The 57,671-nt window shown below is 41.9% G+C and carries 53 protein-coding genes and 1 pseudogene (2 of these 54 cut by a window edge); 15 read left to right on the top strand and 39 right to left on the bottom strand.

Annotated features, from left to right (window positions below):
* The 5 genes in view from BMW59_RS15845 to BMW59_RS15825 are tightly spaced (at most 30 nt apart) and all read left to right on the top strand, a layout consistent with a single transcriptional unit that may run on beyond the window.
* Positions 1-556: the 3' portion of a GntR family transcriptional regulator gene (locus BMW59_RS15845; RefSeq protein WP_093054275.1), read on the top strand. 140 nt of this gene lie to the left of the window's left edge; the window shows 556 of its 696 coding nt (coding positions 141-696); its start codon lies off the left edge, out of view; it ends in the stop codon at positions 554-556.
* Between the two features lie 2 nt (positions 557-558).
* Positions 559-1,605, top strand: coding sequence for a DctP family TRAP transporter solute-binding subunit (locus BMW59_RS15840; protein ID WP_093054273.1), 1,047 nt, complete (start codon positions 559-561; stop codon positions 1,603-1,605).
* 27 nt (positions 1,606-1,632) lie between these two features.
* Complete coding sequence (locus tag BMW59_RS15835; protein WP_093054271.1) at positions 1,633-2,151, top strand: TRAP transporter small permease; 519 nt, start codon at positions 1,633-1,635, stop codon at positions 2,149-2,151.
* Complete coding sequence (locus BMW59_RS15830; protein ID WP_093054269.1) at positions 2,151-3,431, top strand: TRAP transporter large permease; 1,281 nt, start codon at positions 2,151-2,153, stop codon at positions 3,429-3,431. The genes BMW59_RS15835 and BMW59_RS15830 overlap by 1 nt, the downstream gene beginning before the upstream one ends.
* A gap of 30 nt (positions 3,432-3,461) precedes the next feature.
* Positions 3,462-4,469: a proline racemase family protein gene (locus BMW59_RS15825; RefSeq protein ID WP_093054267.1), complete on the top strand. Its 1,008-nt coding sequence runs from the start codon at positions 3,462-3,464 to the stop codon at positions 4,467-4,469.
* Between the two features lie 156 nt (positions 4,470-4,625).
* Here the strand turns inward: BMW59_RS15825 and BMW59_RS15820 are convergent, their stop codons facing one another.
* The 11 genes from BMW59_RS15820 to BMW59_RS15770 form a co-directional block, all read right to left on the bottom strand.
* Positions 4,626-5,621 (bottom strand): LacI family DNA-binding transcriptional regulator, encoded by a 996-nt coding sequence (locus BMW59_RS15820; protein ID WP_093054265.1) that lies wholly within the window; start codon positions 5,619-5,621, stop codon positions 4,626-4,628.
* A gap of 152 nt (positions 5,622-5,773) precedes the next feature.
* Positions 5,774-9,112, bottom strand: coding sequence for a GH36-type glycosyl hydrolase domain-containing protein (locus tag BMW59_RS15815; protein WP_245733166.1), 3,339 nt, complete (start codon positions 9,110-9,112; stop codon positions 5,774-5,776).
* Positions 9,113-9,159: 47 nt separating this feature from the next.
* Positions 9,160-11,319: a beta-glucosidase BglX gene (gene bglX / locus BMW59_RS15810; protein ID WP_093054263.1), complete on the bottom strand. Its 2,160-nt coding sequence runs from the start codon at positions 11,317-11,319 to the stop codon at positions 9,160-9,162.
* Positions 11,320-11,354: 35 nt separating this feature from the next.
* Positions 11,355-12,140 (bottom strand): carbohydrate ABC transporter permease, encoded by a 786-nt coding sequence (locus BMW59_RS15805; protein WP_093054300.1) that lies wholly within the window; start codon positions 12,138-12,140, stop codon positions 11,355-11,357.
* Positions 12,141-12,181: 41 nt separating this feature from the next.
* Entirely contained in the window at positions 12,182-13,063 is an 882-nt protein-coding gene (locus tag BMW59_RS15800) for a carbohydrate ABC transporter permease (RefSeq protein ID WP_245733164.1), read from the bottom strand.
* An 88-nt stretch (positions 13,064-13,151) separates the two neighbouring features.
* A complete protein-coding gene (locus BMW59_RS15795) occupies positions 13,152-14,420 on the bottom strand; it encodes a sugar ABC transporter substrate-binding protein (protein ID WP_093054261.1) in 1,269 nt (422 codons plus the stop codon).
* A gap of 437 nt (positions 14,421-14,857) precedes the next feature.
* Positions 14,858-15,238: a VOC family protein gene (locus BMW59_RS15790; RefSeq protein ID WP_093054259.1), complete on the bottom strand. Its 381-nt coding sequence runs from the start codon at positions 15,236-15,238 to the stop codon at positions 14,858-14,860.
* A 438-nt stretch (positions 15,239-15,676) separates the two neighbouring features.
* A complete protein-coding gene (locus tag BMW59_RS15785; protein ID WP_093054257.1) occupies positions 15,677-16,486 on the bottom strand; it encodes an ion transporter in 810 nt (269 codons plus the stop codon).
* 379 nt (positions 16,487-16,865) lie between these two features.
* The gene (locus BMW59_RS15780) at positions 16,866-17,222 is read right to left on the bottom strand and encodes a SpoIIAA family protein (RefSeq protein WP_093054255.1); all 357 of its coding nucleotides are present in this window, start codon (positions 17,220-17,222) and stop codon (positions 16,866-16,868) included.
* 216 nt (positions 17,223-17,438) lie between these two features.
* Positions 17,439-18,437 carry a ring-cleaving dioxygenase gene (locus BMW59_RS15775; protein ID WP_093054252.1) on the bottom strand — a complete coding sequence of 333 codons (999 nt, stop codon included), beginning with the start codon at positions 18,435-18,437 and terminating at the stop codon, positions 17,439-17,441.
* Positions 18,438-18,862: 425 nt separating this feature from the next.
* On the bottom strand, positions 18,863-19,126 hold the full coding sequence (locus BMW59_RS15770) for a hypothetical protein (RefSeq protein ID WP_093054250.1): 264 nt from the start codon (positions 19,124-19,126) through the stop codon (positions 18,863-18,865).
* A 1,053-nt stretch (positions 19,127-20,179) separates the two neighbouring features.
* Here BMW59_RS15770 and BMW59_RS15765 point away from each other — a divergent pair.
* Positions 20,180-23,233, top strand: coding sequence for an efflux RND transporter permease subunit (locus BMW59_RS15765; protein WP_093054248.1), 3,054 nt, complete (start codon positions 20,180-20,182; stop codon positions 23,231-23,233).
* A 494-nt stretch (positions 23,234-23,727) separates the two neighbouring features.
* On the opposite strand, the gene BMW59_RS15760 is transcribed toward BMW59_RS15765, so the two are convergent.
* The 4 genes from BMW59_RS15760 to BMW59_RS15745 form a co-directional block, all read right to left on the bottom strand.
* Positions 23,728-24,204, bottom strand: coding sequence for a CarD family transcriptional regulator (locus BMW59_RS15760; protein ID WP_093054246.1), 477 nt, complete (start codon positions 24,202-24,204; stop codon positions 23,728-23,730).
* Positions 24,205-24,479: 275 nt separating this feature from the next.
* Positions 24,480-24,773, bottom strand: a complete 294-nt coding sequence (locus BMW59_RS15755) for a hypothetical protein (RefSeq protein ID WP_093054244.1) — start codon at positions 24,771-24,773, stop codon at positions 24,480-24,482.
* Positions 24,774-24,890: 117 nt separating this feature from the next.
* Complete coding sequence (locus tag BMW59_RS15750) at positions 24,891-25,256, bottom strand: FAD-dependent oxidoreductase (RefSeq protein ID WP_143051250.1); 366 nt, start codon at positions 25,254-25,256, stop codon at positions 24,891-24,893.
* Positions 25,257-25,608: 352 nt separating this feature from the next.
* A complete protein-coding gene (locus BMW59_RS15745; protein ID WP_093054240.1) occupies positions 25,609-26,292 on the bottom strand; it encodes a hypothetical protein in 684 nt (227 codons plus the stop codon).
* A gap of 289 nt (positions 26,293-26,581) precedes the next feature.
* Here BMW59_RS15745 and BMW59_RS15740 point away from each other — a divergent pair, with 289 nt between their 5' ends.
* Positions 26,582-27,304: an alpha/beta family hydrolase gene (locus BMW59_RS15740; protein ID WP_093054238.1), complete on the top strand. Its 723-nt coding sequence runs from the start codon at positions 26,582-26,584 to the stop codon at positions 27,302-27,304.
* Positions 27,305-27,427: 123 nt separating this feature from the next.
* Here BMW59_RS15740 and BMW59_RS15735 read toward each other — a convergent pair whose 3' ends face one another.
* Both BMW59_RS15735 and BMW59_RS21855 read right to left on the bottom strand, forming a co-directional pair.
* Positions 27,428-27,631: a hypothetical protein gene (locus BMW59_RS15735; protein WP_093054236.1), complete on the bottom strand. Its 204-nt coding sequence runs from the start codon at positions 27,629-27,631 to the stop codon at positions 27,428-27,430.
* Positions 27,632-27,657: 26 nt separating this feature from the next.
* Entirely contained in the window at positions 27,658-27,828 is a 171-nt protein-coding gene (locus BMW59_RS21855) for a hypothetical protein (protein WP_177174384.1), read from the bottom strand.
* 110 nt (positions 27,829-27,938) lie between these two features.
* Here BMW59_RS21855 and BMW59_RS15730 point away from each other — a divergent pair, with 110 nt between their 5' ends.
* Positions 27,939-28,292, top strand: a complete 354-nt coding sequence (locus tag BMW59_RS15730) for a hypothetical protein (RefSeq protein WP_093054234.1) — start codon at positions 27,939-27,941, stop codon at positions 28,290-28,292.
* 93 nt (positions 28,293-28,385) lie between these two features.
* Here the strand turns inward: BMW59_RS15730 and BMW59_RS15725 are convergent, their stop codons facing one another.
* Positions 28,386-28,739 carry a VOC family protein gene (locus tag BMW59_RS15725; RefSeq protein WP_093054232.1) on the bottom strand — a complete coding sequence of 118 codons (354 nt, stop codon included), beginning with the start codon at positions 28,737-28,739 and terminating at the stop codon, positions 28,386-28,388.
* Positions 28,740-28,943: 204 nt separating this feature from the next.
* On the opposite strand from BMW59_RS15725, the gene BMW59_RS15720 reads away from it, so the two are divergent.
* Positions 28,944-29,315 (top strand): hypothetical protein, encoded by a 372-nt coding sequence (locus BMW59_RS15720; RefSeq protein ID WP_177174383.1) that lies wholly within the window; start codon positions 28,944-28,946, stop codon positions 29,313-29,315.
* Between the two features lie 239 nt (positions 29,316-29,554).
* Here BMW59_RS15720 and rlmD read toward each other — a convergent pair whose 3' ends face one another.
* The 4 genes and pseudogenes from rlmD to BMW59_RS15700 form a co-directional block, all read right to left on the bottom strand.
* Positions 29,555-30,925, bottom strand: coding sequence for a 23S rRNA (uracil(1939)-C(5))-methyltransferase RlmD (rlmD, locus tag BMW59_RS15715; protein WP_245733172.1), 1,371 nt, complete (start codon positions 30,923-30,925; stop codon positions 29,555-29,557).
* 281 nt (positions 30,926-31,206) lie between these two features.
* Positions 31,207-31,629, bottom strand: a complete 423-nt coding sequence (locus tag BMW59_RS15710; protein ID WP_218141996.1) for a hypothetical protein — start codon at positions 31,627-31,629, stop codon at positions 31,207-31,209.
* Between the two features lie 484 nt (positions 31,630-32,113).
* Positions 32,114-32,576: pseudogene (tnpA, locus tag BMW59_RS15705) on the bottom strand (IS200/IS605 family transposase).
* Between the two features lie 202 nt (positions 32,577-32,778).
* On the bottom strand, positions 32,779-33,036 hold the full coding sequence (locus BMW59_RS15700) for a DUF1883 domain-containing protein (protein ID WP_093054224.1): 258 nt from the start codon (positions 33,034-33,036) through the stop codon (positions 32,779-32,781).
* A 504-nt stretch (positions 33,037-33,540) separates the two neighbouring features.
* Between BMW59_RS15700 and BMW59_RS15695 the strand changes: the two genes are divergently transcribed.
* The gene (locus BMW59_RS15695) at positions 33,541-34,779 is read left to right on the top strand and encodes a YeeE/YedE family protein (RefSeq protein WP_093054222.1); all 1,239 of its coding nucleotides are present in this window, start codon (positions 33,541-33,543) and stop codon (positions 34,777-34,779) included.
* Between the two features lie 91 nt (positions 34,780-34,870).
* Here BMW59_RS15695 and BMW59_RS15690 read toward each other — a convergent pair whose 3' ends face one another.
* From BMW59_RS15690 to BMW59_RS15670, 5 genes are all read right to left on the bottom strand, one after another.
* Positions 34,871-35,593 carry an amino acid ABC transporter ATP-binding protein gene (locus BMW59_RS15690; protein WP_093054220.1) on the bottom strand — a complete coding sequence of 241 codons (723 nt, stop codon included), beginning with the start codon at positions 35,591-35,593 and terminating at the stop codon, positions 34,871-34,873.
* Positions 35,590-36,225, bottom strand: coding sequence for an amino acid ABC transporter permease (locus BMW59_RS15685; protein WP_245733162.1), 636 nt, complete (start codon positions 36,223-36,225; stop codon positions 35,590-35,592). Before BMW59_RS15685 ends, BMW59_RS15690 begins: the two co-directional genes overlap by 4 nt.
* 135 nt (positions 36,226-36,360) lie before the next feature.
* On the bottom strand, positions 36,361-37,110 hold the full coding sequence (locus tag BMW59_RS15680) for a transporter substrate-binding domain-containing protein (RefSeq protein WP_177174382.1): 750 nt from the start codon (positions 37,108-37,110) through the stop codon (positions 36,361-36,363).
* A gap of 499 nt (positions 37,111-37,609) precedes the next feature.
* Entirely contained in the window at positions 37,610-38,080 is a 471-nt protein-coding gene (locus BMW59_RS15675) for a YflT domain-containing protein (protein WP_093054214.1), read from the bottom strand.
* A gap of 247 nt (positions 38,081-38,327) precedes the next feature.
* Positions 38,328-38,768, bottom strand: coding sequence for a pyridoxamine 5'-phosphate oxidase family protein (locus BMW59_RS15670; protein ID WP_093054212.1), 441 nt, complete (start codon positions 38,766-38,768; stop codon positions 38,328-38,330).
* 466 nt (positions 38,769-39,234) lie between these two features.
* On the opposite strand from BMW59_RS15670, the gene katG reads away from it, so the two are divergent.
* Positions 39,235-41,454 carry a catalase/peroxidase HPI gene (gene katG / locus BMW59_RS15665; protein ID WP_093054210.1) on the top strand — a complete coding sequence of 740 codons (2,220 nt, stop codon included), beginning with the start codon at positions 39,235-39,237 and terminating at the stop codon, positions 41,452-41,454.
* 132 nt (positions 41,455-41,586) lie between these two features.
* Here the strand turns inward: katG and BMW59_RS15660 are convergent, their stop codons facing one another.
* A complete protein-coding gene (locus BMW59_RS15660) occupies positions 41,587-42,864 on the bottom strand; it encodes an Ig-like domain-containing protein (protein ID WP_093054208.1) in 1,278 nt (425 codons plus the stop codon).
* A 369-nt stretch (positions 42,865-43,233) separates the two neighbouring features.
* Between BMW59_RS15660 and BMW59_RS15655 the strand changes: the two genes are divergently transcribed.
* A complete protein-coding gene (locus BMW59_RS15655; RefSeq protein ID WP_093054206.1) occupies positions 43,234-44,367 on the top strand; it encodes a hypothetical protein in 1,134 nt (377 codons plus the stop codon).
* Between the two features lie 143 nt (positions 44,368-44,510).
* On the opposite strand, the gene BMW59_RS15650 is transcribed toward BMW59_RS15655, so the two are convergent.
* The 3 genes from BMW59_RS15650 to shc all read right to left on the bottom strand — a co-directional run bounded on the left by BMW59_RS15650 (position 44,511) and on the right by shc (position 48,324).
* The gene (locus tag BMW59_RS15650) at positions 44,511-44,798 is read right to left on the bottom strand and encodes a hypothetical protein (protein ID WP_093054204.1); all 288 of its coding nucleotides are present in this window, start codon (positions 44,796-44,798) and stop codon (positions 44,511-44,513) included.
* A gap of 376 nt (positions 44,799-45,174) precedes the next feature.
* A complete protein-coding gene (locus BMW59_RS15645) occupies positions 45,175-46,263 on the bottom strand; it encodes a hypothetical protein (protein WP_093054202.1) in 1,089 nt (362 codons plus the stop codon).
* Between the two features lie 207 nt (positions 46,264-46,470).
* Positions 46,471-48,324 (bottom strand): squalene--hopene cyclase, encoded by a 1,854-nt coding sequence (gene shc / locus BMW59_RS15640; protein WP_093054200.1) that lies wholly within the window; start codon positions 48,322-48,324, stop codon positions 46,471-46,473.
* 293 nt (positions 48,325-48,617) lie between these two features.
* Here shc and BMW59_RS15635 point away from each other — a divergent pair, with 293 nt between their 5' ends.
* Together BMW59_RS15635 and BMW59_RS15630 are read left to right on the top strand one after the other, a co-directional pair.
* A complete protein-coding gene (locus BMW59_RS15635) occupies positions 48,618-49,040 on the top strand; it encodes a hypothetical protein (RefSeq protein WP_093054198.1) in 423 nt (140 codons plus the stop codon).
* Positions 49,041-49,223: 183 nt separating this feature from the next.
* Positions 49,224-49,664 (top strand): OsmC family protein, encoded by a 441-nt coding sequence (locus BMW59_RS15630; protein ID WP_093054196.1) that lies wholly within the window; start codon positions 49,224-49,226, stop codon positions 49,662-49,664.
* Positions 49,665-49,729: 65 nt separating this feature from the next.
* On the opposite strand, the gene BMW59_RS22485 is transcribed toward BMW59_RS15630, so the two are convergent.
* From BMW59_RS22485 to BMW59_RS15600, 6 genes are all read right to left on the bottom strand, one after another.
* A complete protein-coding gene (locus BMW59_RS22485) occupies positions 49,730-50,017 on the bottom strand; it encodes a carboxymuconolactone decarboxylase family protein (RefSeq protein ID WP_093054193.1) in 288 nt (95 codons plus the stop codon).
* Positions 50,018-50,257: a carboxymuconolactone decarboxylase family protein gene (locus BMW59_RS22480; protein ID WP_093054191.1), complete on the bottom strand. Its 240-nt coding sequence runs from the start codon at positions 50,255-50,257 to the stop codon at positions 50,018-50,020.
* A 108-nt stretch (positions 50,258-50,365) separates the two neighbouring features.
* Positions 50,366-51,793: a dihydrolipoyl dehydrogenase family protein gene (locus BMW59_RS15615; RefSeq protein WP_093054189.1), complete on the bottom strand. Its 1,428-nt coding sequence runs from the start codon at positions 51,791-51,793 to the stop codon at positions 50,366-50,368.
* Between the two features lie 149 nt (positions 51,794-51,942).
* Complete coding sequence (locus BMW59_RS15610; protein WP_093054187.1) at positions 51,943-52,605, bottom strand: TVP38/TMEM64 family protein; 663 nt, start codon at positions 52,603-52,605, stop codon at positions 51,943-51,945.
* Between the two features lie 270 nt (positions 52,606-52,875).
* Positions 52,876-53,526, bottom strand: a complete 651-nt coding sequence (locus BMW59_RS21435) for a thioredoxin family protein (protein ID WP_143051249.1) — start codon at positions 53,524-53,526, stop codon at positions 52,876-52,878.
* A gap of 178 nt (positions 53,527-53,704) precedes the next feature.
* A complete protein-coding gene (locus tag BMW59_RS15600) occupies positions 53,705-53,914 on the bottom strand; it encodes a glutaredoxin family protein (RefSeq protein WP_177174381.1) in 210 nt (69 codons plus the stop codon).
* Between the two features lie 145 nt (positions 53,915-54,059).
* Between BMW59_RS15600 and BMW59_RS15595 the strand changes: the two genes are divergently transcribed.
* Positions 54,060-54,740, top strand: a complete 681-nt coding sequence (locus BMW59_RS15595; RefSeq protein WP_093054182.1) for a Crp/Fnr family transcriptional regulator — start codon at positions 54,060-54,062, stop codon at positions 54,738-54,740.
* A 502-nt stretch (positions 54,741-55,242) separates the two neighbouring features.
* On the opposite strand, the gene BMW59_RS15590 is transcribed toward BMW59_RS15595, so the two are convergent.
* Both BMW59_RS15590 and BMW59_RS15585 read right to left on the bottom strand, forming a co-directional pair.
* Positions 55,243-56,694 carry a glycoside hydrolase family 32 protein gene (locus BMW59_RS15590; RefSeq protein ID WP_093054180.1) on the bottom strand — a complete coding sequence of 484 codons (1,452 nt, stop codon included), beginning with the start codon at positions 56,692-56,694 and terminating at the stop codon, positions 55,243-55,245.
* A gap of 79 nt (positions 56,695-56,773) precedes the next feature.
* Positions 56,774-57,671 carry the 3' portion of a PTS transporter subunit EIIC gene (locus BMW59_RS15585; protein WP_093054178.1) on the bottom strand. The gene runs 485 nt beyond the window's last position, so 898 of the gene's 1,383 nt are visible here — the last part of the coding sequence; the start codon falls outside the window, past its right edge; it ends in the stop codon at positions 56,774-56,776.

The following is a 57,671-nucleotide window of genomic DNA, read 5'->3' as shown; positions in this document are numbered from 1 at the left end:
TGTGCGGGAAGCATTGCACAAATTAGAGTTGGAAGACCTGATTGTCATTAAACCGAGGAAATATTGCCTGGTTAAAGGTATAACGTCCGAATCAATTAATGAGATTAATTTAATCCGGTCGCAATTAGAACCCGTGGCAGCGAGGTACTCTGTGGATTATTTAACCGATGAAGATCTTCAATATATTGGAGAGCTGCTTGACGAGTCGATTAAACACTTCGAGTCCAATAATGTCGACAGTTTAAGTAAAGTCCATGATGAGTTTCACTCGTTAATTATTAAAGCTTCCAACCTTAAACGAACAATAAAAATATTAGAAAATCTGCACGATTATATTTATTCTTTCAGATATTCTTTTATGGCTCGTCCTGATTTAGTCAAACGGTCTATTTACGAGCATCGCGATATTTATGAAGCACTTAAAGAACGCGATAAGGACAAAGTGGAAAGGTTATTCAAAAATCACCTTGAAGGCGTCTTAGAATATGAAAATGTTGTGCTGGAAGATATGAAGGCTACTCGTTTCAGTTCCAAGAATAGAAAGGAGTTATCATAATCATGACATTCCACAAAAAATTAGTAATGTCTATTTTTCTCCCGTCAATTGCCGTGTTAGCTATTGGGTGTAATTCTGAGCAGGAAGGTTCCGCAAATAATCCAGACGAGAACAATTCAGGCAATCAACCTGATCCGGTGTCATTAAGTTTTGCTTATGAACTGCCCACTGACCACCCGTGGGGCATCGGAGCGGAAGAATTTAAAGAGATCGTCGAGGAGCAAACAAACGGTGAGGTTGAAATTCAGATTCATGGGGGAGGTGCCTTAGGCGGATCTGGCGGTGAAATACAGGAAGGTGTGGAAGTAGGAACGATTGATATTGGGATTTCTTCTACCCCGTTAGCTCAAATTAATCCTTATGTAGAAATTTTTTCACTACCTTATATTTTTACTGACAGAGAAAATGCCTGGGAAGTTTTAGACGGAGAAATAGGCGACAATGTTGGAGAGCATTTACTCGATAATAACCTCATGCATCTCGCATATTGGGAAGACGGATTCAGACAGGTCACTAATAATAGTCATCAGATTACCTCACCTGAAGATTTTGACGGGTTAAGTATCCGAGTACCTGAAAGTACAGTTAGAATCCAGACATTTGAGGCATTAGGTGCAAACCCTTTACCTATGTCGTTCTCAGAAGTATTTACCGCATTACAGCAAGGAGCGATCGACGGCCAGGAAAACCCTCTGTCAGTTGTAGAAAGTTCTTCATTCTATGATGTACAGGATTACCTGACGATCACTAATCACGTTTACTCCCCTGCCTCTTTATTTATTAATAATGACAAATGGGAGGATTTAACAGAGGAACAACAAACCATTATCCTGGAAGCCGCAGAAGCAGGTCGGGATATTAACAGGGAACTCAATGCGGACCAAGATGATGCTCTTGTAGCAGAGTTTGAAGAAAAAGGCATGGATGTGTATGAAATTGAAGATATTAGGCCATTCCAGGAAGCTACAAAATCTGTATGGGATACCGTTACAGAAGAGTTAGGTGAAGATGGCCAGCAAATTATTGATGATATTCTTACTACCCAGTAACTCAGCCACTTTATAAGGGTGATTTGAATGAAAATGATTCACCGGTCACTATTTCTAATTATTAAATATGCCAATAATGCCGTTCTGTTCAGTATGTTCGCCATTCTTTTAATACAGGTCATTTTCAGGAGGGTTCTCAGCAACCCTCTTCCATGGCCTGAGGAAATGGCCATATTAACTATGATTTGGATTACTTTTCTGGGAGCTTATCAATGCACCGCCGAAAACAGCCACTTAAAAATGTCTTTCTTAGAAGATAAAATTCCTTCTATGTGGAAACCTTTGTTGCTAATATTCTCTAAAAGTATTGTGATATGGTTCCTTTTCATGACCAATATATGGGCATATCCTTTCATTCAAGCCGCCGGCAGAACGACGATGCCAATTACCGGCTTGCCCATGTGGGTCCCGTACGGCATGATATGGCTTGCCTTTATTCTCATGTTTGTTGAAGTAATTCTGCAGCTTATCACAGAGATTAACAAAGCATTTCAGAATTTTAAAGAAAGAAAAGCAGGACATAAGTTCGGGAAGGAGGGAGAATAATGACTGCAGCGTTGATGCTGGCTGTTATTTTACTGATGCTTGCCCTGGGTGTTCCTATTGCGTTCGCACTGGGGGTCACAGCATTAGCCTTCTTATTGCTTCTGACTGATTTACCGATGAGCCTGCTTGTTCAACAGCTATATCAGGGTACCAACAGCTTTCCTTTGTTGGCCATACCTCTTTTTATATTAGCTGGCTCTTTAATGAACTGTAGCGGTATGTCCCATCGTTTAATTAATTTTGCTTTATCTATTGTTGGGATGTTTAAAGGGGGATTAGCCTTTGTGAACGTTCTTGCTTCTGTCTTTTTTGGAGCAATAACGGGTACCGCAGCTGCTGCCAGTGCGGCAGTTGGCCAAATTATGATACCAGCTATGAATAAAAAAGGTTATGCGCCAGGATTTTCAGCAGCTACGACGTCCGCAGGGTCTTCTCTAGGTATTTTAATTCCCCCAAGTGTTCCTATGATCCTGTATGGTTCAATTTCAGGCATTTCAGTAGCCAGTCTTTTTTTAACAGGTATTCCTATAGGGTTAATGATTGCGTTTGGGTATCTGATTGTCGCCTATCTCGTTTCATTAAAAAATGATTATGGATTTGAGGAGAAGGCGTTCAGCTGGCGTTATCTTTACAAGACTTTTATTGATGCCATACCCGCTCTTCTCGTTCCCGGAGTGATCCTGGGAGGAATTATGACAGGGGTAGTGACGCCTACAGAATCAGCTGCTTTAGCGGTATTATGCGGTTTATTTGCCGGAGCCATTTACAAAGAACTGTCATGGAAAAACTTAATTAAGGCTCTTGAAGACAGTGTACGTAATACGGCGCTCGTCATGTTTATTGTAGCTACCGCAACCATCTTAGGATTTTCTTTTTCTTCCTTAGGAATTGGACGGCAAATGATGGAGCCGTTCATGGCTTATTCGGACAACCCTATTATGATCATGCTTATGGCCAGTCTGATTTTGTTTATTGGTGGATTAATTTTTGATGGTACAGTCATGGTTGTTGTTTTAGTACCATTATTTCTTCCTTTAGTGCAAATGACCAATATAGATCCATTACAGTTCGCTATGGTCGTTATTATAGTCTGGGGAATTGGCCAGCAGACTCCTCCGGTAGCGAGTGGCTTATACATTACTACAGCTATTGCGAAAGTAAGCATGTTTGAAGCAAGCAAATACAACATCTGGTATATCACTGTATTAATTATTGCACTTTTTGGGATGATTTTTTATCCGGATATTATGCTTTACTTCCCTCGACTCTTAATCCAATAACTGTGTTTAAAAACAAAAGGAGAGATTTTTATGATTTTTAATCAAATGATCCAGACAATTGAAACGCACACTTACGGTGAACCTACCCGAATTATTAATGGCGGGTTGTTAAAACTCAAGGGTGAGACAGTCGCTGAACAACGGGACTATATGGCTGAGAATTACGATTGGCTGCGCAGATCTTTAATACAGGAACCAAGAGGTCACCGGGACATGTTTGGTGCGCTGTTACTCCCTCCCACACAAGAAGGAATCGATTTTGGTGTCATATTTATGGATAATACTAACTTTCTAAATATGTGCGGGCATGCCACCATCGGAGTCGCAACAGCCATTGTAGAAATGGGGTTTGTAGAGGCAGTCGAACCGGAAACAAAGCTGGTTCTTGAGACACCTGCCGGCCTTGTTTATCCCGTTTGTAAAATTGAAAATAACCGTGTCAGTTCTGTCAGTTTTGAAAATGTGCCAGGTTTTCTGGAGCAAAGAGATGTAAAGCTTAATGTGGAGGGAATCGGAGAAATCACAACAGATATCAGCTTTGGAGGAAACTACTTTGCCTGGGTGGATGTGGAACAATTAGATGTGGAAATTGACGTGGCAAATGGCACGAAACTCAAAAAATATGCCGCACTCATTAAAGAGGAAGTTAATAAGCAGCTGACCGTTCAGCACCCAACAAAACCATATATTAATAAAGTGGATATTGTCACTTTCTTCGGAAAACCCACTCTCCCGGAAGCAACTTATAAAAACGTCCATGTTTTCAGTGACAGACAGGCAGACCGTTCCCCTGGAGGCACCGGTACGACAGCTATGGTCTCCAGAATGGTCGGAAGAGGAGAATTAGATATAGGGGAAGAAGTCGTTTGCGAAGGCTTCGTAGGAGGTACATTCACAGGAAAAGCCCTAAACAGAGTGAAACTAGGAGACGTTGATGCTGTGGCAACCGAGGTGACGGGAACAGCATTCGTTACCGGTTTCCAAAATATTTTAATTGATCCAAATGATCCATTCAAGCATGGATTTAAGGTTGATTAATTAAAGTTCTAAAGTACTTTTAGGGACAAGGTAAGTTTTACAGAAACATCCTTCAACTATAGGGATGTTTCTGTTTTTGTTCGACTAAGAAAAGGATACCATAAAAGAAGCGGAGACCTGACTTCTCCACTTCCTTCGATTACTGTGTACCGCTTTTTACTTACCTATCCGCACTGATTCCCGCTTGATCAGTTCCGTATCAAAGGTGTAATGCTCATTGACCTGGTCTCCTTCAAGCACTTGGAAAATAATATGTGCGGCGAGCTTTCCTATTTCGTATTTCGGCTGCCGCATTGTTGTGAGAGGCGGCGCCAAATACGGTGTGAGCTGGATATCGTCAAATCCTATAATAGATATATCCTCAGGCACACGGATATTGTGTTCTTTTAAAGCTTCAAGGCCGCCGATCGCCATTTCATCATTCGCATAGAACACGGCTTCTGGCATGTCGCCCTGGTGAATCAGCATTTTTGTCGCCTGGTAACCGCCCTCCTGGGTAAACTTCCCGTTAATAATCCATTTCGATAGAGGGGTTATTCCATGGGCCTCAAGGGCTTCCTTATAGCCTGCCACCCGATCCTGGCTGTCCGCAGAATTTGATGGTCCGCTAATCAGTCCTACCGACTTTTTGCCGCTCTGGATCAGATAATCAGTGGCATGATAACCGCCTTTACGGTTATTTACGTTAATACTGATAATATTCGGATCACCGGACAAATGCCGGTCAAGTACGATGATCGGGAAACCTTCGCGAGCTGATTCACGTATAAACTCGCTTTTAATATTGTGCGCAAGTAAAATAACACCGTCTGTCCGTGTTTCCCTTAAGAATTTAGCAGCAGTGGAACTTTCATCGCCGTGAGAACCGCATACGATCAGGTCATACTCTTTCTCAAGCGCCAGCTCCTGCACACCCCGGATTAACTCTGAATAGAAAGGACCTGACAGGTCGCTTAAAATCAAGGCGATCGTTTTTGTTTTACTCTTTTTTAAATCCATCGCCAGTCCGTTTTTCCGGTAATTCAGCTCTTTAGCTGCTAGTAATACTTTTTCCCTAGTTGCGCCTTTAATTTTACTGCTTCCGCTTAAAGCGTAAGAGGCGGTGGATACCGCTACCCCGGCTCTTTTTGCAACATCTTTAATAGTAGGCATGGATTCACCCCCTCTGTTTCAAGCTGTTTATTTTATTATTCCCCAAATATTGGGATTTGAAAAAAAGTAAATTAAAATCTCCAGACTGGTGAGGATTTAAATTCTGACCCGCCAACTGATAACTTCCGCATTCTGCGCTTAATCCTAATTTACTACATATAAAGATCGATTTCATTCATTTCAGTTGAATCAATCCATCTTTTATTAATCTTCAATCCAGCTGGCCGGTAGCGATTAAATGTGTGTTCGGAAGGAACGTCTGTTCCATTCACTTTCACACGCGGCCCTGGTTCACCTGAAAAGTGATAAATGACTGTTGCAGGATGTCCGTCGACCGAAAAGTTGAAATTCAGTCCATCCAAGTATTCAGGCAGCGATGGATCAAGAATCAGTTTATCCCCTTCTTCACGGATACCAAGTACATGGGAGATAAGCTGGTTTATATAAATTCCCGGGCCACTTGAATAAATGCGCCAGCCGCCTTTCACCTTAACTTTGCCTTTTTTCAGCAAATGAAAATTCTCTGCTGCATCATACCGCGTATTGAACTTCCCGTCTGAACTACTGAAATAGGCATTGCTCTGGCGTAAGTCAGCGTTCGGCACCGATTCGTGGATCCCTATCGGATTGATAGCTTTCAAACCGGCCCAGGCATCGTCGGCTTTCCCGATTTTAGCCATGGCTTCGATAAAGCGGATATGTGCGTGGACGTACTGAAGGCCTATCTCCCGGCCGAAATTAGCTGCTTGCTCCGCCCGTTTGAAGTGTTTGCTGACCCCACCTTCATATTGGGCAGGCTGATTCATAAGGCGAACACCATCTGGGAAAAACAAATGTTCTTTGATTAGCTCATAATGGTCTTTTACTTCCTCTTCATTAAACAACTCACTGATCATGCTTCGAATCATAGGAAGAAGACGATAATTGATTCCCGTTTTATTGTCCGTCGGATGAAGCATCTTCTCAGGCTTGTCTTTATCTTCGAGATATAAAAATCCAGGGATTACCTGATGATCGCGTATATATGCCTGATAATCTTTTTCTATCCCACGGGCAAGTCCAGCCAATTCGTCCGCCTTCTCAGGTGCGGATTCCTTAATATTCCCAGCAAGCTTGGTCAATACCTGGAACGTTAACGCAACCGTCCAGCTGCTCACCATGTATTGCTTCAGTTCCTGATTAGCCGGCTGCAGCGTATCATCCCAATCTCCGTCTCCGTAAGAAGACAAAAATGTATCATGCAGAAAATGCCCTTTAATATAGTCAATCTGTTTGTACATATGGTGGAGAAGTGTTTCCTGCCCATCCGTAAACCCCTTGCTTCCTCTGTCTGTGTAGGGCAATTCTTCCTTTAAAAATGCTGTATCTCCCGTTTTTTCCAAGTAATCAGCCAGCAGTTTCAGAGGCCAGACAATAATATCCCCGTGGCTTTCTTCCTGCTGGATGCGGGAATACTCGTCGAACATAAACCATTGGGGCCAGTTGCCTGTATCTTTATACTGATGAGAGTAAACGACCCTTAAGATATCTTTCACCTGGTCATATTTCTGCATGGCGAGGAAATATTCAGCAGGTCCCTGGCACACATCCCGTGTTCCCCAGGCTGCTGCGCCGTACTGCTCGAGTCCGTGCGGAACGGAATAATGGACGAGCATGTTATGCGTATACCACCAGGCAAGTGTGTTCAGACTTTCAAGTTCTTGAGACGGAGAGCCGTTTATTTCAAGCTTAAATCCATTCATCAGCTCTTTGAAGAACTGCCGGTAGGTCTCTTTTTCATGAGAGAAATCCTTAACTGTATCAGGTGGAAATTCACCGCTCAAACTGCCGCTTATCATCATTTTCCATGACGCTGTTTTGTCCGTTTCATGCACAATTAATGAAGCTGTTTCATGATCCGGATTTTCAGTCAATGCCGTTTCATCTTTCAACTGAGTGTCCGTGCCGTCAAATGTGAGTTTGAAAGCAAGTTCCGGGAAGACGCTGTTACTCACAGCATTTTCATCTGCTGAGAAAATGTATGAGCCTTCTTTTTCTTCTACGAAGAAAGGTTGATCGTATTCATGGTTTTCCATTGACACCTGATTTGTTACAAGGAAACGGTAAGTCTGCCCATTCTCTGATTCCACTTCCAACTGGATAACTGGGTCGTCTGGCACCGTATAATTTGTCACGATGATCAGGGCATCTTCTGTTTTGTAGTACCAGCGGGCATAATTAAAGCCCATTTCAAATACCGATGGAACAGCAAGAAGCTGATACGTGCCCTCTTTTTCAATATAAATCCGCTGACCGGATGTTTTCGGGATATTTAACGGATTCCGGGCGTTTGTTGTCATCTTGTTAAAGGAAGTATTGTCCAGGGCTACCTGGGAATTAAAGATACCATACATATAAGAAGTGGTAGTCATGACCTGCTGCTCCAGCCGGTCATTGTTGCCTGTCATTAAAATATGACCGTGCGGACGTTCCATTCTCAGCTCTTTTTCCGGCAGCACGACGTGTTCGTAAGTGTCTGTAAAAAATGAGGCCAGTTCCCCGTCAGTTTTTTCCTCAAATATTCTTTGCGGAAAAAGGCTGTGCAATTCTTCATCAGTGAGAGGAACCGTTTTTATCAGCCCTCCTGTAAATGATTTAAAAGGTCCTTTCTCTTTAGTGATAGTGGAAAGAGTCTGATTTTTCAAACGGTTCCAAGCCTTTGCTACCTCATCCTCGAATTCCAGCTCCTTCACAGGATCAGGGTGGTTTTCTTTAAAAAGCCCGTAAAAGATGATTTCTTTGCTCCCGTTAAGTTGGAAAAAATCAGATTGGAGCGCTGTATAGGCAAATTCATACTGATAATTCATATTCGGGAAGGACGGCCGGTTTAACAGCTCCGGCTCATTGGTCTCCTTATATGAGAGCCCGAAGAATTGGAAACCGTCCGTACTATAACCCTTGGCACCTCCAAGGCATCCCTGCTGTATATAAGGATTGCTGCCTGACTGTGGAAGGTTCTGTCTGCTTGTTACTACAAAGCCTTTTTCCTCACTTAGAAAAGGTTTGTGATCGATGTATTGGGAAGCATAGGCTTCATTATTCCGGACCATTCCAGGCTCGCCAAGCCCAAGATCCTGGCCGTACACAATATCCACTTCAGTTCTTTCACCCTCTAATTCCACTTTCCAGAACCAGATGCCGGAAGGATCGGGGGAAAATGTCACGCGATAGGCGACATTTTCAAACGTCCCTTTCCACTGCACAGAATCAGCAGCAAAATGGACAGTGCCGGGGGATTTCACTCCCACTAAAGGGCACCACTTAATTGTGCTTTTATTGTGAATACGCAAGAAAATATTATTTAAGGAACCGTCAATAACATTGCCATTCAATTGATTGATCATGGATCTCTGCGAACGGATCTCAAAAATATCGCCGGTATTTAAAAAGGTAAATGTCAAATCACCGGAAAGAATTTCATGTTTATAAATAGGATGTGTCTTTTTTTTCACCTGTATCTCTCCTCGCCGTTTGTTTCAGACAGATCTGATAATTCCATCTATTCGTAAGTAAACCGGAGTTGTTCCGTATTGCGGCTGTCCGGACCGACACTTACTGTAAAATCGCCGGGATCGGCCCGGTAAGACAAGTCGCTGTGATGGTACTTTAAATCATCCTCATTAATCTCAAAGACCACTTTCCTGGTTTCTCCAGGCTCAAGGTAAATTTTCCTGAAACCTTTCAATTCTTTCACGGGACGAATCACTTCGCCCACAAGATCCCGGAGGTACAGCTGAACTGTTTCTTCACCGGCTGTTGCTCCGCTGTTAGTCACTTCTACTGATACGTCAATAGACTCCCCGCCCGGTAATCTGTCTGATGACTGATGAAGCTCTGAATAGTCAAATGACGTGTAGCTCAGTCCAAACCCGAAGGGGAACATGGCCTCGTTTGGAGCATCCAGATATTTTGACGCGTAACGGTCGGATGGGTCGAGCTCATCTTTCGGCCTGCCTGTGTTAAATGAATTATAGTAAACAGGCACCTGTCCTACATTATGAGGAAAGGACATGGTTAGTTTTCCTGACGGGTTTCTATCACCGTACAGCAGGTCAGCAACCGCATTGCCTCCTTCAGAGCCCGGATACCACACTTCCAGCAAAGCATCGGATTCCTCGATGACACCGTGCAGGTCAAGCGGCCGTCCGTTAAATAAGAGGGTCACTACCGGTTTACCTGTCTTCCGTAATTCCTTCACCAGTTTCAACTGCGCGTGAGGCAATTGAATATTCGTCCGGCTGCCTGCTTCCCCGCTCATATCTGAATGCTCCCCAACCGCCAATACGATCACATCGGATTGTTCAGCTGCCTTAACAGCTTTCTCAATTTGCTCCGGTGTCACCGATTTAATGTGGCTGCCTGTTTCAACGGTAAGCCTCACACCCTTTTTCGATGCGATGCCTGTTTTCACTGACACGACGTCATCTTCAGACCCGAAAATTGACCACGGTCCCATCAGGTCTCTGCTTTCGGCAAAAGGACCGATTAAAGCCACCTTCTGTTCGGTACTGAGAGGAAGAACATCTTCATTTTTCAGCAGGACGCATGACTTTGCCGCAGTGGCGCGGGCGGCCTGCCGATGCTCCTCTGACAAGATCACTTTTTGTTCGAGCTCTTTATCTGCCCCTCGGTAAGGATTTTCAAAGAGTCCTAATTTATTTTTCAACTTAAGGATTCGCAAAACAGCTTCATCCAACAATTTCTCAGACACTTTATTTTCTTCAACCAGGTTTTTCAGATGCTGAATATAACAAGGCGTCATCATCTCAATGTCGACACCTGCTTTCAGAGATTTTAAAGCTGCTTCCCGGTTATCAGCCGCCACCCCATGGGGGATCGCTTCCATAACAGCCCCCCAGTCAGAAATAAGTACACCATCAAATCCCAGCTCACCTCTTAGCAGGTCTCTCATAAGCCGCTTATTGCTTGTGGCCGGAATCCCGTCTACCGTATTAAACGCCGTCATCACCATTTCGGCCCCTTCATCTAAAGCTGCTTTATATGCCGGCAAATAATATTCTCTAAGCTGACGTTCCGACATATCAACGGTGTTATAATCCCTGCCTCCTTCAGGTGCGCCATAGGCCGCAAAATGCTTCACACATGCTGCGATTTTTGAGGTGTTGCCCGCCAGGTCCTCTCCCTGGTAGCCACGGACAAATGCCCGGGCAAACTTCCCGTTTAAATATGGATCTTCGCCTGTCGATTCAACCACTCTTCCCCAGCGAGGATCGCGGACAAGATCCACCATCGGTGAAAAAGTGACATGAAGCCCCGCTGCTGCAGCTTCTTTTGCCGCTATGTGAGCACTTTCCTCGGCAGCCTCAAGATCCCATGAGCAGCCCAACGCAAGAGGGACCGGGAAGACCGTTTTATAGCCGTGAATCACATCGGCCATAAATAAAAGCGGGATGCCCAGGCGGTTCCGTTCCAGGTAAGCTTTCTGAATTGACCGGAGATCGACCGCTCCTGCTGCCCCAAGAACGGACCCGCTGCCGCTCATATTTTCAGCAGCCACTTCAAAGCTGGCAAATGGTCCGGTGATTTTATCCTGTCCGCTGTCTTTATGAATAAAAGAAGAAACGACCTGAGACATCTGGTCAGCTTTCTCTTCGATTGTCATTTTCTGGACTAATTCTTTTAACTCTGTATCGTTCATACAATTTGCCTCCTGATATGCGAACTCACATTTCCTTACTTAATTCCGGTCGTATTAAACCCTTCAACGATATAACGTTGCACGAAGATGAAGAGGATCAGTACAGGAATAACCATTACTGTGGCCCCGGCCATCTGAAGGGCGAAGCTGCTTGAATGCTGCCCCTGTAAGAGAGCAAGACCAACGGATAATGTATACAAGGCCTGGTCGTTGGCCACGATTAACGGCCAAAGGAAACTGTTCCAGGCACCCACGAAGGTAAGAATCGCTTGTACCGCCAGGACAGGTTTGGACAGTGGAATGATAATCTGGAAAAAAATACGAAACTCCTTCGCCCCGTCAATACGGGCGGATTCAATTAAATCGTTAGGAATAGTGGTCATAAACTGACGGATCAGAAAAATATTAAAAGCGGCAATTAAGCCCGGTAAAATAATACCAGCCATCGTGTTCGTCAGCCCCATCTGATTCAGAAGCAGGTAAACAGGAATCATGGAAACCTGTGCCGGAATCATCATGGTCGCGAGCACGGCGATGAACACCGCTTCTTTTCCTTTAAACTGGAACTTGGCGAATCCGTACCCCGCCATCGTATTAAAGAGCAGACCGAGCATCGCGAACAGGACAATAATGAGTGTATTTGTAAAATAGGTGCCGAAGTTCAAATTCTGAAAGAGATTGATATAGTGCTCAAAGGTGAACTCCTGCGGCCAAAACGTCGGAGGCATGGTTCGTGCTTCCCTCTCCGATTTAAAAGAACTTAAGATCATCCAGATAAACGGAATGGAGACTATAAATCCGCCTATCAGTAAAACTGACATTACTAACAGTTTTTCAAATCTGTTTTTCACAAGTGTTCACCTCAATTCTCTTTCGATTTGTTAAATGTAAACTGGATTAATGTAGCTACGATAATAAATATAAATAATATGAGCGAAGCTGCGGCTGCATAGCCAAACTCGTTGTATTGGAAACCTCTTTCATAGATAAAGAGGGCCATGGACATCGTCCCGTCGAGTGGTCCCCCGCCTGTCATAACAAACGGCTCCTCGAAGAATTGCAGCCACCCGATCAATGTGGTCACAGTGACGAAAAAAGTGGCGTAACTTAAAGACGGAATGGTGATATACCTCAGTTTCTGGAACTTATTGGCTCCGTCTATATCAGCCGCTTCATAGAAAGACCGCGGAATAGACTGCAGGGCAGCAAGGTAGATCAGCATATTAATCCCGATCCCTTTCCAGACTGCAAGAATAATCAGCGAGATTTTTGCCATGAACGGGTGTTCAAGCCACGGGACATTTTGTAAACCGAGTGAATTTATAATGAAATTAAACAGGCCTACATCCATGTTGTACAAAAATCCCCATACGACAGCAATTGCAACAATGTTTGTAATAGAAGGAACGTAAAACAAAACTCTGAAAAATGAGAAAAGTTTGTTTGACATATAATTAAGCATGAGCGCAACGCTCAGCGAGCAGATAATGACTAAAGGAACGCCTATAGAAACGTAAACGAGTGTATTAAAGATTGACCGGTGAAACAGCGGGTCCTGGAAAAGAGCGATAAAATTCTCAAAAGCGACGAATTCGACCATATCCCAATTGCCAAGACCTATGAGGTCAATATCGGTAAAACTGATCAAAAGGCTTACCAAAATAGGAAGCAATGAAAACATGATCAGCAGCAAGACTGCTGGACCGATAAACAGCCACGGTGTAAGGGCGTTTTTATGATTCAAATACCTTTCCTCCTTACATAAAAGTTCTGAGATTAGAGAGAGAGAAAGGCTGGTTACGAACCTTTCTCTCTAAATTTAAGGTTATTTATTAGTCGAGACGGTTGGCAGCCTGCTGCTGGAAGTTATCCAGTTCTTCATCAAGGTCCGCTCCACCGCGGTTAATACGTTCAAGTGAAGACAGCAGATCCTGAGCGATATTTTCCCACTGGCTCAATACTGGAGGTGCTACCGCTTCTTCAAGCTGGTCACCGAATACTGCCAGTTTCTCATCCTGCTGCAGTTCTTCATCATCCCAAGCGGACTGTCGGGCCGGCAGCGTATTTGTCTCCTTGAACCATTCAATTTGTGTCTCCGGCTCTGACATATATGAAATAAATTCCAGCGCTTCTTCTGGATTTTCTGTTTTAGCAAATACGCTGAGGTGAGACCCGCCAATGGCTGACGCATTTCTTTCATTGCCAGGGAACATAGCTACATCCCAGTCGCCGTCAATGTCAGGAGCTTCGTTGCGGATAATGTTGATCATCCAAGGACCGCTCGTGAACATCGGCTTCGAGCCTTCTTCAAATCCCTGTTCAATCGGCACCCCTTCTGTTTCCTGGACCAATCCTTCAGCAAAATATGTGTGGTAATAATCCATCGCTTCCCTGAATGCCGGATCAGCGAAGTTTTCTTCAGCTTCCTCTTCATTAAACTCCCAGCCATTCTGCCATGCAAAAATAGGAGGCACAAGCTGGTCATTCTGGTCAATATCGAAACCGAACATCCCATCACCGCGGTCAGCTAACTCCCTGGAAACTTCAAGCATCTCTTCCCAGTTTTGCGGGGGCTCTTCATAACCGTGTTCTTCAAGAATATCGGTGCGGTAAAATAAGACACGCGTATCAACATACCAAGGCACACCGTATATCGCATCGTTATAGTAGGTAGTATCTAAAGCCCCTTCAAAGAAATCGTCATTATTAATCATGTCATAATCATCTTCATAGTCGGATAAATCAAGAAATGCTCCTGCTCCTGCAAATTCAGCAACCCACGTCGTTCCGAGCTGGAGAACATCCGGTCCGTCTCCTGATGCGACCGCTGTAAGCAAACTGTCATGCGCATTATCCCACGGGATCGCCTGGACATTTACTTCAATATTCTCATGTTCATTCTCAAAGCTTTCTACAAATGAACCGAGCGCATTGCCTTCTTCACCCATCGCCCACACACTTAATGTGGTGGTCTCTCCGTTATTTCCGCCGTTGTTTTCTTCCCCATTGCCCCCATCAGCAGCATTGTTGTCATTTCCGCAGCCTGCAGCAACAATAAGCGATACACCAGCAGCCATCGACAAACCTTTTTTAAATTTCATCGTTACCCTCCTCATAAGTGAAACGTTTCAATTTAATGTTAAAAATTTTTAATTAATGTTATAAATTCATTGAGTGAAACGTTTCTATTTCTGTCTACTATGATAATTGAATCCGCTTTCAAAAGTCAATGGTATATTAATAGTTTTTAAATAATTCACATTTCTATATAGGGATATTCTTCGAACTGCACTCTACTATTTTAAAATGATTAATTATTGCCATTTACTGCTCTTTTCCCTTATGTCCTGTCGTACCGGTTATCATAATCCATCAGGAGATAAATATAAGAGTTTTGGAATGACAGCCAAGGAACGATAAAAAAACACCTGCGAAATTCTGCTGAAACAGTTGCAGGTGTTAATTGTGTAAGACGTCATCTAAATTATTTTAAGAAAACCAGCTCTCTTAATCACATGGTGGCTCGCCATTCAGAAGGTTATTTTTTCTCCATGACAGCAAAATAATTGTCTTCATTATCAGAAAAGTTAAAAACTCTGCCTGAAGGCATGTTTACCATCTCTCCGACTTTAATATTTTTATTCAAAAAGTCGCTGCGTAACTCGTCGAGGTTTTCAGAAAAAAACATTAAAGAAGGGGTATCAAGATTTAAGTCAGGTGACATTTTTGCAACTAACTCCTTCTTATGCAAAATAATACGTGTTTCGGCGTCCTTTGTTGGAGCAATTTCAATCCATCTCATGCCTTGGCCGTTATTGTCTTCAGCAATCACACTAAATCCTGCTTTGTCTGTCCAAAAATCCAATGCCTCATCCTGGTTATTCACATACAGCATAATTTGACCAACTTTACTAATCATAGGTTTAGCCACTCCCTTAATTAAGTAACTATCAAATCCAATGCTCCTGCCTTCCCATCGTCACTAGTATCCAAATGCTACCTTAACCAATTGACAGCAGGTCTGTAATTCGCTCCTTAATTATAGCATGGTAGGGTGAATGTATTTTATTAAAAATTTCGAATTTTACAAAATAAATTTAACTACCGCGCTTTAAGCTGAGGTTAAAGATAACTTATCAAGACTTCTTCTTTCACCTTTCTTTAACAGGCTGCGAAGCAACCGTAAGCAGTTTTTATATTTATAACTCTGCTACTGTTTAATCACTATTGATTGTGAGTCCAAGACACAAAAAAAGACAAAGCTTTTATACTTTGTCCTTCCTCTTCCCAACCGGGGCTGCCAAGCCGCCTGGCGGCTCTCCCGGTCATCAATTTAAAATATTTCTTCATTAACTACTCACTTCACACGCTCTTGTAACAAAATTTGTTTAATTTCCTGAACGTCTTTTCTTAGCTCTTCGTTTTCCTTGTACAGCCGTTCCATCTGTTCCTGGTGGGCAATTTCATCGTCATGACCCAGGTAATCCAAAATGACGGCAACGACGAGGTTAAGGATAACCAGCGCTCCGATGACGATAAAGGATACAAAATATACCCATGCCCAAGGTATTTCTGCAATGACCGGCCTGGCCACCTGGCTCGCCCAGGACTCAAACGTAACGACCTGCATAAGTGTAAAAAGCGAGGTGTGGAAGCTGCCGAAGAATTCATAAGGCAAGACATCTCTGAAGAAAGTGGTCCCTATAATCGCATAAATTGAAAAGATTAAGGTCGATAATCCTAAAATTCCTGTCAAAGCCGGTAAAGATCTCATAAGTGAATCGATAATTTTCCGCAAAGCAGGAATCGCCGGAATCATACGTATGAGACGCAGCACCCTGATCAGCCTCAGCACGCTCACTAACGGCGCATTGTAAAAGATTAAACTGAGAGCAACAATCGTGAAATCAAAAATGTTCCATTTTTCCGAGAAGTACCCTCTGGCCCCCAGACCAATGATTTTCAACCCCAGTTCAACGACAAAAATCCAGACGATAATCGTATCCAAAACTAGTAATATATCATTTCCCGGTAAATATGACTCCGCTACGACCACGACACCATTTAAGAGAATAATCGCAATGATGAGCGGCTGAAAAAGCTTATGCTCGACGAGTTGTCTTATTTTCTCCCTAAAAGGGCTATTAGTGTTTTTTCTTTGTTCCATATGTCCCGCATATCCCTTCCATTGTTGGTCTTCAACTTTTCTATTATATCATTTTCACTGCAGAGTTAAATAAATTTAAACGTAAAATAGTTTAATAAATTCTAGGAAGGACATTTTTTGAGAGAGGATTTAACCCTGTAAGCACCTGAAAATAAATACGACAGACGCATTACGGTCACGGCTTTGCGCCGGGTTTAAACTAGAAGCCTGAAAGGGGCTCAGTTTTTTCCACTTTCGCGTTTCCGTCTCCTTCAATGAGACTCACATACAAAAAAACGCCCCCTAATTATCCAGGAGGCGATTTGCTTTTTATTAAAGTTATCAATTTATCTCAAGGGTTATTATGCCTGCCGGAAAAATCTTCAGTCAACCTTCATCTTCACCTCTCCAGCCAGTTCAGCGCTTCTTCCCTTTCCCCATGTTCAAACTGTTTAATATCAAGACTCGGCACAAATCTGCTGAGTCTTCTTATCTGTGCGACCCATTTTTCGTTCGTAAACAAGGCAATCTTGTCTACATCCTTCGTATACTTGGCCATAGCTCTAAGGTCCATCGCCAGCCCTCTCATGCTGTAGCCTTTAATGTCTTTTATATCTACCAGCAGGTTCACTTTATCGTTTTTATCTTTAAGATGTAAAAATTTGCTTTCAACTTCCTTCACTTTATCTTTAGTCACTTTTTCATCTACTACTATTTCTAACACATGATCTATATGAGCTGTTTCTTTTATAAGCATTTGCGGAACACTCCTTAACTAGTAATTATTGGTTTTTTATACCCGTTTAAGACAGAGTTCACACATGGGCTTACTTAGAAGAAAGTCATTTAATATAATAGAGCGTCCGCCGGTAGTTATATGAGAGCAGCTCAGACAGATCAAAGAATCGGTCTCCCCGTTCAGCACTTTCTAAAAATAAAAGGTTTGTCTTTTGCTATAATCCCTGAGGACTTTCTAAGGTCGTGACTCCCCTTCATATTCCTTTTCTATTTGCTTCGTGCTTCTCACGGTATCAATCGGCCTGACCGATTGTTCGATCTGCTCCCGTTTTGATTCAAGGAAAGGCGGCAGAGATAACTTCTCACCGAGCGTTTCATAAGGCTCGTCGCCCATGAAACCAGGACCGTCAGTGGCAAATTCGAATAAAATCTGCGGAGCGACCCGGGCATACAGCGATTTAAAGAAGAACCGGTCTACATAGCCGGAAGTCTGGAAGCCGAATTGTCGCAAATGGTCGTCCCACTCGTGCAGCGTTTTCTTATCGTCAATCCGGAATGCCGCATGATGAACAGTCCCGAACCCTTGGCGTGCCGGAGGAAGTTCTGTGTTATGTTCAACGATGACCTGGGCACCGTTGCCTCCTTCACCGACTTCAAATAAATGAGTGGAGCCATCGTGGGAGATTTCCTTAAACTTTAATACTTTTTCCATCATCTCTTTAAAATACTTCATATCAGACACGCGAACAAATAACGGGCCCAACCCTGTAATGGCGAATTCCACAGGTACCGGTCCCTTCTGCCACGGAACCCCGCTGGACACACCGTCGTTTATTTCATCAGATATTAGCTGGTACTGCTGATCGTCAAAGTCCACAAATGATAACGTCTTTTTCCCAAACTGCTCTTTAATGCCTGTATGCTTAACATCAAGTCGGTCAAACCGTTTCACCCAGTAGTCCAGCGCAGCGTCATTCGGAACGCGGAAAGATGTTTTAAATATTTCGTTTGTTCCGTGACGCCCTTTTGGAATTCCCGGAAAGTCGAAGAACGTCATATCTGTCCCCGGACTGCCTTCATCATCTGCAAAAAATAAATGGTATGTCTGAATATCATCCTGGTTCACTGTTTTTTTCACTAAACGCATGCCTAACACATACGTGAAAAATTCATAATTCTTCTCAGCACTGCTTGTAATAGCGGTCACATGGTGAAGCCCTTTTAATTCATTCATAAGAAAACCTCCAATTTGGCTTACTGCTGGACGCAGCGAGCTATAGTGTCTTATAAATATAAAGTTACTTTATTTTTTATAGTATTTCAACACATACGCTTCATGTTTATTGGAAATGGGCGCTTCACTTTTTTATTTTACCAATGGAGAAGTAATTTTATGTTACTGGTGTAGGGGGTTGGGGGGGGAATTTGCATGCTAAATTGATCATTTTTATGGTTAAAAAATAGCGCAATTTTTAATATAAAATAATAGCTTTACATAGGATAGTAAAAAAGTTATGGTGATGAAAAATAGAAAGAAAAGGATAAATAAGTTTCGTTTATGGGGATTTTTATTTGTTAACAGTTAATGAGACTTGTTACATTCAAAACCCGCACAAGCACTGCCTGAGCGGGTCTTTTCATAGGTTATATTTATAGGTTTTATGAATGAAATAATTTTTTGAAATTAGCTGTAAGTATCATGATTAGTCCGGATAAAAGTATTACTAAGCCCAGACTGTGAAAGGCATTAATATACTTACTTACAGCCAGCTCATATATTGAAGTATCTATAGGGTTGTAGGAATTTAATATAACCGCATCCGCCACCCATATTCCGTAATAAACACTGGAGAACATTAAAATGACACCGATTAGTGAGACGATCATTCCGGTAATATTATAAAATTTGTTATTATTGTTCATTTTCCCCCGCCTTTTTTCACAAAATATAATAGCTGGCCTACTAATATATATACGGTCTTCTTACCACCTACAACCACGTAATTTAACACTTTTTATATTAACATATTTTACCAAAAAGGACTATTAAAAAATGGTCTTGTTTAGTGCTTTAAATATTTGCTTATATTCTTTTATCTCCTAAATTGAATCAGTATAGTCTGACTAGGTCATATCCGCGTTTTATGAGCCGCTCACCTGCCATGCTGCCTTCTGAGCGGACCTTATTTTCAATATATCATCCTCTCGCATGCTTCTCCCCGATCTGAGTGGCTCATATCCACGTTTTATGAGCCGCTCACTTGCCTTGCCGCCTTCTGAGCGAACCTTTTCTTCAATATATCACCCGCTCGCTTGCTTCTTCACAGCCTCAGTGACTCATATCCACGTTTTATGAGCCGCTCACTCGGCGGCTTGCTTTCTGAGAGGACCTTTTTTTCAATATATCATCCGCTCGCTTGCTTCTTCACAGTCCGAGTGGCTCATATCCACGTTTTATGAGCCGCTCACTTACCGGGCTGCCTTCTGAGCGGATCTTTTTTTCAATATATCATCCGCTCGCATGCTTCTTCACAGTCTGAGTGGCTCATATCCACGTTTTATCAGCCTCTCACTTGCGGACTACCTTCTGAACGGACCTTTTTTTCAATATATCATCCTCTCGCATCCTTCTTCACAGTCTCAGTGGCTCATATCCACGTTTTATGAGCCACTCACCTGCCATGCTGCCTTCTGAGCGGACCTTTTTTTCAATATATCATCCTCTCGCATCCTTCTTCACAGTCTCAGTGGCTCATATCCACGTTTTATGAGCCACTCACCTGCCATGCTGCCTTCTGAGCGAACCTTTCCTTAATTTAAAACCATTAAATTACCTTTTTCAGGCTTAATAGAACTACGCCTCAGGTCTTAGTTTAAAAGTAGCCCGCGGTCTGTAGTGCTGCCAGGCGGCTGGCCATATACTTAAATTAGCTTAAATGAGTTGGTTATCTAATAAGGTTGAAAGAGGGATGCGGGATGATGATAGTGAGGAAGTTGTTGGAACGAAAGATTTTCATAGGATTGAAGGTCGTACTTATTCTTGTTACAGGTGGGCTGGCCATTAACAAACTGGATAAAGAGCTGATGCCTTCAGTCGACTTTAACATGGCTATGGTTACGATTCAGGCGGGTGATTTGCCGGTAACAGACGTAGAGTCACAGATTACTGTGCCTGTGGAACAGGCGCTCTCTAATACGGATGGTGTTGAATCTTATCAGTCATCCTCCACAACTGGAAGCAGCTCGTTATTTTTAGAAATCGAAGAAGGGAAAATGGATCAAGTGATAAGAGATCTGGAGACAGATCTCAGCCGAATCGAAAACGAGTTGTCTGCAGTAGAATATACCGACGTCTTCCCAATGAGTACTGATCAGAATTATGAATTCTATATGGAAATTTCAGGTGGTAATCTCGACAAACTTACCGCATTTGGACGGGATGTCGAAGAAAGACTCGAAAAGCTCGATGAAGTGCGTGACGTCCGGTTAAACGGGTTACAGCAGTCTGAATACGTGGTTGAGTTTGACAGGGAAAAGCTGATCGAGCACGGCCTTGATATAAACCAGGCTGCCGGTATGCTGCAGCAGGCTGACATGAATGTCTCTATTGGTGAGCTGAAGGAAGAAGAAAACGAGCCGTCATTGAGATGGAATTCAGCTGTGGCATCTAAGGAAGACATCGAAGCGGTTCCTCTCCAGACTGTTAACGGCCCTGTGACTGTTGACGAGATTGCAGAGGTTAAACTCGAGCAGGCCCAGCAATCATCGATGGCGTGGAAAGATGGGAGCCGTGATTTTATTTTCGTTGAGATTGGAAGAACAAACGGCTTTACTCAGATCGAACTGGCTGAAGCGGTAAGAGCTGAAGTGACGGCCATTAAAGACTCCGGGGCTGATGCCGGCCTGTCATTTACAGAGGTTGTCGCTCAGGCAGATTACGTCTCTTCCTCTATTGACGGTGTGACTCTTAATATTCTTATCGGCGGGCTTCTTGCATTAATCATACTCCTGTTATTTTTAAAAAACTTCCGGGCGACGCTAATCGTAGGAATTACCATTCCTGTCTCTATTCTGCTCACATTTACAGTTATGTGGACGGCAGGCTACAGTATCAATATGCTGACGCTAATTGGCCTCGGCCTTGGAATTGGGATGATGGTCGACGCCTCCATCGTTATTCTTGAGTCCATTTACAGGAAAAAGGAACAAGGTTATGAAGGCACAGAGGCGGTGATGCAAGGACTTAAGGAAGTAACTTCCGCGGTCATAGCATCCATGCTTACGACACTGGTGGTTTTTCTTCCGGTAGGATTATTCGGTGGAGACTTTGCTGTTTTTATTCTCGTTTTAAGTGTCGTCGTGGTTATCACGCTTGTCAGTTCAGTTGTGATTGCTTTCACCCTGATTCCAGCTCTCGCGGAGAACTTTTTAAAACTGCGGGAAAAGGACAGACATAAACTGAACCAGCGCAAACCTGTCACTGAGGGATACGGCAGGATGATTCACTGGCTCAGCGGTAGAAAACGCAGACGGTACAGTTTAATTATGTTGTTTTTTATCGTGTTCGTCTCATCCATGGCACTGACGACGAAAGTGCCGTTTACACTGATGCCGGATGTGTTAAACCGTTATGCCGAAGTCGGTCTGGAGCTTGAAAGCGGCTTGACACAATCTGAAAGAGAAGAAGTTGTTCAAGCAGCTCAGTTTAAATTAACCGGGGTGCCTGACGTCGAATCTGTTATTTTTATGGACTCTGTTGATTACTTATTTGCGTTAATCAATATGACTAAAGGAGATAAAATTACGGCGGATCAACATGAAGTCAATGAAGCAATTAATGACGCTTTAAGGGAACTCGAGCCCGATTACCCGGTTAAAAGTGTGGGAATGCTTATGGGTCCCGGTAACGGCGAACCGGTTCAATTATATGTTAAAGGAGAGGACTTGACGGAGACGGCTTTAATAAGCGAAAACCTTAAGGAAGAACTGGCTCAGGTAGACGGGCTGGTAAATTTGAAAACTTCCGCTGATGCTCAAGTTGAAGAAAGGCAGTTTAAGTTTAAGGAAGAGCCCTTAGAAGAGGACAGTCTTACAAAAACCGACCTGTACCAGCAGCTTCAAGGCGTTTTTTCAAAAATTCCTGTAGGTGAAGTGCTGGAAGACGGCATGTCTGTCCCCATCCTTGCAGCTTCAAACTCAGTAATTGAAAGTGAAGAAGCGTTAGAAGCATTTGAGATCACCAGCACGACTGGCGTCAAACCGCTCAGTGATTATATGGAGCTAGAAACAGTGTTATCGCCTTTGCAAATACAAAGGGACAATGGAGACAGGTATGTCACTGTCGCAGCAGAAATTGAAGGCCGTGATTTAGGAGCTGTCACTCGGGATGTCCAGTCCATCGTTGATGAGTTTCAGACCCCGTCAGGCTATTCGGTAGCCGTAGCCGGAGATATGGAAGCTCAGCAGGAAATGATCATGGATTTACTTATCGTCCTAAGTCTCTCCCTTCTACTCGTTTACATGGTAATGGCGGTTCAGTTTAACAGCCTCGTCCATCCATTGATTATTATGTCAGTTATTCCAATGACAGCTGCAGGGTCTGTGTTAGCTTTGCTCATCACCCAGCGGGAACTCAGCGTGCTGTCTGCTCTCGGGATATTGCTGCTGATTGGGATTGTGTTAAATAACGCTATTCTGTTAATCGACCGGATTAAGCAATTGCGGTTAACCGGCTTGACTGTGAATGAGGCGGTCGTCGAAGCGGGTAAAAACAGGATTCGCCCGATCTTTATGACCACGTTAACGACAGTTGGCGGCATGCTGCCTCTCGCTTTGGCTGGAGGAACAGCGAGCGGCTATCAGGCTCCTCTGGCAACGGTGATTATCGGGGGATTGTTATTCGCAACCTTAATTACGTTAGGATTAATCCCATCCGTCTATTTAATGGTGGAGGATCTTAAAAGAGGGATACGAAAACTGTTTTCAAAAAAGAAAAAGACGACGCCTGAGTTAAACGAAAAGGCTTCTTAAACAGCGAGAATGCTTCTGCACCGCAAAGATTTACGCGTAAAAGGGAACTATTGCATGTTTAAATATATAAGTTTAGTTGTGAGGGGCAAACCACAAATATCAGATCAACTCACAAGCTTAATCACACAGCTTTTATTTTTAAAATCACAGTGAAAAAGGGACGAAGACATGTGCTTCGTCCCTTTATGATATTCTCTTTTTCCACTAACGCTCTTCTATTGCTTAACTGCAATTCAAAATTCTTTTTCTCATAAAGCCCAATAAAATAGTCAACCCGCAGTGCCAATAACATAAATAATTGACCGTATACCTAAAAAAATGAATGCCCTGCCTCTCTTTCCATCACATCTTGACGGCTACTTATTAGTGCCAGTGTGAATCAGGATTGAAAGATCAAGTAACTATTTCATTGAGCTATTTCTGCAGAAAAAAAATCAAATAACAAATGGATGAGATTGCAGTTAAATAACAGAAGAGGTTAATATATCTTAACCTTAATTGAAACTTTCTATTTGATGGTCAGTTATTCCTTGAATTAATTCCAGTTCACTAGTCAGAAAGTTATGTGCGTTATCCAACATTTTTTTTTCGCTTGTATTAAGTATTTTTTCTTTCTTCATACGCATTAAATCACGTACAACTTCAGCACAATCTTGCATGTTACCCGTTTTTATTTTGTCCGTGTTCACTTTATACCTTTGTTTCCATGCTTGTAATCTATCTGATTCTCCATGCTGAAAAATGTGTATAATGTGTTTTAATGCAACTATGTCAGTAACAGGGCGTATACATGAACTCAGCATTTTTCCTGTAGGAATCATGACTTGCATATTACCAATTAACATTTTTATAACATAATACTGTTGTGTGTCCCCTGAGATTTCCTTTTCTTCTATAGCTTTAATGACGCCTGCTCCGTGCATTGGATAAACAATGTTATCGCCAATTTGAAACAAATAATCCACCTCCATATATTCTAACCTTCTTAACCTTAACACACATACTATTTTTAATCAAAATTTTAATAATATCATAAATTTATTTTTGGTGTCAACTACTTTTTTCATTCAATAGAAGACGCGAAAAACAGTAGGATTAGTGCCGGATTCTCCTTAAAGTGAAGGTTAATTTTCCCGTCCTTTAACTAACACCATTTTTCAGTTAATCGGCAATACAAAAAGCTGCATATGCAGCTTCCAGATTTCTATTCTCGCCCTCGACTAAACATCCACATGAATTACTTTAATTAATTATAACTGTTCCGTTTGCTCATGATGAAAGAAAAGGTGTGGACTGTAAGTGTGATTAAGAAAGACACTACTATTGAAAAAGTTATGGCAGCAGCTAAATTTAAGAAACTAAGATAGGAAAACAGCAAAAGAAAAATAAGGGGAATACCAAACCACCTTGATTTTACTGCTCCCTTCCAACCAATAAATTCAGGCTTTTTCTTTTTAATCTTAGAAAATATAAAAGGAGAAAAAATAATCACTAATAGCACCATAGAAAAAAATAATTCAAACCAATCAAACTGAATCATATAATAACTCCTTTAAGTAAGCCGTGTATTACCTGTAATTATATTTTGAAGGATGGTCCATTTTAGTACAAGTGTATGTCTTCACTACTTAAGAAGTTATGGAAAAGAATCAGCAAACTAGTCCCCAAAAATCCTGCTGACAGCAGCTTGCCCTACTCGAATTGCTCCTTCCATATAATAAGGGAATTGCTCAGAAAGTTCGCTGCTTGCAAATACGAATCGGCCGCTTGGTGTGCGCAGGACTTCCGCTGCGTCGGGAAGTTCGCCATACCCGCCGCCACAGTGCTCATCATTTACCCAGACGCTTTGCTGGGCGTGTTTAAATGTTAGAGCTTCCTTTCCAAATACATCTTCAAGCCAGTTCAGAGCCGTCTCCATTTGTTTATCCCTGCTTTTATTAGCCAGTTCTTCAGCAGTGTTAGCGCCAATGAACATAGTCAGTCGATGTTCCCCTCCCTCTTTAGAGGAGTCTGAGACCGTCACGCCTTAAGGATCCGTATATACGACATCCATTATTCCTCTCTTCCGCACTCTACTTCATACTCGTGCCAGAATGGGTGGTCATAAACCCATGTCTTTTCACTCCTGCATCTAATATAATTCTAATGATTTTTACAATGTTTAGTAGTTAAAATTTTCAGGCTTAGTTATAAAAAATAAATACACGCACGAACTCACTAGACTTATATACCTCATTAAACAGGAGTATTAATCGCTATGAACCCCTGGGATTCTGCGAAAAAGGTGACGATTTAATGACTTCTGTTTTGACCTGCTGTCTTCTTAAAAAGATAGCGACATCCAGAAGAGCAAGTTTACCTTAGAAGCCGCTTTGTTACTTTTTTATAAAAAAGGCTTTTAGAAGTGTTTTTATCATTGAATCTGTTTCGGCATGTTTGCTCGTTTTTTCTAAAAAGGGAAAGTCAGCTGGCTTTACTGACAGTTTCGCAATCGGCCGCACAGTTTCTTTACACACCCACTCATCCCTGATGCCACCATGGATAAAGCTGTTTTTAAAGAAAAAATAAATAGTTCCCTTTGTCCAAATGTCTAACATGTCCTCATTATTAATAGAAAAATAATAATAGCGTCTGATTCCTTTTTTTGCCGGGACCGTATAACACAGGTTTCTTAGAGACTTATTAGAGTCACTGTAAAGCCGCCGATTCTTAACAGCAAAAAATAAAGACCATACCCCATCACTGGATGCAAAAACAGCTTTAACAGGTCTGCCGTTAAAAAGAGTGCTTTCTTTTGGCTCGAAACGCTCGATTAAGGAGTTATTAGAACCATGGACCAGGAGGTCTTTATTCTCGATCATATAATTTAAAAACTGATATACCGGATAGCTGCTGCGATAATCAATAAACTGCCCCTCTGCCTGTAATACACCATTGTAATAAATATCATCAAACACATTTTTGGCTTGACTGGATAAATCTAATTCTTCTATTTTCAGTAACTGAGATCTATCTAAAATAAAACGCGTTATAAAGTTTTGTATTTTTTTGGTTCTCATACTTCCTCCGTCTTTTTATGGGCTCTTTCTCGCTAATCATTTTTGGCCTTATTTACTCCATTTAATACTACCACCACTTTTGGAGAAAACGAGCAATAAAAATGCCTAAGATTTCATTCCTTGCTTTGTACTCACAGTTATCTGATATTATGGATAAAGATGTTTGTCTGAAAGCTGTTTTATCTTGCCTGCTTACTGCTTTCTTTATAAAAGATATGATGCATTAACGGAGCCCCATATCAATCGGCCTCCCTTTTGGTAAACACACACATATAGAAAGGATCTTTTTATGAAAATACTTAAAATCAGTGCACTTATTATTGGAATACTTATCGTTCTTCTTTTTGGCGGGTTTTGGATCTGGTCGGAAATGACTTATGAAGCATCCGAAGAATTGTCCAGCCTCGTCAGCGAGGAAGACATTATTCGGGAAGATGGGGTTCGTTTTTTGCCGGAGAGTCCTAACGGAACCGGCGTCATTATTTATCCGGGTGCGAGGGTAGAGCCTGAGGCGTACAGCTATATCGGAGCCTCTCTCGCAGACGAAGGCTATACCGTGCTTATTCCTGAGGTGCGTTTTAACCTTGCTTTTTTCAATATTGGTAAAGCTGATTCACTTGTCGGGGAATTTGATGAGATGGATACTTGGGTGATCGGAGGACACTCGCTGGGCGGAGTTGCAGCGGCTTCCTATGCCTATGATTCGGAAGTTGACGGTGTGTTTTTCTTAGCCTCTTATCCGCAAGGAAGCAATGACTTTTCGGGTAGCAGTCTCCCCATGTTATCCATTTATGGCGACCGGGACGGACTGACAACGTTAGAGGATATAGACGACACTTCCACTCTTTTATCAGCGGAAGCGGTCTTTCATAAAATTGAGGGAGGAAACCACGCCCAGTTTGGCGTTTACGGGGAGCAGAGCGGGGATATGGACGCAACAATCAGCTTATTGGAACAGCAAAACGACATCGTTGCAGCGATGCTTAAGTGGCTGGATGAAAAAGTGAAATAGACATGTGTAAAACCTGCTATGTAAGGTTTCACACATGTCTAACTTGTTTTAGAAAGAACACTGTTTGAAACGAGGCTGCTCCGGGAAGAAGATTATTAACAAAAAATACCAACCTGGTTTTTTCTAAAATAAAGAAGCAATAATCCAGGATACGGCGCCGATCATGACGAGAATCCCGGCGGAAATGCCGGCATTTTTTCGTGCTTTTGCTGTTTCGCCCCTTCCTTGGCCGAACGCTTTAAAGGAATCCAGTATTTTTAATTGGGCAATAAGGACACCCATCATAATGAGCGCTGCTGCCACAAGGGCAGGGACAATAACTGACATGGGCACCACCTCCATCGGCTCAGTTTTTACATAACTTTTTTCACGCCCATGATCACACCTGTCACTGCAAGGGCAATACCGATATAAAAGAGACTTTGCAGCGGAGACATCTCCCCGCCGGTAAAAAGATGGCCGACGACAGCGATGCAAGTAATAAGCATGGCAACAGCCACTATCCGAAAAATAATTTTATTCATTGTAAGCCCCCTTTGACTTTTATCCTTTTCCATGGGAATAGGGAGTTTAAAAGTTTTACAGGACAATCAATCAGCCAGTTGCTAATTTAGACTTAAAGAGGAGTGACAAGATGAAAAACATTCTCACAGGACTCGCAGGAGGATTAGCGGTGGCAGGCGCCGTCGCGCTTGTGTCCTACTTTACAATAAGCATGAATACGTTTCTTTTAATCCTGGTGGCCCTTGGCGTCCTTGCGTTTCTGCCTCTTATCATAAAAGCATTCACAAGCGGGAAAGTACCGACGCCGACAATATATGGCACATCAGCCCCGAAAAAATGGACAACAGTAGGCACGCAAGAGTCAGGACAATCCAAAAAATCTGAATCAGAGGGACCCAAATTTAAACATGCAGCCATCGCAGCAGGGGCAGGCGCCGGACTGCTAGCCGTGTTCTTTGTCATTGCTCTAGTCGTCCTTGGCTAATTCTGGCAGGAAAAAGGCGAGTGTCCACGGGAAAACTGACGGTTTAACATGAAAACACCAGCTGTCTCTTATCGGATAGCCGGTGTTCTTTTTTTACTCTTTTCTTTCAAAAATACTTATACCATTTCCTGTTGGGTCAGTTAAATAGGCGAGATAAAAATCATCAAATTCCATTTTTTCTCTTACGACCATAGCTCCGTTCTCCGTTGCTTTTTTAATAGTTTGATCTATAGAAGCCACTTCGATTTGTATGCGGGTGCCATGAGGAAAATCAGCAGGACCTTTACTTATCCCTCCATTTATTCCACTACTGTCATTATCGCCTGTGGTCACTGCCCAAAAATTCCATTTCGGATCAGCCACCTTCCAGTCAAAAACGTTCGAATAAAAGGCAGTTGCTTTTTCAGGATCTTGACTGCTTAATTCAAATCCAACGACTCTTCCCATACCATTACCCTCTTTTCAAATAGATTAAGTGATCTACTATCTCATTCGCCATATTATGGAAATTCCCTTTAATTAGTTAACCAATCCATCTAAGTTACACGTTCCTGAGTACTGATAAATATAGTATCACTTAATCTGCCTATATCATATATTGAATACTGAGTATAAAGTAAAGGAGTTCGAAAAAAATTGATATATAATTATATGCCTTCTCCTCAGTTCCTTCCTGGAAAAAGTGTAATATCACTTGTAAGTCATCCACCTGAAATACACCCAGGTACTTATGTCACACTAATAAAACCTTGGTTTGGAAATATATGCGCAGTGCAATTGCCGGATGGCATGATTCATCGTTGGTTTGCCTGGTTTGAATTAAAGCCAGATAATTGTTGTTTAACTCCTGGCAGCTTTGCTACTGTTATAAATTCAACCGGACACGGGGTCCCTCCCCACGTTGAGGTTAGTACTAGAGTAAGAATTGTAAAATGCATTCCAACATTCTTCTACGATTTAATGCTGCATAACGGTGAGTACCACAGATGGCTTGCAGAGTTTGAGTTAGCAAATCCAATATAAAGACCAATCGATTATCCCTCGAGTAATTAAAAACCTTGTTGTTTGTGTTCCTTCTTAACCACCATAAAAATTGATGTTATCAAGCTGTCAACTCAACCCTATTACCTGAGGGCAGATGATATGATACCGCAAATAATCATGAAGGCCATTATTTACTTTTTCTCTCGCAAAACTTTCTTCAATACAAAAAGCCAGCCTGAAATATTTCCAGGCTGACTTATGACCGTACTATTATTTTTCTAGCCGTTTTCTCTCTCAATAACCGCTACCAGCTCCACATGATACGTATGCGGGAATAAATCGACCGGCTGGACCTCTTTCAATGTATAGCCAAATGGCTCCAGCTCCTTAAGATCCGTCGCAAAGGAATCCGGATTACAGGAGACATAAACGATGCGCTCCGGCTTGGCACGTCCGATCCGTCGCATCACTTTCCCGCCGGCACCTGAGCGCGGCGGGTCAAGAAGAAGCAGTTCAGGAATGCCAAACTCTTCAAGCATCTGATCAATCCCTTTCCGGGCATCTTTAGCCAGGAACCGTGTATTGAAAAGCCCATTATCTTCAGCGTTCCGCTTCGCTGATTCAATTGAACTTTCTACAATTTCAATGCCGGCAAGCTCTTTCACTCTGCTGGCAAATGGCAGCGAGAATGTGCCTACACCGCAGAATAAATCAATCATCTTTTCGGTCTCTTTCGGCTGGCCCTTTTCCAGTGCAAGCTCAACCAGTTTTTCGGCTTGTGCCGGGTTCGTCTGGAAGAAAGTATCAAACCAGAGACGGAATCGGTAGCCGGCCATTTCGTCGTAAATGAAGTCGCGTCCGGCTAACAGGTGATCTTTTTCCGATTGAGCACGGTCTGCCCAGTCTGTATTTTCAAGCCATAGCAGGCTTTTAACATCCGGACACTTCACACTGATCCGTGACACAAGGTCTTCTGCTGCCGCTTTAAGCTGGCCTTCCGGTTCTTCCGTCGCAAAAAGAGCGAGCATGATTTCACCTGTAGCAAACGACTGTCTGACCATCAGGTGCCTCAATAAGCCTTCATGTTTATCTTTATCGTAGCCGGAAAGCTGGTGGTCTTTCACCCAATCCGCCACTTCCATCGCTGCCTCAACCATCTCTTTTCCAGCAATTAAACATGTTTCGAGCGGAATAATTTTACGGAAATTCCCCTGCTCATGAAGTCCCATGTCCCCTTCAGGCGAAAAAGTGAATTCCATCTTATTGCGATAGTGCCAAGGCTCTTCCATCCCGACTGTCTCGTGCACAAGTTCAGGATTAAAACCTTCCCATTCAATCGCCTTTTTCACGTGTTCTGTCTTGTGCCTGAGCTGTCCTGAGTATGTCCAGTGCTGCCAGACACAGCCGCCGCATTTTTCAAAATGGGGGCATGGCGGTTCGGTTCGTTCCGGGCTCGCTTCCATGATTTCTTCCGCTGCGGCCCTTCTTCGTTTCCGGTCCGGCCGGTCCACCGTCACTTGAACTTTCTCTCCCGGAATAGTCTGGGGTATCGTCAATCGTAGCTTTTTCTCATTCCCGTGCTCATTCTCACGCCAGGCCACCGCACGGCCCGACCCTTTCCTATCCAAATGCTTTATATCAACTACCATTGTTTCTGGGGCAATTTCTTTTTTCACGTCTGTTCCTCCTTGCATACATTCCTTTATAAAAACTGCTCTTTTAAATTATCCTATCCTAGTATAAAGGACGGCGGGCAATTAAGAAACCTTTCTTAAAGGACAAGCAGTATAAAAATTAAATAAGCTCATCCCTTGTAAAAAGGACGAGCTATTTAACACCAGCTGTCAATGTCTATTTCACTCATTATGGGTCATTTTGCATTTTTAAAACCTGCACTTATATTTTCCTCTGCGTAACTCATCCCGGCAGATTATTTTGAGAATTTCCTGGCAATCAGAAACGTTAAAGGGAATAAAATAACAAGCTGGAGAACAGGTACAAGACCTATATTTGTATTTGGAAATAAAGGCATTAGATCTGAATAAATCCATCGGTCCTGAACGAGGGCGGAGACTTCAAAATAAAAGCTGAAAAACAAAGCATAGAATAAGATAATGATTAAGTCACTTCTCCTGAACTTTTGAAACCACATTACCTGCTTATTAACAAACACTAAAATTCCATATAACCCCAGAGTCATAACTACATCACCCATAATCGCACTCCACATTAATAAGGAAGTTAAAGAGACACTTTCCATCGCGTAAAAAGGCACACAAACAATAAATTCCCATATTCCATGTAACACCAGGGAAATAACCGCAATAATCACTATATTTTTAACCAGCTGCAAAACTATTCCTCCTTTTAACTTACTAACAAGCAGTCAACTTTTTTGACTCTATGTTTACTTCTATTTAATGGATAAGTATCACTTGCTCTAAAAAATGGAATTTTTACAATTCAGCCCCTTTGTCCATTCTATTTTACTCTCCCCCTTTATAATATAACTGGCGAGTTATTAAGGAATAACTATACATTTGCTTCTTGAAGATAGTATGAAGCCGTTAGATAGTATAAATATAAGATCTCTTTCCCTTATTAAACTATGAAAGAGAATTATTCATTTGCAGATACCTAGCTTATTAAAAGTGCACATCCAAATTAAATTCTACTTGAGACGAAGTGACTATTATTTTCTAGGCAGATGGTATTTAGTAAGATCTGGATCTAAAAAGTAAGTATCCGCCCGTAAAACGGGCGGTTTTAATTTCGCCCTATAAGGGCACTTTACCAACTTAGCCTCTAAAGAGGCCTCTTAACTGACCTCCAACCGTTTACCTCCCTCTATTTTTTGAATGGACTACATATTCTCTCTTACTCATGTTGTCTCGCAAACGGTCTTCTGCTTCTTGCTCTCGAATGTACTTTGCCACCGTTTTTTGATTTAGACCCACCGTACTCACATAATAGCCTTTTGCCCAAAACGTTCTGTTTCCATGATTGTATTTCAGGTTGGCATGCCTATCATGAATCATTAACGAACTTTTCCCTTTTGAGTATCCCATAAAATACGATACAGACATTTTGGGTGGAATTCTGACTAACATGTGAATGTGATCCGGCATAGCGTGAGCTTCTATTATTTCAACGTCCTTCATCTCACATAACCGTCTTAAAAATAGCGCCAACATCTCTTCTTAATTTCCCGTATATTATTTTCCTTCTAAATTTTGGGATAAACACGATATGGTACTTACAATTCCATCTTATAACGAGAAGAGTTTTTTCTGTTACCACCCTGAAAGGTTAATTTTCACACAGGCAGAGCCTGTGGTTTAAAAAGACGTAATAAAAAGACCTTTAACCCAGCAAGGATTAAAGGTCTTTGAATTTTACTCTCACAGCATGTATCAGCTTCATATCAAACAAAAGAGGGAATTACCTGTCTTCAGTTTGTATGAGTACTTTCTAACAGGTAACCAACCTAATTATTAAACACTTACATAAAAACAATGTTATATTTCAGGTTTCCCTCATCCTTACCCAGATGTAATACTACAAACCATTCGCCTGTTGAAGGCACAGAGATTTTAAAGGGCGAAGATTTGGCTAACCCGCCGTATTTTTGATAGTGTCTTCCCTTTTTAAATCTCTCGTAATTAGTAGCATCTAAAAGTAAGACATACGCCTGCCGGTTTAGTTCCACCGAAACCATATCTCCGTAATCAAGGTATTTCTGCAGAACTTTATATTTCATCTTTAGCCTCCTAAAATTCTTTATAAAACTAATCAAAGGATTAAAGAATTTAACAGCCTGGGAAACTGGTAACGTAACCTGGATCTTCTGACAACTCATGTGATCGCTTAAGTCTCAGCTTTTTATATTTAACCAGTTCCCTCTAACTACTCCTTTTCCCTTTTCTCAATTTCTTAATACAACTTTTTATTTCGGTATGATTTATCAGGCTTTTCTTTCCTGATTGCTGTCCTCATCTATTTTTAATTTCAAAACTCTCTGATTTTTAACACGTTTGAAATAGAAGGGATCTCATAAGTAAGGTTGCTGTCACTGGGCAGAGTTTTACACCCTGGATTAAATACTCATCTTTTATAATGTTAAAAACAGGAAGTTTAATATTTCTTACATTCGTAAATGTAAAGAGAAGTAGTTTCGAAGTGTTACATTTAAAACCACCCACGCATTCATCTGTATAAACTTATAGGATGTCTGTAATAAATTCAACCAGAAAGGAACGTCATTATGCATGAACAACAAACTTCCCATCCGAGATACAAGTCTGAAGGCCAGGCTGCCCGGCCCTCCTATCCTCCGGCGCAGAAACTGATGGTATGGGTAATCCTTGGAATTGCCGGTGCGCTGCTGGCAGCTTCATACGTTTACTCTGGCTGGCAGTTTGTCATCCTGTTTCTTCTTGGTTTTCTTATTGGGTTTACTTTATTTCATACAAACTATGGATTTGCTACCGTCTATAAGCAGCTTTTTGAGGACGGTAATACTCAGATGCTGCGTGGACACATGCAGAAACTTCTGATTGCCACCACCTTGTTTGCCCTTATTTTAGGGACACAGACAGCTTTCTTTGGAGAGCGTCCAGAAGGAGCCATTGCCCCAATTAGTACCGGCCTTGTGCTCGGTTCCTTTTTGTTCGGATTTGGAATGAATATTGGAAGCAATCTGGCACCTCAGGCAATGCGAACAATGAAAGGAGGCCGCACAGCGCTTCTTTTCACTGCTTCTGGCTTTCTAATCGGTTCGACATTTGGAGCAGCCCATTTCGCTTTTTGGAACCATTCCATGCCGAATGCAGAGGCTGTGTCAATCGCAGAGGATACGCCGCTTGGCTTTACAGGCTCATGGATCCTGCAGACCAGTATCTTTGCCGCTGTTATTATAGGCACCTATCTGCATCAGAAGCGAAAGCTTCCGCCTCCTCTGCCGCCCATGCCCCGCGGCACCAATCGGACAGAGCTGCTGTTTCGTTCCTGGCCAATCTGGGTCGGTGCCACAGCCTTTGCCCTGTTGAACGCTGCAGTGCTTATGGTGCAGGGCAGCCCTTGGAAAGTAACAGCTGCGTTCAGTCTGTGGGGTTCTAAGCTTGCTGATCAAATAGGCTTGGGTCCAGCAGCTTGGCGTTACTGGGGAGAAGAGGCTCCTGTTCACGAACTAACCAATTCAATTTTTACTAGCAGTGTCAGTGTCTTGAATTTTGGAATTGTGACGGGGGCGCTCCTGACGATGGCCCTGGCCGGTCTATTTCATTTCCGGAAGATACCTTTTCATCTGGCGGGTATTACATTAATTGGAGGTACACTGATGGGTTACGGAGCTGCTATTTCGTCTGGGGCCAATGTAGGAGCATATTTCAGTGGACTCGCTTCCATGAGTTTACATGCCTGGATTTGGACAGTGATGGCAGTAAGCGGGGTTTATACGGCCTATTTTATCAGCCGGAAACTTCCGTTTCTAGCTTCCAAATAAGCCGTTCCTGTATTCTCTATTTAAAAATTAAAGAATAAATTTAAAGACCGCCTCTCTTATTTTTACTAGAGAAGCGGTCTGTTTCTTCCTATTATAATACTTTCGAGAGAAAATCCTGTGTTCTTTTTTCCTGAGGATTATCAAAAAGGTCTTGAGGATTCCCTTCTTCGACGATATAGCCACCGTCCATGAATATAACCCTGTCAGCGACTTCCCTTGCAAAGCCCATTTCATGCGTCACAATGATCATCGTCATGCCTTCTTTAGCCAGACTCTTCATTACTTCAAGAACGTCTCCGACCATTTCCGGATCCAGGGCGGACGTGGGTTCGTCAAAAAGCATAATCGACGGTTCCATTGCTAATGCCCGTGCGATAGCGGCACGCTGTTTCTGGCCTCCTGATAAATTATCAGGATACACATCAGCCTTATCAGCGAGACCCACTTTTTCAAGAAGCTGTTTGCCCAGCTTGTCAGCCTCAGCCTGAGACTTGCCATTCAGCCGCTTCGGTGCAGTTGTAATATTTTGAAGCACCGTCATATGCGGAAAAAGATTAAACTGCTGGAAAACCATCCCCAGATTTTTTCTCATTTCGTTAATATTGTTACCAGGATCGGTGATGTCATTTCCTTCAATATATATTGATCCTCCAGTAGGCTCTTCCAGCCTGTTGATACACCGGAGAAAGGTACTTTTTCCGGAACCTGATGGGCCTATAACACAAACCACTTCCTGCGGTTTAACTTCTACATTCATATCTTTCAATACTTCAAGTTCACCGAATGATTTTTTCAAATTTTTTATTTTAATCATGCGACGTCAAGTCTCCTTTCAAGCCAACGGGCAAACAATGTCAGACTGTAGACAATGACGAAATAAAGGACTCCGACCATGAACAGAATCTCAAAAGCTCTGAAATTGTTAGCGTAAATGGATTGTCCTGACATGGTAAGCTCGGCTATTCCGATTACTGATAAGATCGACGTATCTTTAATACTGACAATAAACTGGTTTACTATGGCAGGAATCATGCGTTTGACAGCCTGAGGCAGAATAATTAACCTCATTGTTTCACCGTAAGAAAAACCAAGTGTCCGTCCGGCTTCCATCTGTCCCTTATCAATTGAATTAATACCGGCCCGGAAGATTTCCACGAGATAGGCCCCGGCATTAATACTGATAGCAATAATACCAGCTGTAAAAGCGTTTAGAGATAAGTCTGTCGCAGCGGGAAGTCCGAAATAAATAAACAGGATTTGCACGAGAATCGGTGTGCCACGGATGGCGTCGACATAAAAGGTCGATATTCCCCGTAAAATTTTATTTTGTGTAATACTGAAAATTCCGAGTACCAGTCCTATTACGAGAGCAATGGCAAGCGAGATCACGGTTATTAAAACGGTGAGCCACATCCCTTGTAAAAGGACGGGTAACGCATCAATCATAATTTGAAGCGATTCGATGACAGTCTCCTCCTTTATAGTTTTAGTTACGGTATGTGTAATCATAAAGACGGCCGTAATCCCGGTTTTGAATTACGGCCAGTCCCGTTTTATTCAGTTATAGTTAAGATGCATTTATTACTCAGCAAAGTAAGAGTCATAGATCTCGTCATATTTGCCACTTTCAAACAAGTATTCAAGGCCTTCGTTCATTTGCTCAAGGACGCCTTCTGCATCTTTAGAAACAGCGATTCCGTAATCTTCACCAGTCAGACGGTCTCCAACAATGCGAAGCTGTGCATCATCCCCATCCTGGGCAATCTTATAAGCCGCACTTGGATAATCATTGATAACGGCGTCTGCATTCCCGGACTCCACTTCCATATACATCACGGCATCTTCCTGAAGAATGGTGACCTCTCCGTTATACTCATCTGCAAATTCACGGGCGAGTTCAAGACCTGAGGTTCCCTGCTTCCCGACGATCGTTGCTCCTTCAAGATCCTCAACCTCGTTAATATCACTTTCTGCAGGCACGACGAGAGAAAGCCCTGATTCAAAGTATGGATCACTGAAATCCACTACTTCAAGACGGTCTTCCCGAATACCGATTGCTGACACAGCTGCGTCAACCTGATTTCCCTGAAGGGCTGGGATAATGCCATCAAAGCGCATGATCTGCCAGTCTACTTCAAATCCCTGGTGGTCAGCGATCGCTTCAATAATATCCACATCGAATCCAGTTAACTCCTCCTCTTCTATGTATTCGAATGGCGGGTAATCCTGGACAACGGCGACAGAAACTTCTGATTGAGCGTCTGTCGAACCACATGCTGTAAGTGCGGTGACGGCACCTGCTGATAATAAAACGGCAGTTAATTTTTTCACGATAAAATCCCCCTGTAGTTTGTTTTGTTAAATTTTTCTGTTTTTTTAATCATGTGTAATAGCATATCGCTAATAGATTTCATACTCAAACTGCATAATTACAGGTTTATTACAGGATAATTGTGAAAAAATCTCTAAGAGTATATAAGACTCTCAATAGTAAGTATTACTTTAAAATAGTAATAAATCCTTTGTTAAGCTCGAAAATGAGCTAATTTACTGAATTTTGGTATATATTTTAATTATTATTGTTTTCTGAAAATAATTTAAAGACTGAGTGACTTTTTACTTGCTGAATGTCATAAAAAAGCCAGCTCCGAATGGTTCGTTCAGGCAGCCGGCTGGATTATTAATATATTTTGTTTTCCTGGGACTTATAAAAAATACGAGTGCAGTGATGCAAAAATAAAAAAGCCAGGTGCGTGGCCCTGCCTTTTTTATCCGTTATATCTTAGTTATAGGAACAACCTCTGCTCGCTTTTTTCTGAAGAAGGAACGTTTATTGATTGTTTTCTGCTCGACGTGCTGAATCAGCTTCAGACAAATTGTTTCCGTAATCTGTCATTTCTGAAGTGCCGCCTTCTCTAATACTGTTCCCCTTTTCAGGTACTAACACGACAATTTTTCCGTCTTGTACATGGGAATCATAGTCATGCGCTTCCTTTTCAGAAAATCCTAAAGCTTTAAACTTGTCAAAATAGCCGTTTTCGTGGTTATACGTTTTATCTTCACCGCGAAAAGCAGACTTTACTTTTTCCCAAAAAGAGTCATCTCCATCTTGACCGCCGTCAGCTTTTCCGACGCTTGTTTCTTCACTGACATCGGTTTCCTTTCTTATCCAGGAGGTTTCTTCACTATCGTTTGCAACCATTGTAATTTCTTCAGGTTCATAGCCTTTCGATTTAAGAGTTTCTACTCCAGCAACGACCTCTCGCTCTGATTCATATACACCAAAAACAGTTTTGTCCATTTTTATAGCCTCCTATTTTTTGCTTATTGAATCGTGATGTTACATGGGTTATATTCCCATCACACGTTCCAATAAAACGGGTCTAATAGAATTATGAAGCAAGATTCCGCTTACTTTTCAGCTTTTCCATTGACCTTTAAGTTAGAGAACCAAAAAAAAGATAGCATCCTCTTACCGAATGCAATCCAGAGTTACGTCTGCTGGTCATTGAAGTTTTTTTGCCTTCCAGCGGTTTATCAAGCTATTTTCAATACGAGACGGTATATGACTGATCTCGTACGACAACTGTTTCTGGTATAAAACGGATAAGCATGTTGGAATCGTCCAGAAATTGAAAACGCGGGTCCCATTTTTCTTTATCCACTCCCATATATTTTGACAGCAGCCGGCAGGCGAGACCATTGTCAAACGGTTCAACGGTCGCCCGCCCTCTGAAACCCGCATGTAACACAAGACCTGTTTTCTTATCATATTCCACAATTCCTATCGCACACTTCGGATTTTTTCTGATCCGGATTGGGAACGTGTCCGACGGCGTCCCAATGATCCATAGTTTTTCGTCTTCCCAGTGAAACCAGACAGGCGAATCCCTTGGGAAATCCTCGTCAACCGTGGCCAAATGGGCAAATAATGGCTTGGAAAGAAAGCTATCTAAATTAAAGTTCTTTTTATATCTGTAAATTTTCACAAATAACCCGCCTCCTCGTCAAAACAGATGAGTCTCACTATGGATAAAAGACTTACCAATCTTCTATCAAATATTTCCCCCCATTTGAATTATAACTTAATTTATTAATAAAAATATGACAACTCCTCTGGTATTTCCTCAGGAAAAAAGTTTCATTTACCTCCCCTTATACAAAGAAACACTCATAAATACCTGTAAGTGGAAAACACTTATTAATTATACAGTTCCGCATGTTATTAACAGTGTATAAATATAAATCCCTTCCCGATTTCAATTGCTGGTAAACGCGATGAGAACGGCCTTTAAAACTATTAAAGTTTCTTATAAATATGAATCTTTGTACTTCCATTTTAACTTCTGCTTTCTTATAATTAGAATTGTGAGAATAATTATTTCCGCCAGTTTATAAGTTTCATAGGAGGCGTAATTATTGCTACTAAATTTACACAGAAGGGGAGAGAATTCTATGGATGCTAAAGAATCTGTCAACACAGGAAAGTGCCCGGTCATGCACGGGGCGGTCACAAGTCACGGTTCAAGTGGTACAACTAACCGAACCTGGTGGCCAAACCAGCTTAACCTGAACATTCTTCATCAGCATGACAAAAAGACGAACCCGCTGGGAGAAGATTTTGATTATGCAGAAGAGTTTCAAAAGCTGGACTACCAGGCTCTTAAGCAGGATCTTTACAATCTGATGACAGACAGCCAGGACTGGTGGCCTGCTGATTACGGCCATTATGGACCATTCTTTATCCGTATGTCCTGGCACGCAGCCGGTACTTATCGCACAGGGGACGGCCGTGGTGGGGCCGGAACTGGTGCACAGCGTTTTGCTCCGGTAAACAGCTGGCCTGACAATGGCAACCTTGATAAGGCACGGCGCTTATTATGGCCGATTAAGCAAAAGTACGGCAATAAGATCTCCTGGGCCGACCTGCTGGTTCTTGCCGGTAATGTGGCAATTGAATCAATGGGTGGAAAAACGTTTGGTTTTGGTGCTGGACGCGCAGATATTTGGCATCCAGAAGAAGATATCTATTGGGGAGCTGAGACAGAGTGGCTCGGTGATAACCGTTACTCCGGTGAACGCGAGCTTGAAGATCCGCTTGCTGCCGTTCAGATGGGTCTTATCTATGTAAATCCGGAAGGTCCAAATGGCAAACCAGATCCCGTTGCAAGCGGCCGCGATATCCGCGAAACCTTTGCACGTATGGGAATGAACGACGAAGAGACAGTAGCTCTGACAGCCGGCGGCCATACATTTGGTAAGGCACACGGCGCGGGAGATGCTGAGCATGTCGGTCCCGAACCGGAAGCGGCCCCTCTTGAAGCTCAAGGCTTCGGCTGGCTCAGCACCCATGGCTCCGGCAAAGGCCATGACACAATTACGAGTGGCATAGAAGGGGCATGGACGCCTACGCCAACTAAATGGGATAATACTTACTTCGACCTTCTGTTCGGCTATGAGTGGGAATTGACGAAGAGTCCGGCCGGCGCCTATCAATGGGTTCCAAAAGACGTGGATGAGAAAGACTTAGCACCGGATGCCGAAGATCCTTCTGTTCGCGTGCCGACTATGATGACCACAGCGGATATGGCCATGCGTTTGGATCCGGAGTACGAAAAGATCTCCCGACATTTCCATAAAAATCCTGATGAATTTGCAGATGCTTTTGCCCGCGCGTGGTTCAAGCTACTTCACCGTGACATGGGCCCTAAAGAAAGATATCTTGGCCCGGAAGTGCCGGCAGAAGATCTGATCTGGCAAGACCCTGTTCCATCAGTGGATTATGAGTTAACAGACGCTGAAATCGCAGATCTTAAGGCAAAAATCCTCGAGTCAGACCTTTCCATCAGTGAGCTTGTGACAACAGCCTGGGCTTCAGCCAGCACGTTCCGCGGCTCCGATATGCGCGGCGGCGCAAATGGCGCCCGCATCCGGCTTGCGCCTCAGAAAGACTGGGAAGTTAATGAGCCTGAGCATCTTGCAAAAGTGCTCGCCGTCTATGAAGACATCCAAAGCGAGCTTGATAAAAAAGTCAGTCTGGCTGATCTGATTGTATTAGGCGGTAGTGCCGCAGTCGAAAAAGCGGCCAAAGATGCGGGCTTTGATGTCACTGTGCCTTTTGCTCCGGGACGCGGGGATGCCACTGAAGAGCAGACGGATGCTGACAGCTTTGATGTGCTCGAGCCAATTGCTGACGGCTTCCGTAACTATCAGAAGAAGCAGTACAGTGTCAGCCCTGAAGAGCTCCTCGTGGATAAAGCCCAGCTCCTGAACCTTTCCGCACCGGAAATGACGGCTTTAATCGGCGGCATGCGTGTCCTTGGGACAAACTACGGGGCAACAAAGCACGGTGTATTCACTGATCGCACAGGCACACTGACAAATGACTTCTTTGTTAATTTGCTTGATATGGGAGTGGAATGGAAGCTTGCAGGCTCCAACCTTTATGAAGGCCGTGACCGCCAAACAGGTGACCTCGTGCGGACAGCCACAAGAGTGGACCTCGTGTTCGGTTCCAACTCCATTTTGCGTGCCCTTGCAGAAGTGTACGCTCAGGAGGACAATAAAGAGAAATTTGTTAATGACTTTATAGCTGCCTGGGTCAAGGTCATGAATGCCGACCGTTTTGACCTCAAACAGCATGACGCTAAGAAAGATGAGTTAATAGGAAGTTAAGTAACTTAAACGCACAATTTAAATTACATTATATAAGGGCATGGAGGTGAATCTCCATGCCCTGTTTTGCTTTTGAAGGAACGCTTACCCATTAGTTAGCCCCGCACTTCTTACCCTGTGGAAACCTCCTTATTAAAAAATGAAATTATCTTTAATAAGGATAGTATATTGTACACTTTGTCTTAGAGCATTCTGTCTGCCAGTCCAAACATCGGTACCCTTTTCCCAGTAATCAAAATTCATCATGTCGATAATGCCGTAACCACCCCCGTAACAGTATTCAACCATAACAGGCTGATTATTTTGGGTAGGCGAAACCATGATGATGTTATATCTGCCCGGTTCTGGATTCGTCCCAAGGTTTTGACCTCCTGAAGAGGTGAATTCCGGTGAGAGCCCTATATAGCCAGTCCCAGTATTGATCCAGTTTGAAAAGTCAAAATCAGTTAAAGTGACACCGCCATAACGGGTTCCATTAATATACTCATGGTTAGCGTCTACGATGTTAGGGTCATTGAAGTTCCGGCCCTTAATAAACTCAAATCCGCCAGGCCCCTGAATAATTTGTTTAGCCGGATCATTATTGGTATGAGCTGCATGGGAGACAAAAATCCCTCCTGCTTTTACAAACTCATCAATAACCCCGCCCGGCTGCATCATCCTTATTACTTCAGTGTCGGTAATCTCTCCTTTAACCCCAATCCATATACACCAATAATCTGAAATAAGATCTTCTACAGTCGGATACTGACTTAGAATGGCAGATGAATTCTTTTTATCTGTCTGGTAAGCCGTTTCGTTCCAATAGTCAATGGTGTAGTCGTAAATATCTTCGTCATTTATGTTACTTACGAGCAGCACCCGGTCTCCAAATTTAACTACACTTACAGAGGCTGTGCCTGTTACTGTTCCCAGTCGCGCACTGATCGTGACAGGACCGCCAGGACTGGTGCCTGTGACCACCCCTTTTGTCCCTGTCTCATTAGAAACCTGAGCAATTGCTGGGTCGTTGGATTCCCAGTAAACATCATTAGTAATATTCCGCGTCGTACCATCGGCGTAAACTCCTGTCGCTGTCAGCTGCTGCGGTCTGTTACGGATAAGGGTAACCTCGGAAGGTTCAATGTTAATAGAGAAGAGCTCTGGTTGAGGCTGAACCGGTAAAACAATCGTCCCCACCTTCGTATTTTCCCTGCCCACATACACATCTAGTGAATATACCAATACATTTTCCAGAAAAAATTGCAACGTTATGGTAGAAAACGGTTCCAGCCAGCTGAGTTGAAAGCCTCCACTGCTTGTTGTGACTGCCTGCTTGTCCGTGCCTTCTACTTTGACCAGAACACCTTCAATTGGATTCCCATTTTGATTAACAACTTCTCCACGTATACTCCAAACCCTTAATCCCATTCGTTTCCTCCTTTCTATCCATTATTACAACACTTTATGTTTTGGAACAAAAAAGAGAGACGGCTATGTAACTACCTCTTATAAGAAATGTTGATATATAAAGGGCAACCCCTGCTTCTTCAAGGATTGCCCCAAACCAAAAATAAATGGTTGTTACTGTATTTTACATTATTTAAATAAATAGTGGACAACTACCGTTTCACTATGATGGTAAATTTCGTACCTTATAGCAAATGATAAAGAAAGGAAGTGTTTTAAATTGACTAAGTGTCCAACCCCGGGCCTCATCAAAATTGGATTTATCAGCCTAGCAACACTTTTTTCTTCTTAGGAGACCATAATGCCAGTTACTATATTTTTCCTTATGAGGTGGATGCCGATACCGATATTGTGATCAAAGGGCGATTTCCCTATGTAAGACATTTTTCTTTCACTGTAGCAAATAGTCCAACTCATCGTTTAGTTGATTCAGTAGCGGGTCGCGAGTTTATTCCTGACCCGGGAAGCACGAACCCTTTTTTGCCTGGAGCGAATTGGGGTGCCCAAAACCGCAACTATACCTTAAAAGTCCGTTTTACCAACCCGCCAGAAGAATCTAATCATTTTGTTCCTGGCGCGGGTAATAATGTGATCTACGCAGGAACGTTAGAAAATGGGGAACCCAATAGACCTGGGGGACTGATTATCTTAAGAGTCTATGTACCAAGTATAGGCTATGATAAAACAGGAGGTGTGGATCTCCCCTTTATCACTTACTGTCCTGCAAAAAAGGGAAAAAGACATCTCTCCTCTTCCTATGCCGAAAAACAAGAAGGTTATTACCATTCTGAAGGATTTTTCGATATAAGCCAACAAAACAATCATGACTGGGATCATAAGGATTTAGATGATGAGGATGATTTCAATTTCATTAATAGTAAGGTGAGAAAAAACAAGAAGAAAGGTTATAAGCACAGCTGTGATTTAACCTGGAGACGTTTTAAACCAGAATTTGCTCAACCTGAAGGTAATACGGTCTATACAATTTCTAATCGAATTGACAGAGATCCCGGGAAGTTGTTGCTTATTCGCTGGAAAGCGCCTACGTTCCCGGACACGTATCATAATATTGGAATAGCCGGGAATGAAGACATGCAATATTGGAGTATGAATTTCATAACACCAATCGGTCTTTTAGGACTCTCTACAATCTCAGATTACCAGACAATTATTGATAAAAAGGGCTACGTTAATCTTGTTATAAGTTTCGGAGCCCAGCGTCCATCAGGCGTAACCCCTGAAAATGGGTTTACATGGGTTGATGCTAGCCAGCTTCCTTTAGTTCCTCTTTTCCTTATTTACAGAAACAATCAGATATCTCAAAATTTCCCTTATACAGCGGAGGATGTCCCTAAAAATAAAATAGTTACCCCTCAGGACATGGGAAAATATTACCCGTGCGGGGAATATGTAGATCCTAATTATTTTAATTCATGCTGCGATCATGAACACTATAAAGAGTAACTAAAATAGTTTTATATTGAAATATTGTTTAAAGCTACCAGCTTTGAACAGCCACCCTAAAGGCAGACAGATGGAGTAAACAAAATCTGTTTACCTTTGGGGAGCAAATCAGGAGCACTTTCATGTGGCTTGAAAAATTTTATTTACACAAATGATAACATTATATACGCGATAACTATTATTGGAAAAATAATGAAAAACCAATTTAGCCCCTGTAACATTTTCTTTAATAAACTAGCATTTTGTCTACCAAATTTTCTAATGTATAAGAGCGAAATTAAAGCCATTAATGGTGTTAAAAAACCTAAAAAACCATAATTTGGTTCAGTTGCATCTAATAACTCTTCAACTAGAAATGAAATAAAGATGCTGTTGAAAAGTAATAATACTAAGGGAATCCGGATTTTAAATTTTTTTACTTTGTCAGCCAAACAAATACCTCCCCATTCTAAGAATTCTCCAAAGGTATCCCCCTTTACCTTAACATAATTTTCCAGTTAAAAGGCAACAAATAAAGCTGCATTTGCAGCTTTTCAACTATTGCACACGATTAATAAGGGTTTTTTGATAAAGATAAATTAGAAAATATTTAAAATGTTATTAATTTTGCTCCAGGTATAGGATATCTCTTTATAATCAACACCATCTATAGTGATAATCTTTTTTTATTTTTCTGACCACCCATATCTTCATAAAATTTATAATATGGATTACCTTTTAACACCCAAACAACCATTGCTTTAAAACCTTTTTCGTCTAATTTGTTTATAAAAGATTATGTCCTACTAATATTTTCAAACAACAGCGTTACTGCTTTACTCTCTCCCACCGGGAAGACGTCTCAAGCGTGATTACATCGATCAACTGCATGTACCGGTATGTCTTTGGCCAGGTGCAAAAGACTGATTTTTTGCTGAACATCATTTTTGTAAACCGTGAGTTCGGCACAGCCTCCCATCCCCTATCAGGAACCAGTTCCAGGTGCACCTTATCCCCTTTCCGCACGATTGAATACCGTCCGCTGATTGTGCCCATTGCCGGATCAGCCTTAAGGCTAAATGTATCCTCATAATTGCCGTCAGGGGAAAGCTTCCGAATGTCCGGAATCCCATCTTTAAACTCTGCCGTAAAGGGATGTGTTCCTCTATTTAAGGACATTTTTTTCAGCTTTTTATCCGCTGAAAAATGGCAGTCAATTTGCCCGAGAGTAATTGTACCGTTTTCATCTAATGTGTATTCCTCTAAAACTCCAGTCGACGCTTTCGCGAATTCAATAATCTGGCAGTCATCGCTGTACCGGGTGTAATAACGCCATTGAAAATCTTTCGGCAGCGGCCACGGAAAATTATCTATTATCATTTCCTTTCCGTCAATCGATACGTAGATATTCGTCTTATGTTTGCGGACAAAATCAAACTCGTACAAAAAGAAAACCGGCAAATATGAAGGGTTCTCGGTTGCTGAACCGATCGGGGCAAGCAGATTAATACCGTTAGTTTTCTTACTCGATTTTTCAGATATGTTTGTGGCGATTTTCCTTCCGTATTTATCAGTAAATTGAAATGAAATATAGATACGTCCGTCAGTTTTTTCAAATGCCGTATGAGTTATCTCCGTTTTCAAGCGTTCACAAAGTCCTTTTCCCGTCACATCGAAACTGTCATCATTCCCATCGTTGAGCTGCGGCTCATCATAAACGTCCACATATCCATCGTGCCGGTAGGCAATTACACGGTAGCCTGCCTTTTCCTCATCAATATACTGCGGTTCAAAACCTAGATAATGCTCGTCAGGCTGCTTTTCACAATTAATCAGTGCCAGTTTTGTTAACGGATAATACTCAAACTTAAATGGAATAATTACTGTCTCACCAGTAACGTTCTGAACTTGGCTCATCCCTGTCCCCCCCTTGTTTTGCCAGCATGAGTAAGTTAATTATAAGTTATTTATCGTCTATGTTCCGTCTATTCATTTGTAATTATGTGAACATTCTTTGCCAGGTTATAACTTCTATTAATAAAGCCTTGCTTCTCCTGCCAGCTTCCGGTTACAACTAAAAAGACACATCTGCTGATGAGGCACAAGGAATGCGACGGTATTTAATCATAAATACTTATTCTTGTAATTGCTTAATGACATAAGGGGCCAAATGTAACGGTAGCTGTGGTAATGAATATAGAATGCCCCGGGGAGGCCTGCCCCAGTTGGATAGTCAGTCGTCCAGTCAGTTTTATGAACAGAGTGTACAAGCTGTTCTACTCCTTTATTAATTGTATGGGTAGGTTTATTATCCACAGCTATTAAGGCATCTAAAGCCCATGCTGTCTGTGACGGTGTACTGGCATCAAGTGGGACGTATTTTTTTTGAATATCACTGAAACAGGACTCCCCCCATCCTCCATCTTCATTTTGTACAGAGCGTAACCATGCGGCACCTCTTACCACAGCACGGTTACTTTTTCTTATACCGGCTGCCCTCAATCCTGATATTGCTGCCCAGGTTCCATAAATATAGGAGATTCCCCAACGGCCATACCATGAGCCATTTTTCTCCTGGTTTTTTATCAGCCAGTAAACTGCCCGCTTTACTTCCGGATAATTACTATCAAGATTCGCATATTTACCTAAAAACTCTAACGTTCTGCCTGTTAAGTCTGCTGTAGAAGGATCAATAAATACTCTGCCCGCTTCCGGGACAGGCAGTAAAGTTAAAATATAATTATCTCTGTTTTTTTCGAAAGCGGCCCAGCCGCCATCACCATTCTGCATTGATAAAACCCATGCCAAGCCTCTGGCCCAGCTGTCCCCGCTGGTCAGGCCCTTTATCGCTCGTAAAGCAGCAGTGGTATCATCCACATCGGGTTGCAGGGTGTTTATATCTGAAAATCCCCATCCTCCAGGAATGGCAGAAGGATTATTTAATACCCAGTCTCCGTAAGTAAACTGCTGCCGTGATTTTATATAATCGGCTGCTTTAAGGATGCCTGGATCTCTTGAATTGACCCCTGCAAGCTGCAGAGCATGACTGATTAGAGCAGTATCCCATAATGTTGATGTAGGATTTTGAATATGATAGCCCTGCCTGGTTTTGCAAATAAGGGTTTTCATGCTTTTTATTGAGCTAATGATGACAGGGTCATTTTTCGAATAACCTAACGCAAGTAATGCAAATACCATAAAAAAAGTGGAACTGAAGTAACTGTATAATGTGCCATCAGGTTCCAGGCGGGCGAGCATAAAGTCTTTCCCTTTTTCAAATGCCCGTTTTCTCAGATTTTTTGGTAATTCAATAATTTTATTTATTTCACTTTTAATAGATTTCAGCAGACTTCTTGATAATTCAGCTGAATCATCCTCTCTCTCATAACGAATGAGTAAATCCGACAAATCAGGCGTATCATCATGTCTTATAAAATAGTTGTAATTAGAAGCTATTAGAATTGGCACGATGTGAACACGTGCATACCCGACAAAATCAAATAAACTAATAGGGGACGAACGGGGAAGTAAAAGGAATTCAATAGGCAGTTGCATTTTAACCGGCCACTTTATTTGTCCGGTTAATGAGAGCATTACCTTTGTTAATTCGTGAGCGTTTATAAGACCGCCGCTGTTAATAATAAATGATCTGGCTTTGATCATTTTATCTCCTTCTTCATCGACATAACCTGAGTACACTAATGCAAAATAAGCTTCAATGGTAGCCGATAAGTTGCCTTTACTTTCATCGTGAAACAACTTCCATGTGCCATCTTGACTTTGAACAGATAAAAGGCGATTAACAAGTAAGTTTATCAGTTTTTCATCAGGATCTTTAAGAGACCTCATTAAAATTATCATATAAGCATCAGACATAGGGCCAGATTCGAAACAGAAACGCCAGGAGCCGTCGGACTTTTGTGAGTTTTGTAACTCATTTATTAAATCATCAATCGTATTATTAATGGTGTTCTTCATTATTCCCCTCCCCTGTATATAGAAATTTATTAAGAACAGCCTGGTTATTATGTTAATGACTTCATTTAAGTTGCCTCCTCATAAATATTCAGATTAAAAGCCGTACTATCCTTTTCGTGGACGATGCCTTGCTTTTCTTTAGGAAAACCGCTTTGACAACTTGCTTGAACAGGCCCTGTACTTTAAAAGGGTCGTTTAATAGATGTTTTTTGAAAATTCTGATATTTGTAATGCACCTTACATATTCGTTTTCAAAAATCGTTTAATATGTCATTAAGAAGGAGGGATAAATAATGATACAATCCGTTCAGATTGGTATTTTAGGTGGTATTGCGGGTGGTATCGTTTTTGGCATTCTGATGCAGATGATGGGGATGATGGCTATGATCGCCATGATGGCAGGAAGTGAAAGTTTATTTATCGGCTGGCTGGTTCATATGGTAATCAGTATTATATTTGGTGCAGCTTTCGGATTAGGTGCAGCTAATATGTCAAACATCTGGCTGTTCAGTATCATGTTTGGCATCCTCATTTGGATAATTGGACCGCTTGTGGCAATGCCTCTTTTTATGGGAATAGGTACTCAGTTAAGCCAGGCATTTGCCCCAGACCAATTGATGAGCTTAGGCACTCACATTTTTTATTCTCTGATCGTAGGCAGTGTATACAAATTAGCCGGAGTTAAAATTACAAAGGAAAAACCATCAGCAGCATAAGTAAGCCGTACTCCCCCTCGCCATTCGTCACCTCAGTAGGGGGAGAAATACTTAAGGTAAATGATTAACACCATATATACAGGCCGGGTAATGAATTTCAATAAAGTAATTTACATTACGTTAAATTAAATGAGTGTTTGTTACTCTTTTAATGAGTCATTAATTAAAGGAGGAATCAGAGTTATGAGTAATAAAATGACGTTTCAAGTCACAGGCGAAACAAATAATATGAGAGCTGATTTAAAATCGAAACAGCACGAGATTATCATTGATGAACCGGCTAATATGGGTGGTACTGATAAAGGTCAGGATCCAATGTCCAACATGCTGGCATCACTGGCTGGATGTGAAAATGTGATTGCCAATATGGTTGCTAAAGAAATGAATTTTGATTTGCAATCCATCGAATTTGATGTGAGAGGCGAATTAGATCCAAGAGGTTTAATGGGTGATGAGAATGTGCGTCCTTACTTCGAGAAAGTCCATGTGGAGGCCAAAGTGAAAACAGAAGAATCACAGGAACGCATTGATGAATTAAAAGAAAAGACGGATGCGCGCTGCCCTGTAATCACGACATTTAAAGCAGCAGGTGTGGAGATGGAAGCAAATTGGACGAAAGCTTAATAAAACCATGTAAAGACCGGATGCACCTGCAGCATTCGGTCTTTGACGTAAAAAGACTTATATTATTACTTCTCAAGTGTGACCCCTAACCCTTCGGCCATTCTGTTAACAAAGTTAAAATAGGAGGTAATTTGACAGACGTCAAGTATTTCGTGATCAGTACAGCCTGCTTCTTTTAATACAGCCACATCCTCATCATTCACTCTGGATGGTTTCTGCGTTAATTTCACCGCATAGGCTAAGATTTTTTTCGTTTTATATTCCAAATCAACTTGTCTGTAATCTTCTTTCAGCTTCTGGACCAGGATTGAATCATTTGTCAGTAAATGGAGCGCCGCCCCATGATGTTCCATTCAGTAATCACACTCATTCTCCGCCGATACAACAGTGGCAATCATTTCACGTAAAGACCTTGGTAAAGGTGATTGACCAAACATTATCACTTTATAATAATTTAAATGTGTTTCCAACGATCTCGGATTTAGTGAATGCACCTTAAGAATATTGGCCATTTTCCCATTAAATTGATCGTATAACTCACTTAATTTACCGGTTGCGTGTTCCGGCTCAATCACACTAATTCTCGCACACATACTATTCCCCTTTTCGTCTATTAGTTTATGTTTCCAGTGAATAAAGTAAGAGCCTTTATTATCCCCTTTACAAAATCGGCCCTTTTAACTCATGTCTCCAGCTCCCTCTTACCTGAAAATTGAAATGTAACGTTTTAATATTTTAGGAACGATGCCTTTAAATAATTTTTCCCGCCAATAGGAGTTCGATGTGATCTGCACAGCCGCTGCGTGGTTAGGGTAAGGATGAACCACTTGGGACAGTGAGCCGATCTTCAATTTCTGCTGTTTTGCAAAGACCACTTCCTGCATAAAATCACCAGCCCCTTCACCAACCGCATGGGCCCCCAATATATAGCCTTTCCGATCCGTTAAGATTTTGACAAAACCATCTGTATGGTGGTCGGCAACAAAACGATCCACTTCATTTAATGGGGTTTTGTATACGTGATAGATTGCTTGCCGGCTTTTTAATTCGTCTTCCGTTTCACCCAGATGGAATACTTCCGGATCGGTGTAGATGACCCACGGCATGTTTGCATAATCCATTTTCCTTTTTAACCCCAGGACGGCATTTTGAACGACCAGCTGTCCTTCAGAACTGGCTACGTGTGTAAAAGGCAGAGCACCGTTAACATCCCCCACTGCATAAATAGTTGGGATGTTCGTCTGCATGTGCCCGTTAACTTTTATCATACCTCGATTGTCAGTCTTTACACCAGCTTTTTCCAAAAATAAGTTATCGGAGTTAGGCACGCGGCCTGTGGCTATTAATATATGATCAGCGAAAATGGACTCAGCTGAACCGTCTTTATATTCAAGGGTTATCTTTTTTTCAGTGTTATGCTGTTCGACTTTTTTAACGGACGCATTGAAACGCAGATTCAATTCTTTTTCCAATAACGATTGAGCGAGTTCTGCCGCGTCAGAATCTTCTTTTCCATATAAACGGGGCTCTCTCTCAATTAATGTGACGTCGCTGCCTAATCTGGCGAAAGCTTGAGCCAGTTCTACACCGATAGGCCCGCCGCCTGCAACTGCCAGCCGTGAAGGAAATTTAGTCAAATTAAAAATCGTTTTATTCGTGAGGAAGCCGGATTCTTTCAGCCCTTCTATTTGGGGCACCATAGGGCGGGAACCTGTTGCAATCACTATTCGTTTCCCTTTAATGGTTACCTTCTGGTCGATTGCAATTTCATTTTTTGATACAAATGAACCGAAGCCAGTGTAAACATCCACCCCCATTTTCTCGAACCTCTCAATAGAGTCATGCTCCTGGATAGACGATATAGCGTGCTTTATCCGTTCATTAATCTTGTCCATTTTCACATGTCCAGACCTGCTAAACCCATATTCCTCTAATCGTCCAGCCTTGTAAATATCATTGGCAACTTTTATTAAGGCTTTAGATGGCACACAGCCAAAGTGAAGACAGTCTCCTCCTGGCTGCTCGTCCTTTTCTATTAAAGCCACTTTTGCACCAAGTGAACTGGCGCCAGCCGCTGCAGTCAGGCCTCCAGCTCCTCCGCCCAGAACAATTAAGTCATAAGATGTCATCGTATGATCACCCTCTCTTCCCTATTTAATGGTCGCGCTCACGTTTTTTTTAGTTTATCTACGAGAACCTGGGGTCGTTTTTGCCTCAGACATGACGTGTTCACACACTTTAAGAAATACGAACGTATCAAATTGGTGAAGGGTTGCTTTTATTTATAATTGCTTTCTTGCATTCCGAATTTCCCTTTTATTTTTTTGTTCAGTAAAAACGATATCACTGTGATTAGAACGAAAAAGCCAATAGCCATAAGAACCGTTTCAATATTAGGCGCCAGGAGACTTGAACCTAAGAATGCATAAGCAAACGTGGCAGGTATCATCCCTCCAGCGGTCCCGAGAATGAAAGGTACAAATTTTACTTTTGAGATGCCTGCTAAATAGCTGATCATATCAAAGTTAAATAAAGGAACAAACCGTAACAATAAGATATAATAAAAGCCGTTATTTTCTAATTGCTGCTGAATTTTTTCTCCTTTGCCTTTCCAGTCTTTAGAAGCCATATTTTTCCCAAGTTTACGCGCGACAATAAACGCTAAGGCTGCTGAACCAGTAGCGCCAATAACTGTTAAAACTGTGCCCCATAGTGCCCCGAATGCAAGCCCGCCGGCAAGAGTCATGACTGAGGCCGGAAAAAGAATGAGCGGCCTGACAGTATAGAGTAAGATATAAATGAGTGGAGCAAATAATCCAAATCCTAATATCCACTCTCTTATTTCCTGGGGGCGGATATTTAAATACTGGGAGTTAAACCAAAATAGAAAGCCGATTAATAGAATAACAGCTACCCATTTAATTATGGATTTTTTAGGCATATAACGTTGTCCTCCTCTAATAACTGTTTTATTTATGAAATTTATGGGGTCTCTCTATAGTATTTTAGACTAGCAGCTTTAGTATGTAAGCTTACTTACACATCACATCACTAGCTTCTCAAACTCGAAAAAAGCAAACTTTCCTTCCTAGTCTTGAGAAAAGCTGTGAAGTTGGGCGCCAGAGCAGAGTTAGACTTAATCAGCGTAAAAAAACCAGCATTTCACATGCTGGTTTTTATAAAGTTACCGTTTAGCAAGTGCCTTTTTGGCTTACTCTTCTGACCGGGGTTTTGTCTCTCCCTCTATATTGCATTCGTCAGGCCCGCAGTCAGGGTCATTCGTTAACTGAGCTTCTTCAACTTTCTCTTTTTCTAATTGCTGCTTCTGCCATTCGAAGTCAATGGAGGGTGAGAATTTTTCAGGATACCTCAAATACCAGCGTTGCTTACGAATGACAAAGTTTTCCGGGTCAATACGCAGCGCTTCGTCAAGTTCTTTTAAAGCAGCCTCTTTCTCATCTTGGCTGGCATACACCATGGCAAGTTTGTATTTTGTTTGGGCGAGTTCAGTTTCTAAAGGCGATAAGGCTTGGCACTTGCCATTCGATCCTTTATCCAGTTCAACCTTTTCCGCCTCTTTAAAAATTAAGGTTTTTACAGCTTCTAGGTGATCGTCTTCAGTCACATGGAACCCTTCTTTAATGAGGCGCACGACGCCCCCTCTATCAACGAAAATGCCGTTAGGGATCATTTTAAACCCAAACATATCCGCTAATTTATTTTCCGTGTCGACGACTGTCTTAAAAGAGGTATTCTGGATATGAGGCTTCACAACCCCAGGTCCTTGTAAATCCACCGCAACAGACAGTACCTCAAATCCATTCTGCTTATATTTCTCATACACATTCTGCCAGCCTGGCAGTTGTTCTCTGCAGCGTCACCAGGACGCCCACATAAAAATTAACGTATCTTTACCAAGATAATCTTTTGTAGAGATCCGATTCCCTTCTACATCACTCAACTCAATATGATTTAACTTATTTAATAACAATTATCTCACTCCTTTTCATAATAGGCAGGTATCCGTATTGATCATGCATTCAGAGGTTATCATACTCAGTAATGATTTGTCCGTTAACAGACAGCACTGGCGGAGTAATTCTACCCGCTATGTCCATTAATTCTGACCGGGCTGCCGAATTATCAAATATATTTTTTTCAATAAACGTGATATTTTTAATACACAATAATTTTTTTACATAATGGCACTTCATACATCCCGGTATGGTATAAAGCACAACGTTGTTCATGGCGGTCCTCCCTCCGGCTGTTATCACAACATAACACAGGGTCAGATCCATGGCTTAATAGACACGACCAATCAGGTTGCAGTTTAGCCCTTTAACACGTAAACTTTCTGGTGTGTGCCAAAGACAAACCTTCAAGGAGGAACTCATGGATAAACTAACGTACCTCTCTCAAATTAGCCTGTTAGATGAATTGCCAATGGATGAATTAAAGGTCATTGATGAGATGAGCGAAATGAAACCTATAAAAAAAGGCACCATGATCTTATCACCCGATCGTCCCTTAGACGCGTTATTTCTGCTAAAAAAAGGACAAGTCCGTCTGTTTCGAAGCAATCAGCACGGTAAACAGTTTACCGTTGATGTGCTGGTTGACGGCAATATTTTTGGTGAAACTTCTTCCTTAACTTTAACAGATGATCAGATTTTTGCAGAAGCCATGACGGATACGTACGTCTGTGTCATCAGTAAAGACGAATTTGAAAGTTTTATTGAGAAAAATCCGAAGATTGCTTTAAAATTAATAAACATCCTCTCCTCTCGTTTAAAAGAATTGTATAGTCTAAGTGAGAAAATCGCCTTAAGTGATGTGAAATACCGTCTTTTGTACTTACTCCTGCACCTTAGTGAAAAAACCGGTAAACGAAAAAACGAATGGCAATCGATTAACATGAAATTAACCCACCATGACCTCGCCAATATGATTGGTTCTACTAGAGAAACGACAAGCGCTATTATTAGCCAGCTGAAAAAAGAAGGGTATATTAAGAAAAAACTGCATTTTTCTGTAAACGCTGAAAAAGTAACCGATTTTCTGAACGACTATTAATTTCTCAATTTAGTTTTTAATTTCATATTTTATCTTAAGTTGAAAAGGGATTCTGTACGATAGCTTACACTGAGTAAATTTGTGTGGGAGGGTTGGATTGGATAGGTTGGGATTTTGTTTTGGTTTTCGGTCAGGCATTGGATGCGGGGTCTTTTTACCTTTCTTTTGGCTTATGCCTTCGTTTGGGCATTAGACATTGGCCCTTTGAGAAAGTCCATATTTATTTGTAAAAAATCAGCACAATGGCAAACGTTTTTTTATGAAAATAGCGAAGGGCGAATATTCCTGTTTTCGACCACATAAAAAAACGCCGTCAATAAATGACGGCGGCAGGCTGTTAAGGAAGTCTTCTAACAGCCCTTTTTAAAAGCTAATTATATAGCGAGTGATATTGACAAAGCAGGTGGACACTTTCCGCTTGCACCGCTTCTTCAGTTCCAAAGAAAATAATTCTCCCGGATTTTCAGCTGGGATTTTTCCCGAAATCAGAAGATTGATACCGCTAATTCTTTTCACTTAAATGAATTGGTTTTAAATTATATAAGTCACCTGTTACGCCAGATGTTTTTAAAGTAGTTAAATTCTTTATAAATATTCTGCTCGTAAACACCGTTTCACCATTATCACAAAATATTTCTAAACTTGACCGATCTATAAAGATACGAATTATATGCGCATTCTTCACCTTTCGCATAGCATACCGTTTCGTTCCATATGATACCGCATAAACCTCTGTCATGTGCGTCCGATCCAAGCAATACTCCTCGTTGCTAGAAGAAAATGTCACATAATCCCCATCATTATTCATAAATACCATTTCAAAATGCGGGTCTGCATTGACCTCAAGCTCAAAAGATTGTGTGTGTAAACGGTGCTCGCCTCTTACACTTACAGCCTCACCCCTCAGATCCACAAGCTCTTTTAACGGTTTTTGAACTAAACGGCCGGACTCTATTAGAATTTCTCTAGGAATCGTTAACATATGAGCCCACATGTTTTCGTCTGTCGGATAGGAGTTTTTGGAATTACCTAACCATCCTATCAAAATGTGGCGGCTCTTATCGTCTTCAAAAATCTGAGGGGCATAGAAATCAAACCCTTTATCCAACTCATGATATTTTTCTGCATTAAACCTGACATCGTCAAAATCAAAACAATCGCCAATGGCATAGACAACAGAAAACACATTATTAAAATGATATTTGTCTTTAGGCAATTGACCTTGAGGAGAAAAAATCACTATGCCTTTTTCTTTATGTTCAAAATAATTCGGACACTCCCACATGTGTCCAACCCCATTAAAGTTGGTATTTAATGTCCCTTTATAAGTTAAATTCTCTTTATCCTCTCCTTCAAAAAGAGCTATGCCTCCTTCGCCGTTCGTTTGTCTTCCTCCGACGAGCATAAAGTAGGTTCTGTTCTTTACAAACACAAACGGGTCTCTAAAATCCTCTGAAAAACCTTTAGGAGGTGTTTCTACAATGACTTTTTTATCTGCTAGTTGTCCATCCGCTTTCAGTTTGGCATAAACCTGAGACTGATGAACTTCATTTTCCTCCGTAACACGATTGCCTGTGTAATATAAATGGAGCTCATCCTCTTCAGTAATCGCACATCCAGAAAAACACCCATGTGAATCAAATGGCTGATCAGGTTTCAATGCCACCCCATGGTCCTTGAAATCGATGAAGTTGCTCGTAGACACATGATACCAGTATTTAAGGCCATGGACAGGCCCTAATGGAAACCATTGATAGAAAATATGATACCTCCCATTGTAAAAAGAGAGGCCATTTGGGTCATTCAAAAGACCGTGATGCGGTGCAATATGGTAGACAGGATAATAGGGGTCACTCTTTGTTTTATTTTTAATCTCCTGTAAATAGTCATGAGAGACGTCGTTAAGTGACAAAAACCTGTTTTGTCTATTAGCAAAATTGATAAACTCCGGCACAATAAGCATCCTTTCTAATTAAGCAGCTTTTCTAATCTATTAAACTGCTGAGCTGGCGGTAATGATATATACTTCTAAATTACTTTTTAACTGCAGGCTCGCGGAACGCTACCATGGTTGTTACAAAAGCTGTTCCTAAAGCGAGAAGTATGACTAGCATATACTGGAAGAAGCCGCCACCTAAATATAACAATAACCCTGGAAGCATCGTTGTTCCCGTTCCTGCGGCTGCCAATCCCCAAAGTGAGGCAAGCCACCCGCCAGCTGCTCCACCTAAACATCCAAATAAAAATGGACTGACTTTAGGAAGGTTAATTGCAAACATTACCGGCTCAGTTATGCCAAAAAAGGTTGGAATGACAGAACCAAACATATTAGCCCGTTTAATACGATTTCGTTGCTTAATCACGACAGCAAGACCTGCCCCTGCTTGCCCTGCAATAGCAGCGGTACCAATTGGATTAATAAGATCAAACCCTGTTTCAGCAACCATTTGAACACTGATCGGCACCATGGTGTGATGCATGCCTGTTATCGTTAAGAACTGAATAGCTCCTCCATAAACAATGCCGCCTATCCCCAAAGGAAGATTAAAGAAAAACATAATAAAGGACGAAATTAACTCTTCCACTCCCAAAATTAGGGGACCTACTACAACAAGTCCAAGAATCATGGAAGCAAATAATGTGATAAATGGCGTCAGAAGTAAATCCAGTAGATCAGGCACAACCTTACGAGCTGCTTTTTCAATTCGTGCAGCGATCCAACCCATAAAGACAGCGGGCAAAATGGTGCTTTGCATGCCTGTTATAGGTAAATCAAATCCAAGTACAGTAAGCAGCAGCGGTTCTGCATTATCGAATGTGACATCCCATTTACTTGGTAATATTGGGGATACTAACATAAGGCCTAAAGCAATACCGATGATAGGAGAACCGCCAAATTGTTTCATGGCACTCCATGTTATAAGGACAGGA

The sequence above is a fragment of the Salipaludibacillus aurantiacus genome (assembly GCF_900111295.1).
GTDB lineage: Bacteria > Bacillota > Bacilli > Bacillales > Salisediminibacteriaceae > Salipaludibacillus > Salipaludibacillus aurantiacus.
Note: the sequence above shows the minus strand (reverse complement) of the source record. Positions and strands in the feature narration are given on the sequence as shown.

Excerpts from the sequence above, each read along its gene's own strand:
- BMW59_RS15820 (WP_093054265.1), bottom strand. The coding sequence starts at position 5,621 with ATGCCTACTATTAAAGATGTTGCAAAAAGAGCCGGGGTAGCGGTATCC.
- BMW59_RS22480 (WP_093054191.1), bottom strand. The coding sequence starts at position 50,257 with ATGTGTGCGAGAATTAGTGTGATTGAGCCGGAACACGCAACCGGTAAA.
- shc (WP_093054200.1), bottom strand. The coding sequence starts at position 48,324 with ATGAAGAACACCATTAATAATACGATTGATGATTTAATAAATGAGTTA.
- BMW59_RS15630 (WP_093054196.1), top strand. The coding sequence starts at position 49,224 with ATGAGTAATAAAATGACGTTTCAAGTCACAGGCGAAACAAATAATATG.
- BMW59_RS15825 (WP_093054267.1), top strand. The coding sequence starts at position 3,462 with ATGATTTTTAATCAAATGATCCAGACAATTGAAACGCACACTTACGGT.
- BMW59_RS15770 (WP_093054250.1), bottom strand. The coding sequence starts at position 19,126 with ATGAACAATAATAACAAATTTTATAATATTACCGGAATGATCGTCTCA.
- BMW59_RS22485 (WP_093054193.1), bottom strand. The coding sequence starts at position 50,017 with ATGGAACATCATGGGGCGGCGCTCCATTTACTGACAAATGATTCAATC.
- rlmD (WP_245733172.1), bottom strand. The coding sequence starts at position 30,925 with ATGGTAGTTGATATAAAGCATTTGGATAGGAAAGGGTCGGGCCGTGCG.
- BMW59_RS15790 (WP_093054259.1), bottom strand. The coding sequence starts at position 15,238 with ATGATTAGTAAAGTTGGTCAAATTATGCTGTATGTGAATAACCAGGAT.
- BMW59_RS15835 (WP_093054271.1), top strand. The coding sequence starts at position 1,633 with ATGAAAATGATTCACCGGTCACTATTTCTAATTATTAAATATGCCAAT.
- BMW59_RS15610 (WP_093054187.1), bottom strand. The coding sequence starts at position 52,605 with ATGCCTAAAAAATCCATAATTAAATGGGTAGCTGTTATTCTATTAATC.
- BMW59_RS15600 (WP_177174381.1), bottom strand. The coding sequence starts at position 53,914 with ATGAACAACGTTGTGCTTTATACCATACCGGGATGTATGAAGTGCCAT.
- BMW59_RS15795 (WP_093054261.1), bottom strand. The coding sequence starts at position 14,420 with ATGAAATTTAAAAAAGGTTTGTCGATGGCTGCTGGTGTATCGCTTATT.
- BMW59_RS15695 (WP_093054222.1), top strand. The coding sequence starts at position 33,541 with ATGCATGAACAACAAACTTCCCATCCGAGATACAAGTCTGAAGGCCAG.
- BMW59_RS15785 (WP_093054257.1), bottom strand. The coding sequence starts at position 16,486 with ATGGAACAAAGAAAAAACACTAATAGCCCTTTTAGGGAGAAAATAAGA.
- BMW59_RS15690 (WP_093054220.1), bottom strand. The coding sequence starts at position 35,593 with ATGATTAAAATAAAAAATTTGAAAAAATCATTCGGTGAACTTGAAGTA.
- bglX (WP_093054263.1), bottom strand. The coding sequence starts at position 11,319 with ATGAACGATACAGAGTTAAAAGAATTAGTCCAGAAAATGACAATCGAA.
- BMW59_RS15765 (WP_093054248.1), top strand. The coding sequence starts at position 20,180 with ATGATGATAGTGAGGAAGTTGTTGGAACGAAAGATTTTCATAGGATTG.
- BMW59_RS15805 (WP_093054300.1), bottom strand. The coding sequence starts at position 12,140 with ATGTCAGTTTTACTGATAGGCGGATTTATAGTCTCCATTCCGTTTATC.
- BMW59_RS15675 (WP_093054214.1), bottom strand. The coding sequence starts at position 38,080 with ATGGACAAAACTGTTTTTGGTGTATATGAATCAGAGCGAGAGGTCGTT.
- BMW59_RS15685 (WP_245733162.1), bottom strand. The coding sequence starts at position 36,225 with ATGATTGATGCGTTACCCGTCCTTTTACAAGGGATGTGGCTCACCGTT.
- BMW59_RS15740 (WP_093054238.1), top strand. The coding sequence starts at position 26,582 with ATGAAAATACTTAAAATCAGTGCACTTATTATTGGAATACTTATCGTT.
- BMW59_RS15735 (WP_093054236.1), bottom strand. The coding sequence starts at position 27,631 with ATGTCAGTTATTGTCCCTGCCCTTGTGGCAGCAGCGCTCATTATGATG.
- BMW59_RS15755 (WP_093054244.1), bottom strand. The coding sequence starts at position 24,773 with ATGATTCAGTTTGATTGGTTTGAATTATTTTTTTCTATGGTGCTATTA.
- BMW59_RS15775 (WP_093054252.1), bottom strand. The coding sequence starts at position 18,437 with ATGAATGAATTAAAAGGGCTTCACCATGTGACCGCTATTACAAGCAGT.
- BMW59_RS15830 (WP_093054269.1), top strand. The coding sequence starts at position 2,151 with ATGACTGCAGCGTTGATGCTGGCTGTTATTTTACTGATGCTTGCCCTG.
- katG (WP_093054210.1), top strand. The coding sequence starts at position 39,235 with ATGGATGCTAAAGAATCTGTCAACACAGGAAAGTGCCCGGTCATGCAC.
- BMW59_RS21855 (WP_177174384.1), bottom strand. The coding sequence starts at position 27,828 with ATGAATAAAATTATTTTTCGGATAGTGGCTGTTGCCATGCTTATTACT.
- BMW59_RS15660 (WP_093054208.1), bottom strand. The coding sequence starts at position 42,864 with ATGGGATTAAGGGTTTGGAGTATACGTGGAGAAGTTGTTAATCAAAAT.
- BMW59_RS15595 (WP_093054182.1), top strand. The coding sequence starts at position 54,060 with ATGGATAAACTAACGTACCTCTCTCAAATTAGCCTGTTAGATGAATTG.
- BMW59_RS15645 (WP_093054202.1), bottom strand. The coding sequence starts at position 46,263 with ATGAGCCAAGTTCAGAACGTTACTGGTGAGACAGTAATTATTCCATTT.
- BMW59_RS15635 (WP_093054198.1), top strand. The coding sequence starts at position 48,618 with ATGATACAATCCGTTCAGATTGGTATTTTAGGTGGTATTGCGGGTGGT.
- BMW59_RS15700 (WP_093054224.1), bottom strand. The coding sequence starts at position 33,036 with ATGAAATATAAAGTTCTGCAGAAATACCTTGATTACGGAGATATGGTT.
- BMW59_RS15840 (WP_093054273.1), top strand. The coding sequence starts at position 559 with ATGACATTCCACAAAAAATTAGTAATGTCTATTTTTCTCCCGTCAATT.
- BMW59_RS15760 (WP_093054246.1), bottom strand. The coding sequence starts at position 24,204 with ATGGAGGTGGATTATTTGTTTCAAATTGGCGATAACATTGTTTATCCA.
- BMW59_RS15615 (WP_093054189.1), bottom strand. The coding sequence starts at position 51,793 with ATGACATCTTATGACTTAATTGTTCTGGGCGGAGGAGCTGGAGGCCTG.
- BMW59_RS15730 (WP_093054234.1), top strand. The coding sequence starts at position 27,939 with ATGAAAAACATTCTCACAGGACTCGCAGGAGGATTAGCGGTGGCAGGC.
- BMW59_RS15780 (WP_093054255.1), bottom strand. The coding sequence starts at position 17,222 with ATGCTTATAAAAGAAACAGCTCATATAGATCATGTGTTAGAAATAGTA.
- BMW59_RS15725 (WP_093054232.1), bottom strand. The coding sequence starts at position 28,739 with ATGGGAAGAGTCGTTGGATTTGAATTAAGCAGTCAAGATCCTGAAAAA.
- BMW59_RS15720 (WP_177174383.1), top strand. The coding sequence starts at position 28,944 with ATGCCTTCTCCTCAGTTCCTTCCTGGAAAAAGTGTAATATCACTTGTA.
- BMW59_RS15745 (WP_093054240.1), bottom strand. The coding sequence starts at position 26,292 with ATGAGAACCAAAAAAATACAAAACTTTATAACGCGTTTTATTTTAGAT.